50 protein-coding genes are annotated in these 57,671 nt (G+C 60.2%); 21 read left to right on the top strand and 29 right to left on the bottom strand.

Annotated elements, in window-relative coordinates:
- Window positions 1-224 precede the first annotated feature (224 nt).
- The gene (locus I4W09_RS04375) at window positions 225-1,223 is read left to right on the top strand and encodes a bile acid:sodium symporter family protein (RefSeq protein ID WP_196032242.1); all 999 of its coding nucleotides are present in this window, start codon (window positions 225-227) and stop codon (window positions 1,221-1,223) included.
- A 27-nt stretch (window positions 1,224-1,250) separates the two neighbouring features.
- On the opposite strand, the gene I4W09_RS04370 is transcribed toward I4W09_RS04375, so the two are convergent.
- The 8 genes from I4W09_RS04370 to I4W09_RS10405 form a co-directional block, all read right to left on the bottom strand.
- Window positions 1,251-2,051 carry a DUF4931 domain-containing protein gene (locus I4W09_RS04370; protein WP_196032239.1) on the bottom strand — a complete coding sequence of 267 codons (801 nt, stop codon included), beginning with the start codon at window positions 2,049-2,051 and terminating at the stop codon, window positions 1,251-1,253.
- A gap of 3 nt (window positions 2,052-2,054) precedes the next feature.
- Window positions 2,055-2,732, bottom strand: coding sequence for a copper homeostasis protein CutC (locus I4W09_RS04365; RefSeq protein ID WP_196032236.1), 678 nt, complete (start codon window positions 2,730-2,732; stop codon window positions 2,055-2,057).
- Window positions 2,733-2,907: 175 nt separating this feature from the next.
- Window positions 2,908-3,621 carry an ABC transporter ATP-binding protein gene (locus I4W09_RS04360; RefSeq protein ID WP_230318677.1) on the bottom strand — a complete coding sequence of 238 codons (714 nt, stop codon included), beginning with the start codon at window positions 3,619-3,621 and terminating at the stop codon, window positions 2,908-2,910.
- Window positions 3,622-4,482 (bottom strand): ABC transporter ATP-binding protein, encoded by an 861-nt coding sequence (locus I4W09_RS04355; protein ID WP_055310550.1) that lies wholly within the window; start codon window positions 4,480-4,482, stop codon window positions 3,622-3,624.
- A complete protein-coding gene (locus I4W09_RS04350; protein WP_117862433.1) occupies window positions 4,472-5,551 on the bottom strand; it encodes a branched-chain amino acid ABC transporter permease in 1,080 nt (359 codons plus the stop codon). The genes I4W09_RS04355 and I4W09_RS04350 overlap by 11 nt, the downstream gene beginning before the upstream one ends.
- Window positions 5,552-5,560: 9 nt before the next feature.
- Window positions 5,561-6,442, bottom strand: coding sequence for a branched-chain amino acid ABC transporter permease (locus tag I4W09_RS04345; RefSeq protein WP_196032233.1), 882 nt, complete (start codon window positions 6,440-6,442; stop codon window positions 5,561-5,563).
- Window positions 6,443-6,581: 139 nt separating this feature from the next.
- Window positions 6,582-7,769 (bottom strand): ABC transporter substrate-binding protein, encoded by a 1,188-nt coding sequence (locus I4W09_RS04340; protein WP_035137075.1) that lies wholly within the window; start codon window positions 7,767-7,769, stop codon window positions 6,582-6,584.
- A gap of 215 nt (window positions 7,770-7,984) precedes the next feature.
- On the bottom strand, window positions 7,985-8,236 hold the full coding sequence (locus I4W09_RS10405; RefSeq protein ID WP_230318676.1) for a hypothetical protein: 252 nt from the start codon (window positions 8,234-8,236) through the stop codon (window positions 7,985-7,987).
- 250 nt (window positions 8,237-8,486) lie between these two features.
- Here I4W09_RS10405 and I4W09_RS04330 point away from each other — a divergent pair, with 250 nt between their 5' ends.
- Window positions 8,487-9,830: a homoserine dehydrogenase gene (locus I4W09_RS04330; protein WP_196032230.1), complete on the top strand. Its 1,344-nt coding sequence runs from the start codon at window positions 8,487-8,489 to the stop codon at window positions 9,828-9,830.
- A gap of 214 nt (window positions 9,831-10,044) precedes the next feature.
- Complete coding sequence (locus I4W09_RS04325) at window positions 10,045-10,794, top strand: SDR family NAD(P)-dependent oxidoreductase (RefSeq protein WP_138340724.1); 750 nt, start codon at window positions 10,045-10,047, stop codon at window positions 10,792-10,794.
- 345 nt (window positions 10,795-11,139) lie between these two features.
- Here I4W09_RS04325 and I4W09_RS04320 read toward each other — a convergent pair whose 3' ends face one another.
- Window positions 11,140-12,702 (bottom strand): cation:proton antiporter domain-containing protein, encoded by a 1,563-nt coding sequence (locus I4W09_RS04320; RefSeq protein ID WP_006234446.1) that lies wholly within the window; start codon window positions 12,700-12,702, stop codon window positions 11,140-11,142.
- A gap of 184 nt (window positions 12,703-12,886) precedes the next feature.
- On the opposite strand from I4W09_RS04320, the gene I4W09_RS04315 reads away from it, so the two are divergent.
- Together I4W09_RS04315 and I4W09_RS04310 are read left to right on the top strand one after the other, a co-directional pair.
- Window positions 12,887-16,633, top strand: coding sequence for a phosphoribosylformylglycinamidine synthase (locus I4W09_RS04315; RefSeq protein WP_196032227.1), 3,747 nt, complete (start codon window positions 12,887-12,889; stop codon window positions 16,631-16,633).
- A 101-nt stretch (window positions 16,634-16,734) separates the two neighbouring features.
- On the top strand, window positions 16,735-17,670 hold the full coding sequence (locus tag I4W09_RS04310) for a DMT family transporter (RefSeq protein ID WP_196032224.1): 936 nt from the start codon (window positions 16,735-16,737) through the stop codon (window positions 17,668-17,670).
- Between the two features lie 190 nt (window positions 17,671-17,860).
- Here the strand turns inward: I4W09_RS04310 and I4W09_RS10675 are convergent, their stop codons facing one another.
- The 4 genes from I4W09_RS10675 to I4W09_RS04290 form a co-directional block, all read right to left on the bottom strand.
- Window positions 17,861-19,003 (bottom strand): GGDEF domain-containing protein, encoded by a 1,143-nt coding sequence (locus I4W09_RS10675; RefSeq protein WP_196032221.1) that lies wholly within the window; start codon window positions 19,001-19,003, stop codon window positions 17,861-17,863.
- A gap of 189 nt (window positions 19,004-19,192) precedes the next feature.
- A complete protein-coding gene (locus I4W09_RS04300) occupies window positions 19,193-20,215 on the bottom strand; it encodes a 2-keto-3-deoxygluconate permease (RefSeq protein WP_195521014.1) in 1,023 nt (340 codons plus the stop codon).
- Window positions 20,216-20,365: 150 nt separating this feature from the next.
- Window positions 20,366-20,689, bottom strand: coding sequence for an AzlD domain-containing protein (locus I4W09_RS04295; protein WP_035137063.1), 324 nt, complete (start codon window positions 20,687-20,689; stop codon window positions 20,366-20,368).
- On the bottom strand, window positions 20,679-21,335 hold the full coding sequence (locus tag I4W09_RS04290) for an AzlC family ABC transporter permease (RefSeq protein ID WP_196032218.1): 657 nt from the start codon (window positions 21,333-21,335) through the stop codon (window positions 20,679-20,681). Before I4W09_RS04290 ends, I4W09_RS04295 begins: the two co-directional genes overlap by 11 nt.
- A 162-nt stretch (window positions 21,336-21,497) precedes the next feature.
- Between I4W09_RS04290 and I4W09_RS04285 the strand changes: the two genes are divergently transcribed.
- Window positions 21,498-22,310, top strand: a complete 813-nt coding sequence (locus I4W09_RS04285) for an HD domain-containing protein (RefSeq protein ID WP_196032215.1) — start codon at window positions 21,498-21,500, stop codon at window positions 22,308-22,310.
- On the opposite strand, the gene I4W09_RS04280 is transcribed toward I4W09_RS04285, so the two are convergent.
- From I4W09_RS04280 to I4W09_RS10670, 3 genes are read right to left on the bottom strand one after another with little or no spacing between them, the layout of a single operon-like run.
- Entirely contained in the window at window positions 22,307-23,512 is a 1,206-nt protein-coding gene (locus tag I4W09_RS04280) for an electron transfer flavoprotein subunit alpha (protein WP_196032212.1), read from the bottom strand. The two genes, I4W09_RS04285 and I4W09_RS04280, sit on opposite strands and share 4 nt — an antisense overlap.
- Window positions 23,513-24,328, bottom strand: a complete 816-nt coding sequence (locus I4W09_RS04275; RefSeq protein WP_196032209.1) for an electron transfer flavoprotein subunit beta/FixA family protein — start codon at window positions 24,326-24,328, stop codon at window positions 23,513-23,515. It abuts the gene before it with no gap.
- Between the two features lie 2 nt (window positions 24,329-24,330).
- Complete coding sequence (locus tag I4W09_RS10670) at window positions 24,331-25,932, bottom strand: FAD-binding oxidoreductase (protein WP_196032205.1); 1,602 nt, start codon at window positions 25,930-25,932, stop codon at window positions 24,331-24,333.
- A gap of 345 nt (window positions 25,933-26,277) precedes the next feature.
- Here I4W09_RS10670 and I4W09_RS04265 point away from each other — a divergent pair, with 345 nt between their 5' ends.
- The 9 genes from I4W09_RS04265 to I4W09_RS04225 all read left to right on the top strand — a co-directional run bounded on the left by I4W09_RS04265 (window position 26,278) and on the right by I4W09_RS04225 (window position 36,025).
- Entirely contained in the window at window positions 26,278-26,574 is a 297-nt protein-coding gene (locus I4W09_RS04265) for a hypothetical protein (protein ID WP_035137058.1), read from the top strand.
- Window positions 26,571-27,080: a hypothetical protein gene (locus tag I4W09_RS04260; protein WP_196032202.1), complete on the top strand. Its 510-nt coding sequence runs from the start codon at window positions 26,571-26,573 to the stop codon at window positions 27,078-27,080. Before I4W09_RS04265 ends, I4W09_RS04260 begins: the two co-directional genes overlap by 4 nt.
- Before the next feature lie 89 nt (window positions 27,081-27,169).
- The gene (locus I4W09_RS04255) at window positions 27,170-27,769 is read left to right on the top strand and encodes a hypothetical protein (protein WP_035137056.1); all 600 of its coding nucleotides are present in this window, start codon (window positions 27,170-27,172) and stop codon (window positions 27,767-27,769) included.
- A 49-nt stretch (window positions 27,770-27,818) separates the two neighbouring features.
- The gene (locus I4W09_RS10395) at window positions 27,819-28,034 is read left to right on the top strand and encodes a hypothetical protein (protein WP_006234463.1); all 216 of its coding nucleotides are present in this window, start codon (window positions 27,819-27,821) and stop codon (window positions 28,032-28,034) included.
- Between the two features lie 18 nt (window positions 28,035-28,052).
- Window positions 28,053-29,483, top strand: coding sequence for a hypothetical protein (locus I4W09_RS04245; protein WP_196032196.1), 1,431 nt, complete (start codon window positions 28,053-28,055; stop codon window positions 29,481-29,483).
- Between the two features lie 118 nt (window positions 29,484-29,601).
- The gene (locus tag I4W09_RS04240; RefSeq protein ID WP_035137052.1) at window positions 29,602-30,318 is read left to right on the top strand and encodes a DUF554 domain-containing protein; all 717 of its coding nucleotides are present in this window, start codon (window positions 29,602-29,604) and stop codon (window positions 30,316-30,318) included.
- A gap of 88 nt (window positions 30,319-30,406) precedes the next feature.
- The gene (locus I4W09_RS04235) at window positions 30,407-32,167 is read left to right on the top strand and encodes a TerB N-terminal domain-containing protein (RefSeq protein ID WP_271756757.1); all 1,761 of its coding nucleotides are present in this window, start codon (window positions 30,407-30,409) and stop codon (window positions 32,165-32,167) included.
- Entirely contained in the window at window positions 32,160-33,464 is a 1,305-nt protein-coding gene (locus tag I4W09_RS04230) for an ATP-binding protein (RefSeq protein ID WP_196032193.1), read from the top strand. Before I4W09_RS04235 ends, I4W09_RS04230 begins: the two co-directional genes overlap by 8 nt.
- A 116-nt stretch (window positions 33,465-33,580) precedes the next feature.
- Window positions 33,581-36,025, top strand: coding sequence for a DEAD/DEAH box helicase (locus I4W09_RS04225; protein WP_196032190.1), 2,445 nt, complete (start codon window positions 33,581-33,583; stop codon window positions 36,023-36,025).
- A 26-nt stretch (window positions 36,026-36,051) separates the two neighbouring features.
- Here the strand turns inward: I4W09_RS04225 and I4W09_RS04220 are convergent, their stop codons facing one another.
- From I4W09_RS04220 to I4W09_RS04205, 4 genes are all read right to left on the bottom strand, one after another.
- A complete protein-coding gene (locus tag I4W09_RS04220) occupies window positions 36,052-36,930 on the bottom strand; it encodes a spermidine synthase (protein WP_196032187.1) in 879 nt (292 codons plus the stop codon).
- Window positions 36,931-38,838 (bottom strand): elongator complex protein 3, encoded by a 1,908-nt coding sequence (locus I4W09_RS04215; protein WP_196032184.1) that lies wholly within the window; start codon window positions 38,836-38,838, stop codon window positions 36,931-36,933.
- Window positions 38,839-38,935: 97 nt separating this feature from the next.
- Window positions 38,936-39,835: a DUF4097 family beta strand repeat-containing protein gene (locus I4W09_RS04210; protein WP_230318674.1), complete on the bottom strand. Its 900-nt coding sequence runs from the start codon at window positions 39,833-39,835 to the stop codon at window positions 38,936-38,938.
- Window positions 39,832-40,548, bottom strand: a complete 717-nt coding sequence (locus tag I4W09_RS04205) for a helix-turn-helix domain-containing protein (protein ID WP_196032178.1) — start codon at window positions 40,546-40,548, stop codon at window positions 39,832-39,834. The genes I4W09_RS04210 and I4W09_RS04205 overlap by 4 nt, the downstream gene beginning before the upstream one ends.
- A 267-nt stretch (window positions 40,549-40,815) precedes the next feature.
- On the opposite strand from I4W09_RS04205, the gene I4W09_RS04200 reads away from it, so the two are divergent.
- The 3 genes from I4W09_RS04200 (at window position 40,816) to I4W09_RS04190 (ending at window position 45,636) form a co-directional block, all read left to right on the top strand.
- A complete protein-coding gene (locus I4W09_RS04200) occupies window positions 40,816-41,688 on the top strand; it encodes a class I SAM-dependent methyltransferase (RefSeq protein WP_022094355.1) in 873 nt (290 codons plus the stop codon).
- A 117-nt stretch (window positions 41,689-41,805) separates the two neighbouring features.
- Window positions 41,806-42,645, top strand: a complete 840-nt coding sequence (gene trmB / locus I4W09_RS04195; protein WP_055310525.1) for a tRNA (guanine(46)-N(7))-methyltransferase TrmB — start codon at window positions 41,806-41,808, stop codon at window positions 42,643-42,645.
- A 309-nt stretch (window positions 42,646-42,954) separates the two neighbouring features.
- Window positions 42,955-45,636 carry a DEAD/DEAH box helicase gene (locus tag I4W09_RS04190; RefSeq protein WP_196032174.1) on the top strand — a complete coding sequence of 894 codons (2,682 nt, stop codon included), beginning with the start codon at window positions 42,955-42,957 and terminating at the stop codon, window positions 45,634-45,636.
- 74 nt (window positions 45,637-45,710) lie between these two features.
- On the opposite strand, the gene I4W09_RS04185 is transcribed toward I4W09_RS04190, so the two are convergent.
- The 6 genes from I4W09_RS04185 to I4W09_RS04160 form a co-directional block, all read right to left on the bottom strand.
- On the bottom strand, window positions 45,711-47,468 hold the full coding sequence (locus I4W09_RS04185; RefSeq protein ID WP_196032172.1) for a DUF2130 domain-containing protein: 1,758 nt from the start codon (window positions 47,466-47,468) through the stop codon (window positions 45,711-45,713).
- A 138-nt stretch (window positions 47,469-47,606) separates the two neighbouring features.
- Window positions 47,607-48,152, bottom strand: a complete 546-nt coding sequence (locus I4W09_RS04180) for a metallophosphoesterase (RefSeq protein ID WP_230318673.1) — start codon at window positions 48,150-48,152, stop codon at window positions 47,607-47,609.
- A gap of 66 nt (window positions 48,153-48,218) precedes the next feature.
- Window positions 48,219-48,398, bottom strand: a complete 180-nt coding sequence (locus tag I4W09_RS04175; protein WP_161115329.1) for a hypothetical protein — start codon at window positions 48,396-48,398, stop codon at window positions 48,219-48,221.
- A gap of 18 nt (window positions 48,399-48,416) precedes the next feature.
- Window positions 48,417-48,743, bottom strand: a complete 327-nt coding sequence (locus I4W09_RS04170) for an HIRAN domain-containing protein (protein WP_161115328.1) — start codon at window positions 48,741-48,743, stop codon at window positions 48,417-48,419.
- Between the two features lie 425 nt (window positions 48,744-49,168).
- Window positions 49,169-50,548, bottom strand: a complete 1,380-nt coding sequence (locus I4W09_RS04165; RefSeq protein ID WP_196032168.1) for an aldehyde dehydrogenase — start codon at window positions 50,546-50,548, stop codon at window positions 49,169-49,171.
- A gap of 8 nt (window positions 50,549-50,556) precedes the next feature.
- Window positions 50,557-51,777, bottom strand: coding sequence for an iron-containing alcohol dehydrogenase (locus tag I4W09_RS04160; RefSeq protein WP_196032166.1), 1,221 nt, complete (start codon window positions 51,775-51,777; stop codon window positions 50,557-50,559).
- 256 nt (window positions 51,778-52,033) lie between these two features.
- Between I4W09_RS04160 and I4W09_RS04155 the strand changes: the two genes are divergently transcribed.
- Window positions 52,034-52,594 (top strand): ferritin family protein, encoded by a 561-nt coding sequence (locus I4W09_RS04155; RefSeq protein ID WP_022094328.1) that lies wholly within the window; start codon window positions 52,034-52,036, stop codon window positions 52,592-52,594.
- Between the two features lie 241 nt (window positions 52,595-52,835).
- Here I4W09_RS04155 and I4W09_RS04150 read toward each other — a convergent pair whose 3' ends face one another.
- Window positions 52,836-53,717: a putative endonuclease domain-containing protein gene (locus I4W09_RS04150; protein ID WP_196032164.1), complete on the bottom strand. Its 882-nt coding sequence runs from the start codon at window positions 53,715-53,717 to the stop codon at window positions 52,836-52,838.
- A gap of 541 nt (window positions 53,718-54,258) precedes the next feature.
- The gene (gene pdxR, locus I4W09_RS04145; protein ID WP_196032161.1) at window positions 54,259-55,695 is read right to left on the bottom strand and encodes a MocR-like pyridoxine biosynthesis transcription factor PdxR; all 1,437 of its coding nucleotides are present in this window, start codon (window positions 55,693-55,695) and stop codon (window positions 54,259-54,261) included.
- A gap of 145 nt (window positions 55,696-55,840) precedes the next feature.
- On the opposite strand from pdxR, the gene pdxS reads away from it, so the two are divergent.
- Window positions 55,841-56,731, top strand: coding sequence for a pyridoxal 5'-phosphate synthase lyase subunit PdxS (gene pdxS, locus I4W09_RS04140; protein ID WP_035137036.1), 891 nt, complete (start codon window positions 55,841-55,843; stop codon window positions 56,729-56,731).
- 20 nt (window positions 56,732-56,751) lie between these two features.
- The gene (gene pdxT, locus I4W09_RS04135; RefSeq protein WP_196032158.1) at window positions 56,752-57,339 is read left to right on the top strand and encodes a pyridoxal 5'-phosphate synthase glutaminase subunit PdxT; all 588 of its coding nucleotides are present in this window, start codon (window positions 56,752-56,754) and stop codon (window positions 57,337-57,339) included.
- Between the two features lie 119 nt (window positions 57,340-57,458).
- Here the strand turns inward: pdxT and I4W09_RS10390 are convergent.
- Window positions 57,459-57,671: hypothetical protein (locus I4W09_RS10390; protein ID WP_230318672.1), on the bottom strand; the 213-nt coding region annotated here is incomplete at its 5' end.

The following is a 57,671-nucleotide window of genomic DNA, read 5'->3' as shown; positions in this document are numbered from 1 at the left end:
TAGCGATGAGTCCTCTGTGTATACCCGCTTCGGCAGGCAGATCTGTTGAACAGATTTATTATACCGTGCAGCGCGGACGCAAATCGCCGCAGCACACCGCGGTTTCGGTAAACGATGTCGGTAATAGCCTCGAAATAATCGGGCGTTTCAGCCGCACGGACGCATGCGAGCGTCTAGCATATCCATTCAAACGGATTCACGGGCATAGGGAGTCACAAGAGCATATGAAGCAATGGGTTGGACTGGGCAAGTTTCTCGCGGGGTACATGCAGATCATCGTTCCGATTTGCGTGGCGCTCGGCGTGCTCTTTCCTCAGCAGATCGGCGTTCTCAAGCCCATCGTTCCCACCTTGTTTGCCTTTATGACGTTTCAGGGTGCACTCAGTAACACCTTTCACCAGGTGGCCGAGGTGTTCCGCCGTCCCCTTCATCTGATTTTGGCGTTATTTGTCTCGGCCGTGCTCATCCCCATCGCGGCATATGTCATGGGCTCACTGTTCTTTGGCTCCAACCCCAACCTTGTCTGCGGCATCGTGATCGAGTACAGCGTACCCGTGGCAGTCACTGCCTTTATGTGGATCAGCATGTTCGGCGGCAACGGCCCGCTCGCACTCACCATCATCCTGACGTCCTCGGTTATATCGCCCGTGACGATTCCGCTCACGCTCAAGCTCCTGCTGGGTGCCACCGTCGCAATCGATGTTCCGAGCATGATGCAGAACATGGCCTTTATGATTGCCATCCCCGCCATCCTTGGCATCGTAATCAACGAACTTACGCGCGGCTGGGGCCACGAGAAGCTCTCCCCCGCGCTCTCGCCCGCCTGCAAATTTATGATGATGGGCGTCATCGCGTCCAACTCCACCGCCATGAGCGAGTACGTGCTGCACATGAACGCGGTGCGCCTGGAAGTCGCCCTCTTTATTTTGGTCTTCGCCATCAGCGGTTTTGTCGTGGGCATTCTGGTCGCCCGCGCGTTGCACCTGCCGTATAGCGAGACGACCACCATGTGCTTTACCTGCGGCATGCGCAATATCTCTTCGGGCGCCGTCATCGCCACGCAATACTTTCCGGGCGAAGTTGTGTTTCCCGTCATGTGTGGAACGTTGTTTCAGCAGGTGCTCGCCTCGCTTATCGGACACTTCTTTGAGCGTCTGACCGGCGAGGAGCGCGCCGCCCAGCGCAAGCGGGTCGAGGCCGGCCGCGATGCAATGGCGCGCTAAACCGTCCGCAGTGTGCGGGCGCTCACTTTACGATGTGAGCGCCTCCAGATGTGCGCGGAATCGCTCCGCATCGACATCGAGCGTGGTCTCAGCATTGACCTGAGCCAGCCGATACCCGACAAAGTAGGGTGAAACCACCCAGCGCGGAAGCGCCTTGGCAATGGTCCGGCCGTCCATGTGGTAGAAGAACAAGTTGTACGACTCTGCGCGACCACCATGGTGCTCGTTCAGGATATAGCGCAGAGCTACCTGAATCGCATCGGCGAAGAGGTCCGTCTCGGCTTGGTCTCGCGCGCCATCGCTGGCGGCGATTCCCTGCGGGGCTGAAACATTGACCTCAAAGAACCCCATAATCGGTTCGGTTGAGATGTTGACCGCAACCCTTCCCCTCTGCCAAACATCGATGCCTTCAAAGTTGGCTGAGGTCAGCGCCGCATAGCCGTCCTCCTGTTCCAGGCCCACAATCTGCATGTGTGGATGGACGAGGCTGCCGCCCGAAAGTGGGCCTTTGTTCTTGTACATGAGCACACTGCGGTACTGTTGGGAATCGATCATCTGCTGCCAACAGCCCAGGGCAAACCGCATCACATGATGCAGCTCATCCGGTTCATAGGTCACCAGGTCGGCGTCGTGATTGGCAGACTCGATCAATACGGTCTGACGTGTGGCCCGCAAGGTCTTGAACTTATTCTCGAGCCAGATACAGTCACCATCGCGCTGGATGATGTTGGCAAGTCCCTCCGTGTCGCAAAAGGGGCACGCGGTGCCAGGGCGACGATTATCGTCGGGCTTACCGCTCGCCTGCTGAACGTCAAATACCAGCGCCACGGGTTATACCTCCAGCGGCACGATCTTGGTGCCATGGAGCTCGGAGACGCCTAGCGCCGCCGCGACCGCGTCGCGATTTGCCGTAGTGATGCCGCCGCCGGGAAGGATGGTCAAACGATCGCCCGCATACTCGATTAAACGAGCCAGGTAATCGAAATTATCCTCGATCGACGTACCGGCAGCGCCGCCATGCGTGAGGATGCGCGTAACGCCGCAGTCGGCAAGTGTATCAATCGCATCGAGCTGAGCCTCGGGCGAGAGCTGGTCAAATGACATGTGGAAGGTGATGTCGATGGGATCACGCTTACATTCCTCGGTCGCGCAGCCCGCAGCCATCACGAGGGCGCCAAGCGTAAGTTCGTCGAGCGCCCATCCGCCAGCGCAGGGTTTGCAGCAGCCAAAGACCAAGCCGTCAACGCCCGCACTCACGGCAAGGCCCAAGTCCATCTCCATCATGCGCAGCTCATCCTGGTTGTAGTGAAAGTCGCCGCCACGCGGACGGATCATGCACATCACCCGTGCATCGTGTTCGTGGGCATAGTTGGTCGTAGCGCTGATAACGCCGGCCGAGGGCGTGGTACCACCGACGGCAAGGTTATCGCACAGCTCGATGCGCCTTGCACCGGCCTCGATAGCCGCCGGCACCCGCTCAAAGTTCTCGGCACAAAACTCGTACAGCATAGATAGACCCCCAAAGACAGCAGATGTTTTCCGACGGGCATTGTCACACATCCCCATGAAGTTGCGGTGGAATAGGGACTGTTTTGGCGTCTAGCGCCCCCATTTAGTCCCTATTTCACCGCAACTTAAAAGGGGGCGCTGACCGGGTTGGTCAGCGCCCCCTTTGTTGAATGGATTAACCGCCCAGATAGGCCTTGCGGACGTTATCGTCGTGCAGCAGCTCTTGACCGGTGCCGGTCATGGTGATCTTGCCGGTCTCGAGTACATAGCCGCGTGTAGCGATGGAAAGTGCCATCTGCGCGTTCTGCTCGACCAGAAGCACCGTGGTGCCGGCCTTGTGCAGGTCCTCGACGATCTGGAAGATCTGCTTAATCAGAATCGGCGCCAGACCCATGGAGGGCTCATCGAGCATGAGCAGCTTAGGGTTGCTCATAAGGGCGCGGCCCATAACGAGCATCTGCTGCTCGCCGCCCGAAAGGGTGCCGGCGACCTGGCGACGGCGCTCCTTTAGGCGCGGGAACTGCTCGTAGACGCGCTCGAGGCCCGGAGCCACCGTGGACTTGGGCTGCGTATAGGCACCCATTTCCAGGTTCTCCTCGACCGTCATCTGCAAAAAGGCGCGACGGCCCTCGGGAACCTGAGCCAGGCCCTTGCCCACCAGCTTGTCGGCAGGCGTATGGGTAATGTCCTCGCCCATAAACTTGATGGAGCCGGTCTTGGAACGCAGCAGGCCCGAGACGGTCTTAAGCGTCGTGGACTTGCCGGCGCCGTTGGCACCAATCAAGGCCACGATCTCGCCCTCGTTGACGTTAAAGGAGATGTCCTTGATGGCGTGGATGGCGCCGTACCAGACGTTGATGTTGTAGACGGAAAGCATCGGCTCTGCCATTTAGTTCTCCCCCTTATCCTGCTTGCCCAGATATGCCTCGATAACGGCGTCGTTGTTCTGGATCTCCTCGGCCGTACCCTTGGCAATGACCTTGCCAAAGTTGAGCACGCAGATGCCCTCGCAGATGTTCATAACGAGCGACATATCATGCTCGATAAGCATGATGGCGATGCCGAAGGTGTCACGAATCTTGACGATGTTCTCCATAAGCTCCGCGGTCTCGGACGGGTTCATGCCGGCGGCAGGCTCATCGAGCAGCAGCAGCTTGGGGTTGGTGGCAAGCGCGCGGACGATCTCCAGACGACGCTGTGCGCCGTAAGGCAGCGATCCGGCCTGCTCGTTTGCCAGATGCTCCATATCAAAGATGGACAGCAGCTCCATGGCGCGCTCGTGCGCGGCCTTCTCGTGCTTCCAATACGTCGGCAGGCGCAGCACGCCCTCAAAGCCGGAGTAACGCTCCTGGTTGTGCAGGCCGACCTTGACGTTATCCTCCACCGTCATGGTGTTGAACAGGCGAATGTTCTGGAATGTACGGGCAATACCCATGCGGTTGACCTGATAGACCGACTTGCCCGAGGTGTCCTCGCCGTCGAGCAGGATGGTGCCGTGCGTGGGCTGATACACCTTGGTGAGCAGGTTGAAAACCGTGGTTTTACCGGCACCGTTGGGGCCGATCAGACCGGCGATCTCGGTCTTGCCGATGGTCAGGCTAAAGTCGTCGACTGCCTTAAGGCCACCGAACTCAATGCCCAGGTGGATGCACTCGAGTGCAGGGCGCTCGCCCAGGTCACGATCGGGAACGATGGCGCCAGAAGGATACGGGACCATCTTGCCCTTCTTGAACTCAAATTTACTGGGCATCGGCTGCCACCTCCTTCTTGGAAGCAAAGCGGTCCTTGACGCGACCGAAGAACGCCTTGAGCTGCGGGTTGTTGGTAAAAATCATGACCAGGATCAGCACGATGGCATAGATGAGCATGCGGTAGTCCGAGAACTGACGAAGCAGCTCGGGAAGCACCGTGAGCAACGCCGCCGCGATGACGGAACCGCGCATGTTGCCCAGGCCGCCCAGGACCACGAACACCAGGATGAGGATCGACGTGTTGAAGTCGAACTTGGTGGCGGAGAGCTGCGAGAAGTTGCCGCCGAAGAGAGCTCCGGCAGCACCGGCGAGGGCAGCGGAAACCACGAAGGCAATCATGCGGTACTCCGTGACGGAGATGCCTACGGACTCGGCTGCAATCTTGTTATCGCGCACGGCCATAATGGCACGGCCGGTACGGCTGCGGACCAGGTTGAGCACGATCACGAGTGCGACCATGACCAGGATGGCACCGGCGAGGAAGGTCGAGTACGTCGACACGCCCGAGGCGCCCTGGGCGCCCTTGATGATGGCGGTGCCGTCCTCGAGCAGGTGCAGGTCGTCGATCGTAGAGTTGCCCGTGATGTTAAAAATCACGTGCAGGCCGCGGGAGTCGACGCCCACAATGAGGCAGGTGACGATCTCTTTGATGATCTCGCCAAAAGCCAGGGTCACGATGGCCAGATAGTCGCCGCTCAGGCGCAGGACCGGGATACCAATCAAGAAGCCCAAGATGGCAGCGGCGATAGCGCCGACCACAATGCTGATGATCAGACGCATCGGATCGGACGGAACGGCGCTCTCCAGCGCGACGGCGGTGACGATGCCCGTGTAGGCACCGACGCTCATAAAGCCCGCGTGGCCCAGCGACAAGTCGCCCGCGATGCCGACGACGAGGTTGAGGGAAATGGCCATGACGATATAGGCCGTGATGGGAACCAGCTGACCGGCGATCATGCGCGGAATCATGTGGTTAGACTGCATAAAGAACACGATGGCGAAGGCCACGATGCACATGGCGTACGTGACAAAGTCGTGACGCGTCTGCTTGTCTTTAAGAAACTTCATAACGCTCACCTACACCTTCTCGGGGACGTACTTGCCCAAGAGGCCGGCAGGCTTGACGAGCAGGACGATGATCAAAACACCAAAGACGATGGAGTTGGCAAGGCTCGTGGAAATGTAAGCCTGCACCATCGCCTCGATGATGCCGATGAGAATGCCACCGACAAAGGCACCGGGGATGGAGCCGATGCCGCCGAAGACGGCGGCGTCGAAGGCCTTGATGCCAGGCATGGCACCCGTCGTGGGCTGCAGCACCGGCGAGTAGGAGCACAGGAGCACGCCGGCGATGGCGGCAAGCGCCGAGCCGATGGCAAACGTCATCGAGATGGTGCGGTTGACGTTGATGCCCATGAGCTGAGCGGCGGCCTTGTCCTCGGACACGGCGCGCATGGCCTTGCCCATCTTGGTCTTACCTGTAAAGAACATCAGGCCGGCCATGATAACCAGGCAGGCGACGATGGTGACGAGCGAGACGGCGCTTACGTTGAACTTGGCCAAGAACTCCGGCACCTGGAAGGTGACGAGCGAAGTGAAGTTCTTGGGCGTGGCGCCCCACAGAAGCTGCGCGGCGTTCTGCAGGAAGTAAGACACGCCGATAGCCGTGATCAGAACGGCCAGCGGGCCTGCTTGGCGCAGCGGCTTATAGGCCAGACCCTCGATGAGAACGCCGAGAACCGTGCAGACCACACAAGAAAGAATTACAGATACCCAGCCCGGGAGGCCGAGATACGACGTGGCGCAGAACGAGACATAGGCACCGACCATGATGACGTCGCCGTGAGCGAAGTTCAGCATCTTGGCGATACCGTAGACCATGGTGTAGCCCAACGCGATGATGGCGTAGACGCTGCCCATGGACAGGCCGTTGACCAGGTATTGGATAAAGACCGTCATGTTCCACATCCCCCTTTCGAATAGGTTTCCAGTTGATGTATGAAACAGGGACGTTACATCGTCCCTAGATACCAAGCAAGCAGGGAAGGCCAAAACCTCCCCTGCTTGGGATCAAAACCGCTCTATGTAAGGCGGCCAATTAGGCCTGTACGTACTTGCCGTCGGTGATGACGTACGCCGTGGGCTCCTTCTGAACCTGGCCCTTATCGTTCCAGGTGAGCTTGCCGGTCAGACCGTCAACGGTAATCTTGAGCATAGCCTTGGACAGCTTCTCGGCGACCTCGGTCGGGTCGGCGTCGACACCAAGACCGGCCTCCTTGACGGCCTCGGCCACCGCGTGCACGCCGTCGTAGGCGTCGGCGGCAAACTGGTCGGGGGTATCGCCGTACTTATCCTTGTAAGCGTTAACGAAGTCGGCGTTCTTCTCGTCGTCGGCGGAGAACGGGGTCATGAGCAGCAGACCCTCAGCAAGAGAGGTATCGAAGCCCTCAACGCCCAGGATACCGTCCATGCCGTCGCAGCCCATCATCTTGACATCGTAGCCCATGTCCTTGGCGTTCTTGAGCAGGACGGACGCCGGCGTATAGTAGATCGGCGCAAAAATCATGGTGGCGCCAGCCTGCTTGGCCTTGGTCAGCTGGTTGGTAAAGCTCGTGGCGGAGTCGTCCTTAAAGGTCTCCTCGTCAACAATCTCGAGCTTGGACTCAGCGGCCTGGGCCTTAAAGGAATCTGCGATGCCCGAAGAATAGGCGTCGCCGGAGTTATAGAACAGCACGAACTTCTCGTCCGCATACTTCTGCGCCAGGAACTTGGCAGCGTTGACACCCTGGTTGGGGTCGGTGAAGCAAACCTGGAAGACGCAATCCTTGCCGTCGGTGACGTCCTCGGAGGACGCGGACGGGGTTATCATGAACGTCTTGGGGTCGTTACCGCACTCGGCGGCAACGGCAACCGACGCACCCGTGGTGGTCGGGCCGACGAGGGCCTGCATGCCCCAGTCGAGCAGGGTATTGAAGGCGTTGACGGCCTTCTCGCCGTCGGCCTGGTCATCCTCGGCCTTGCTGGCAAGCGGCAGCTCCTTGGTCGAGAAATCCTTGCAGCCAAGCTCGACACCCTGGGTAACGGACTTGCCGTAGGACGCGTTGGCGCCGGTCAGCGGGCCGATGGTGCCGATCTTAAACGAAGCGTCGCCCGAAGCGGAACCGCTATCGCCGCCGTTGGAGGAGCAGCCGGCTAGAATGGACATCGCCCCCAGACCTGCTGCGCTCGCGATAACGCTCCTGCGATTCATAACAGGGTTCAATGACTTACCGGTGAGGCTCGACATGCGGCTCTCCTCTCAAATCTCGTCGGGTTTCGGTTACCCGACAGGCCATCCTTCGCCGTGTTCGGCGTTCGCAAAATACTAGACGCTTTAGTTAAGGAAAGTGGCGATTATTTCAACTTTTCTTTGGATTTGTTGATTTATCCATAATTCTGCGTATTTCTATTACTTTATACAGTATTGCCACTTTATTATGTAAAAGTAATGTTTCCGTTCTGTTACAAGCATACCTGCCTTAAATAAAACAGCCTCACCGGTCGTGCTTTATGCGCACTTAGGAAGCGATGTACTTGCCGTCCTGGATCACATAGGCTGTCCATGCCGTCGACACCCATTAGTGTCATGTCGTAGCTCATGTCCTTGGCGTTCTTGAGCAAAACGGACGCTGGGGTGTAATAGATCGGGGCAAAAATAAGCGTGGCTCCGACAAGGAAACTCCTGCGGTTAAGTACGTTGTTGATGCTAAACATGGTGTCCCCCTTTTCGCTGGCCGCGGTGCGGCCGTCTTGCGGTACAGGGCAAACCTTATGGTGCAAACGTTGACAGTTTGTTGCGGAAGTTCGTTTGTAGCGAGCATGTTTCCAATGTTTCCGCAGCGTTTCGTGGGTGCCGTTTTGTGCGACTCCTGTTGCCTGGCGAGCACGCGCCCTCGGTTCACGCTAGAATGCACTCAACCTTTAAGCGGTTAATCCATCCATAAGATGCACGAAGGAGCTATCTATGAGCGAACCCCTGCGCACCGTGAACGTCGGCCTCATCGGTCTGGGAACCGTCGGCGGCGGCGTGGCCCGCCTGATCAAGAGCCACCACGATGAGTACCTGGCAGCCTACGGCATCGACCTTAAGCTGACCCGCGCCTGCGCGCTTGCTTGGGAGCAAGCCGAGGCAGCCGGTATTGAGCGCGGGGCCTTTACGAGTGACTGGCATGACGTCGTCACCGACCCCGCCGTCGATATCGTCGTCGAGCTGATCGGCGGCGAGCATCCCGCAACCGAGATCTTCACCACTGCCTTTGAGCACGGCAAGCACGTCGTCTCTGCCAACAAGGCCCTGCTGGGCCGTCATGTCGAGACGCTCGCCGAGAAGGCGCGCGCGTGCGGCGTGCAGATTAAGTGCGAGGCCAGCTGTGGCGGTGGCATCCCCATCGTGAGCACGCTCGAGCACGACCTGGTGGGCAACAAGATCCTGACCATCGCCGGCATTCTCAACGGTACCACCAACTATATCCTGTCGCGCATGGACGCCGAGGGCGCCGATTACGCCGATGTGCTTGCCGACGCGCAGGCCAAGGGCTATGCCGAGGCCGACCCGTCCGCCGACGTCGACGGCTTCGACGCCGCCAGCAAGACGGCAATCCTCGCTTCCATCGGCTTTGGCACCCGCGTGACCACCGACGATGTCTACCAGCAGGGTATCCGTACCATCGGCGCCGAGGACATCGCCCAGGCCCGCGAGCTCGGCTACACCATCAAGCTGCTGGGCATCGCACGCAACACCGACGCCGGCGTCGACGTCCGCGTGCATCCCACGCTCATCCCGGCAGACCATATGCTCGCCAAGGTCAACGGCGCCATGAACGCCGTCTACGTGGTGGGTGACGCCGTGGGCGAAACCATGTTCTACGGTGCCGGCGCAGGCTCCTTCCCCACCGCGAGCGCCGTCGTGGGCGATATCCTGTCGCTCTCCGAGCAGATCAGCCGCGGCGTGGCTCCGCTGCCCGAGATTGAGCCCTATGGTCACAACCTCGCCTTTAAGCCCATGGACGAGCTCCAGACTAAGTACTATGTGCGCCTGAAGGTCGCCGACCGCGTGGGTGCCCTGTCCGAGACGGTCGACATCTTTGCCAAGCACAACATCTCGATCTCGCTCATCAACCAGGTCGAGGACGGCAAGTCGGGCGCCAGCGATACTTGCTCGGTCATCTTCCTGACGCACCGCGCGCTCGAGAAGGACGTCCAGGCTGCCACCGCCGAGCTTGCCAGCGTCGACTGCGTAGCCGAGGTCGCCAACGTCCTGCGCATCGAGGACGTTGAGGCTTGGACCGAAGGCGTCATGGCGAACTAGCTCAACGCTCGCCTAGCAATACACGCTTTGAGGGCTCCCGTCCGATGCGGGACGGGAGCCCTTTTGTCTCCTGCCCTAAGCACAACGGCAGAGCACATTTGCGCGAGCCGCTCATCGGTAACGCGGGCTACCGTTCACCGATATGCAAACACGGCCGATTCCAGTTACGGCTACGCTGTGCTGCGAATGTCCGCCCGCGATGAGAGGAAATACCATGTTGCTCGAGGGCAAGAAAGCAATCATCACCGGAGGCACGCGCGGTATCGGCTATGCCATCGCCTGCCGTTTTATCGAGGAAGGCGCCGCCGTCACCGTCTTTGGCTCGCGTCAGGAGACCGCCGATGCGGCCGTTGAGAAGCTGACAGCCGCCTATCCCGACGCCAAGGTCTGGGGCCGCTCCTGCGACCTCACCTCACTCGAAGCCGTGACCGAGGCCTTTACCCAGGCTGCAGCCGACATGGGCGGCTTGGACACGGTCGTCAACAATGCCGGTATCTCCCAGCGTTCACCCCTCTTGGACTACACGGCCGAGGAGTTCGCAAAGGTCATGGACCTTAACGTCGTCGCCGTCTTTAATGGCCACCAAGCTGCCGCCAAGATCATGACCGAGGCCGGCCACGGCGGCACCATCACCACCACGAGCTCGATGGTTGCCAAGTACGGCCAGCCCTCTGGCGTCGGCTATCCAACGTCCAAGTTTGCCGTCAACGGCATGGTCCAGTCGCTCTCGCGCGAGCTCGCCCCCATGGGCATTCGCGTCAATGCCGTAGCACCCGGTGTAACCAAAACCGACATGGTCGCCAACCTGCCTGAAGAGGTTATTAAGCCCATCGTCGCCACCATTCCGCTGGGTCGCATGGGCGAGCCCGAGGATGTCGCCAACGCCTTTGTTTTCCTGGCGAGCGACATGTCCTCCTACGTCACGGGCGCCGTGCTCCCCGTCGACGGAGCCGCCCGCTCTTAAGGGACCACAAGCCTCAGCTCCCAGCCTCAACATAGTCCAACAAAGAAGGCGCACCGTCTGCATCAACTGCAGGCAGCGCGCCTTCTTCTGTTTGAAAGGGAAGCTGTGTCCCGGAATTCCGACTCAGACCGGGACGCAGCTTCCCTCAGGGCCATGTTTCGGAAAGAGCGCCCCGTTTTGAACGCCGATTCTGGGATACCGTTTCCGCAACGGATCTCTCGCGGAAACTGCATCCCACTCTGAGCGCCCATTCCGGGACACAGTTTCCCAACGGCCCCCGTTTCGGAAATCACATCCCGTTCCGAGCCTTCAAAGCGGGACGCGGCTTCCCCGAGAGAGTATCGACTACTTGCCGTCGTCGTCCTCGGCTTCTTCTCTTGCATAGAGCTCCAACATGCGGCGGCGGTATTCGCGCACGGCGAGCTTGGCGCGCTCCAGGCGGCGACGCTCGCGCGGGGTCAGCTCGGACGGGTCGACCTCATCACCATAGGTCTTATCGGCAAGAAGATGCGCCGCGTCCACGATGCGGGCATCGATGTGGCCGCTCGCCGCCTCGGCGGAAAGACGCTCGGCAATCGTATCGAGCGTAGGCAAGCCCTCGAATACGCGACCATGGCCATGCGAAGTCAGCAGCTCGTGCTCACGTGCGAGCAGGCTCGCCAAATCGTGATGGGCGCGCAGGATGTCGAGCGCATCGGATGGATGCTCGGCAACTTCTGCCACGGCGGCGACCGGCGCGGCGTCGACCACGCGGTAGAAGAGCTGCGCGAGCAACGGCATCAAGAACACCGTGATGGCACCGGCAGCGACCATGACCGACGCAATATCTTGCGACAGCGCGCCCGCGTTGACGGCAACGCTTGTCACGGCAACGATGATCGGCAGGGCCGTGGTGCAGTACAGGGCCACGGTAATGCGACCATACGCCGACACATCGCGCGTCGCAGGACAAATGCTCATAGAAATAAGAATGGGCACGGCACGAATAATCAACAACGCCACGATAAAGCCCACGAGCAGACCCGGGCGCGACGCCACGGCCGTCAGATCGATCTTTGCGCCCGATACGGTAAAGAATACCGGAATCAAAAAGCCGTAGGCCAGGCCATCGAGCTTGGTCTCGAGCGTATGGTTGCCCTCGGGGATGATATAGCGCAAGACAAAGCCGGCGGCAAAAGAACCCAACACGATGTCGAGATCAAAGACGGCCGAGAACGCCACGAGTGTGACCAGGATGAGCACCGTCAGGCGCACGAAGGTCTGCGACGTGGTATCGGCGCGTTCCTCGACAAACGCAAAGAAGCGGCTGCCGACACGCTTGGAGCGGCTTGGGACCACAGCCAGCAACACGCAAACCACCGCAAACAAGCCAAGGATTACGAGCGTTTGGATGCCAGTGCGGGCAGACAGCAGCACCGACATGGCGAGCACAGGGCCGAGCTCACCCCAGGTGCCATACGCGAGAATCGAGTCGCCCACACGCGTGCCAGTGAGCGAGCGCTCACGCATGATGGGCACGAGCGTGCCGAGCGCCGTCGAAGTGAGGGCAAGCGTCACGGCGATACCGTCGAAATGACTGACTGAGAACCACGGGGTAAAGCGCACGGCAAGCCAGGCGATACCAAACGTGACGACCCACGTCGCCAAGCCGTAGCGCCCCTCGACGCCCGTGATGCTCTTGGGGTCGATCTCAAAGCCGGCAAGCAGGAACAAGAAGGCCAGGCCCAGCTCGGACACAAGCGAGACCTCAGCATCTACATGGATGACGCCGAGCATATGGGGTCCCAGCACCGCGCCGAGCACGAGCAAAAAGACCGTCTCGGGAACGGGTTTTCCGGGAATCGCCGAGGCGATAAAAGGACTCGCAAAGGCCACGAGTGCGATGATAGCGAGCGAAACGAATGCCATGTGATGCCTTTCTCTTGTTTGCGCTTCACTGTAGCACCCTCGCCGTCCTCAACGCGCCGCGAGCTGTCGTATCATAGTGAGGTTTACAAACATGTGGCTCAAGGCGACCGCAGGGCAGACCCCGCAAACCGACCGCTGCCGCATACCGTACCGTACGCCCAACCGATCAGGAAGGCAGGAACCAATGGTCTCTCGTATCTACGTGGAGAAGAAACCCGGGTTCGACGTCGAGGCTCAGCAGCTCAAGGGCGAGCTGACCGAAATTCTCGGCATCAAGGGCATCGAGGCCCTGAGGATCATCAACCGCTACGACGTCGAGGGCATCGACGAGGAGCTTTTCCGCTCCTGCGTGCCGACCGTCTTTAGCGAGCCCCAGGTCGATGTGACCTACGACGAGCTCCCCGCAAGCGATGGCGCCGTCTTTGCCGTCGAATTCCTGCCTGGCCAGTTTGACCAGCGCGCCGACTCCGCCAGCGAGTGCGTGCAGCTCATCAGCCAGGGCGAGCGCCCCGCCGTGCGCTCCGCCAAGGTCTATATCATCTCGGGCGCTCTGGACGAAGCCGCCATCGAGGCCATCAAGCACTACGTGGTGAACCCCGTCGAGGCGCGCATCGCCTCGCTCGACCTGCCCGAGACGCTGTACATGGAGACCCCCGAGTCCCAGCCCGTCGAGGTGCTCGACGGCTTCCGCGAGCTCGACGAGGCCGGCCTTGCCGCCTTTATCGCCGATCGCGGCCTTGCCATGGACGAGGCGGACATCGCCTTCTGCCAGCAGTACTTCCGCGATGAGGACCGCGACCCCACCATCACCGAGATCCGCGTGATCGACACCTACTGGTCCGACCACTGCCGCCACACCACCTTCGGCACCGTCCTGGACGACGTGACGATCGACGACGCCGTGGTGCAGCAGGCCTTCGACCGCTACATGGAGATGCGCCACGAACTCGGCCGCGACGCCAAGCCCGTCTGCCTCATGGACATGGGCACCATCGGCGCCAAGTACCTTAAGAAGACCGGCGTCATGACCGATGTCGACGAGTCCGAGGAGATCAACGCCTGCACCGTCAAGGTGAAGGTCGATGTCGACGGCGAGGACCAGGACTGGCTGTTCCTGTTTAAGAACGAGACCCACAACCACCCGACCGAGATCGAGCCCTTCGGCGGTGCCGCCACCTGCGTAGGCGGCGCCATCCGCGACCCGCTCTCGGGCCGCAGCTACGTGTACCAGGCCATGCGTGTCACCGGCGCCGGTGACCCCACCGTCCCGGTTTCCGAGACGCTCGAGGGCAAGCTGCCGCAGCGCAAGCTCGTGACCACTGCCGCCGCCGGCTACTCCAGCTACGGCAACCAGATCGGCCTTGCCACCGGTCAGGTCAACGAACTCTATCACCCCGGTTACGTGGCCAAGCGCATGGAGGTTGGCGCCGTCGTGGGCGCTACCCCGGCAAACCACGTTCGTCGCGAGTGCCCCGCCCCCACCGACAAGATCATCCTGCTGGGCGGCCGCACCGGCCGCGATGGCATCGGTGGCGCCACCGGCTCCTCCAAGACCCAGAACACCGAGTCCATCGAGACCTCGGGTGCCGAGGTCCAGAAGGGCAACGCCCCGGTCGAGCGCAAGCTGCAGCGCCTGTTCCGCCGCGGCGACGCCTGCCGTCTGATCAAGCGCTGCAACGACTTTGGCGCCGGCGGCGTCTCAGTCGCCGTGGGCGAGCTTGCCGACGGCCTGTATGTCGACCTGGACACCGTGACCAAGAAGTACGACGGCCTGGACGGCACCGAGCTCGCTATCTCTGAGTCCCAGGAGCGCATGGCCTGCGCCGTCGCCGACGGTGACGTCGAGGAGTTCATGGGCTACGCCGCCGAGGAGAACCTGGAGGCGACCGTTATCGCCGAGGTTACCGCTGAGCCGCGCATGCGCATGGCCTGGAACGGCGTCGCTATCGTCGACCTGTCCCGCGAGTTCCTCAACTCCAACGGCGCACCCAAGCACCAGGTCGCCCACGTGTGCGCCCGTAGCGTGTGGCAGCCCAGCTGGGCCGGCACCACGCTCGCCGAGCGCATGACCTCGCTCGTCACCGACCTCAACGTCGCTTCCAACAAGGGCCTTTCCGAGCGCTTCGACTCCACCATCGGCGCCGCGACCGTACTCATGCCCTTTGGCGGCAAGACGCAGCTCACCCCCAGCTCGGCCATGGTCGCCAAGTTCCCCGTGGACGGCGAGACCACCACGGCGAGTGCCATGGCATGGGGCTTCAACCCCTATCTGATGGAGGCCGACCAGTTTGCGGGCGCCTACCTGTCCGTGGTCGAGTCCATCGCCAAGCTCGTGGCTGCCGGCTTTGAGCACAAGCGCGCCTATCTCTCCTTCCAGGAGTACTTCGAGCGTCTGCGCACCGAGGCCGAGCGTTGGGGCAAGCCCATGGCTGCCGTCCTGGGTGCCCTCATGGCCCAAGTCGACCTGGGTGCCGGCGCCATCGGCGGCAAGGACTCCATGAGCGGTTCGTTTGAGGACGAGACCGGCGAGCTCAACGTTCCGCCGACCCTGATCAGCTTCGCCGTCGCCGTGGGCAAGGCCGCCCGCGCCGTCTCGCCCGAGTTCAAGGGCCTCACGCACCGCGTCGTCCGCATCGCCCCCGCCACCTATGGCGAGGACTACCGTCCCGACGCCCAGCAGTTGCTCGCCGCGTTTGACGCCGTCGAGGCGCTCACTGCTACCGGCAACGCCCTGGCCATATCCACGCCCGGCTACGGCTGCGGCGCCGAGAGCCTCTTTAAGATGTGCGTCGGTAACCAGATCGGTATCGAGCTTGCCGAGGATGTAGACGTGGAGAGCCTCTTCACCCCGCTCTACGGCAGTTTTATCGTCGAGCTCGCCGAGGACGCCGAGCTGCCCGAGGTCGCCGACGGCGTTGTCGTCGAGCCCCTGGGCACCACCGTCGAGGGCTATGTCATCGACACCGGCTCCGAGGTCATCGAGCTCGCCGAGCTCCAGGAGGCCTGGGAGAGCGGCATCGAGGGCGTCTTCGCCTACCGCAGCGCCGGCGAGACCCCCGAGGTCGAGACCATCGACTTCCGCGCCAAGGATATCCACGTGTACGGCGGCGCCAAGATCGCCCGCCCGCGCGTGGTTATCCCCGTGTTCCCCGGCAACAACTGCGAGTACGACAGCGCCCGCGCCTTCCGTGCCGCCGGTGCCGAGGCCGACACCTTCGTGATCAACAACCTCACGCCCGAGGCCGTCGCCGAGAGCACCCACGAGCTTGCCCGCCGCATCCGTGCAAGCCAGATCGTTATGATCCCCGGCGGCTTCTCGGGCGGCGACGAGCCCGACGGCTCTGCCAAGTTCATCACGGCGTTCTTCCGCGCTCCCGAGGTCACCGAGGCAGTCCGCGACCTGCTCAAGGCCCGCGATGGCCTGATGCTGGGCATCTGCAACGGCTTCCAGGCCCTGATCAAGCTCGGCCTGGTGCCCTACGGCGACATCGTCGACGCCACGCCCGATGCGCCCACGTTGACGTTCAACACCATCGGTCGCCACCAGAGCCGTCTGGTGCGCACCCGCATCTCGTCCAACTTGTCCCCGTGGCTGTCGCAGTGCAGCCTGGACGACCCCTATACCGTCGCCATCAGCCACGGCGAGGGCCGCTTTGTCGCCAATGACGAAGTGCTCGCCCAGCTGATCGCCAACGGCCAGGTCGCCACGCAGTACGTGGGCGAGAACGGCAAACCCAGCATGGACCTTTCCGTCAACCCCAACGGCTCCGCACTCGCCATCGAGGGCATCACGAGCCCCGACGGCCGTGTCCTGGGCAAGATGGGCCATGCCGAGCGTCGCGGCGACAACCTGTACTGCAACGTGCCCGAGCATGTCCCCGGCGACAAATTCATGCCGATCTTTGAGAGCGGCGTAGCCTACTTCGCTTAATACGTTTCCATCGGGTACAATCCCCTCGGGTAACAACACCCGCCACCGGCACCCCCGGTGGCGGGTTCTTTTTTGCTTTGCGCGTATAGGAGAAGGACATCATGGAAAGCCGCAAGCCGTATCTCGCCACCCTGCCCGGACTCATCCTGGGCTGTCTCGTTTGCTGCGCGCTCTGGGGCTCCGCCTTCCCCTGCATCAAGATCGGCTACGGCCTCTTTGGTATTCCCGCGCACGACAGCGCCTCGCAGCTGCTCTTCGCGGGCCTGCGCTTCACCCTTGCCGGCATGCTGGTCATTGTTGGCATGAGCGTGGCCCAGCGCCGACCGCTCGTTCCGCAAGCGCGCGATATCAAGCCCATCTGCATCTTGTCGCTCTTCCAGACTATCGGGCAGTACTTCTTTTTCTACCTGGGCCTCTCGCGCGCCAGCGCCATGTCGAGCTCCATCATCGAGGCCAGCGCCAACTTCCTCGCAATCCTCTTTGCCGCCCTGGCATTTCACACCGAGAAGCTCAATGCGGCCAAAGTGCTCGGCTGCGTACTGGGCTTTGCCGGCGTCGCGCTCGTCAACCTTTCGGGCGCGGACGGCACCTTTGGCTTTACGCTCGACGGCGAGGGTTTTATCCTAGCCTCCACCGTCGCGGGTGCCCTTTCGACCTGCCTGATCGGTATCTTCTCGCGTGAGCACGACGGCGTCTTGCTTGCCGGGTGGCAGTTCTTGGTCGGCGGCCTGGTCCTCACCGCCATCGGCTTTTTGATGGGTGGCGCGCTCTCCCCCACGGCGATTGCCCCCGCCATCGCGCTCATCATCTACATGGCGCTTATCTCCGCGGTCGCCTACTCGCTGTGGTCGCGCCTGCTTGCCGTCAACCCCGTCAGCCGCGTCTCGGTCTTTGGGTTTATGAACCCCGTCTTTGGTGTGCTGCTGAGCGCGCTGCTGCTCGGCGAGGGCGCTGGCACGAGCCCCATTACCGTCATCGTTGCCCTGCTGTTGGTCTGCGGCGGCATCATCATCGTCAACAAACCCAAAAAAGCCTAGCGAGCTCACCTTTTTAAAGAGGGCGTTCGCACACTTTAGCTCAATGGAGCACACTGATTCTCGTTGATTTCGTACCGAGCCGCGGCGGCAGACGCTCGTCTTGCCGCACCGCGCCTGGGCGTTATGGCCGGTGGCCCCCGCAAACGCAAAAAGGGCGCACGACCATCGCAACGGTCGTGCGCCCTTTTTTCTAGCGTATCTGGGCGCCGGCTTTCTTTTTCTCGGCCTTGACGCGGTAGAGTTCCGCGTCGGCAGCGCGAAGCAAGTCTTGCCAGGTATCGACGCCATCACCAACCCGTGCGTAGCCGATGGACATCCGCAACAGATACGGAACCTCGGCGCGCGCGAGCTCGTCGTTAATCGCCGAACACAGATCTATGATGTCCTGTTCCGCTGCTGCCTTTTGGAGCACCACGAACTCATCGCCACCATAACGTGCAATAAAGCCACCAGACGCCGAGCAGACTTCTTTGAGCGCAGCGGATATGACCTGAAGAGCGTGGTCGCCCTCCACATGCCCATAGCGATCGTTAATCTGCTTAAAGCCGTCGGCGTCCATCATGAGCAGATACACATCTTCGGCCTGATCCACATTTGAGAAGAGCGACAGCATATAGGTCTCAAAACGGTTGCGATTGTTGAGGCCAGTCAACGGGTCGGTCGAGATGAGTTGCTCCTGGCAGATAATGTAGAGCAGCAACATGCTAATCATTATGCCGACACAAAGGCCAGGCACCGAGTATACGATCTGAAAGGTACCGCCCACCAGGGCCGGAATGGCGAAAAATGCCAAGGTTCGATAGATAGCCTTCGTCTGCAGGCTCTCGACCCTGCGAGATTGCACAAACGCATGCAGGGACGTATGTATAACGTAACAGTAGCTGACAATGGGCTGGATCATATAGGCAAAGCCGCGACGATACACGCCCTGCGAATCGATATAGAACAAGGCGTGCGTCCAGTAACTGGTAAAAGCCAGCACGACCACCAGAGCCGTAGGCAACGTTACAAGCACCACCCTATAGCGCGAGGTCACAAGGCGAGAGCCCTGCATCGTCTCGGAATAGATAAACCAAATGAGACACGCGATGGCAAAGAGCGAAAACGAAACCGCGTTGGAAATCCAGTTGGCAGCAATACCCAACGTGCCGTCCGCACCATCCGAAAGCGTCCAGATCATATCGAATAATATGTACGCGGCAGAGGTGTAGCCAAGCATGCTAAACAATAGCTGCAGGGTGCTCGAGAACAAGGAGCGACGACTTCGCGCGGCAAGCCCGATAAGAACAATCATGCATAGCAGGAATATCTCAATCTTGAGTGCCTTAACCACTAGACGCCATCCCTTCAATATCCGAATGGTCAGAATCGCCCAATTCGAATCAGGGCAATAAACACCCCTTTACTCCGCAGGGGTAAAGGGAATCACAGCAAAGCGCCCGAACATCACTGCAAAACAGTTTCTGTTCGGGCGCTCGGACGGCGCGAATTGCACGCCGGAATCAATTATCGGTAACGGCCGTTACTCGCCATCGATGTCGGTCGCGACGGCCTCCTCGATGGCCTCGACACCGGCAGGCGACAGGTCCTCCTTGCCCTGGCAGAACTTCTTGTCGACCCAGCCGGTCAGAATCGGAGCCATGATTGCCGTGATGATAACGGCAGTGGCGATCTGGGCGTACGCGGTGGGCGCAAGCTCGGCGTAGCGCGGCGCGACCTCGGCGAGAGCAACCGGCGTGGTCATAGCCGTGCCGGCGATGGTGGAACAAGCCACGGCAGCCTTGCCGTTACCACCGCACAGGCGCTCGAACGCAAAGGTGATGGGACCGACGACAAACAGCGTGACAAGGCCCAGCAAGATGCCGGAAATACCACCGGCGATGAAGCTCGAAAGGCTCATGGACGCACCGAGCTGAAAACCAATTACAGCGATCGCGGGATTGGCGCCGGGAACCAGCAGGTTCTTGATAAACGGGAACAGGTTGCCCAGAACCATGCCGATAACGAGCGGCAAAATGGAGCCGATGATAGTACCGACAGGGATGTTGGCAAGACCCGAAACACCAAGGATGATCATCGTGACGGCGGGGCCGGCCGTAAAGAACAGGATACCGACGGCGCCCTGCTCGGACTCATCGCCGAACTCACCCATGATGCCCGTATAGAGCGCCATGTTGCAAAACGTGATGCCGCCGATGATAGACACGGAGCTCAGACCCAGGAAGTTGTCGTTAAAGAAATATGCCACGCCTAGGCCGAGAGCCGCTGCGACGACCAGCTTGGGAATCAGCACGACGATACCGGTCTTGATGGCGCCCGGCGTGGACTTAAAGCTGATGCCGGCGCCCACGAACAGCAGGATCGCGGCGACGATGGTATTGGAGCCACCGCGGCAGGCAGCCGTAAAGAAGCCGCCGATCTCAAAAACCTGCGGGCAGAAGGTGTTGAGCAAAAGACCGACGATCATCGGATAGATCATGATGTCGCCCGGGATGCGCGGAACCTTGAATTTCTTTTGCTCGTTGGCAGTCGCTTCCTGTGCCATGAAACCCCCATTTCCGCTGACGCGGAACAAAAGCCCACGTCATGCTTTGCTACAGTAAAGTTTGACCATGGTACCAGAAGAAATAGACCAGCTCGGTGAAAAATTCGACAAGTTGGGATGGAACGAGATTCGGCGCCCGCGACGCCACCCCTATATAAGGCTCAAGACGATATAGAGTACGATGCCCGAGACGCAGCACCACAGCATCGATTTTGTCTTGACCGCCACGACCACGACGCCGGCGGCCGCAATCCAGGGAACCAAGGCAGGCCAGAGTCCCGCGTCGAACGCGCCGGGGCTCACCAAGTCGTTGGCGACCAGCGCGGCAAAGGCAGCGGGCGGGATATAGCCCAGGGCCTCGGTAATACGGGGCGACAGGGTCCGCCCGCGCAAGGCGAACGCCGGCGCGATGCGAAAGAACGCGATAGCAGCCCACGACGACAGCCACAGAACCAAGAACTCGTTAACGGGCATCGCGGGCACCTCTTCCGTCAAATACAGCATCGCACGCCAACGCAATGGCAATGCCGGCCACGACGCTTGCCGGCACGGCAATATTCGTGAGGCCCAAGAACTTGCATATGGCGACAGACACCGCAGCCATAACAGCAGCCACGACATTGCCGCGCGACAGCCGCTGCGAAAAGAGCAGGCAGATAAAGAGTGAGGTGCAGACAAAGGCTGCAATGGCGGTGGGAACATCGACAACGGCGCCGACGATGGCGCCCGTCGTACACGAAACGCCCCATGTTGCGATAAGGATCACGTTGAGCACGAAGGACTCACGCGGGCCCCAATCCTCCCCTTCAACCAACTTGGCAAGCGAGATGCCGTATGCCTCCTCGGTAAGTGTCGCGGCAACAGCCAGCGTCTGACACTTCGAGGCACCCGTCAGATGCGGCGCGATCGATGCCGAGTAAAGCGCAAAACGCGAGGAGACGGCGGCGACGCTCGCGACGATCGATGCTGCAGGCACACCCGCCAGCCACAGGTTGCAGATCATAAACTGCCCGCTGCCCGTCACAAACGTGCTGCTCAGAGCAAAGACCATCCAGGGCTCCATTCCCGTCTGCCCCATGATCATTCCGCACGGCGCGCCTATTGCAACATAGGTAAGCATCACCGGCCAGACGGTTCTAACGATTTTGAGCACCATACGCTTCTCACCCTGACAAGGTCTCCGAGCCGCATGTAGCGATACGGCAGAATCATCATCCGGCAGCAACCGAGTTCACCTACAATTGCCACCGGATCGAAAGACACAACTTTTTAGGAAGTCATTATGACAGCTATCGATCGAGACCGGGCGCGCGCGGCCTTCAAAAGCTACACCGATGCCTACGACGCCACCAACCCACGCATCGCGCTCAAAATCGAGCATACGTACCACGTGGCCGAGGCATGCGATGCCGTAGCACGCGAGCAGGGCTGGTCGTCAGAAGATATTGACCTGGCATGGCTTTGCGGCCTGCTACACGATATGGGCCGCTTTGAGCAGCTGCGACGCTGGGACACCTTTAAGGACGCCGAGAGCATGAGCCATGCGGCGCTGGGCATCGAGGTCCTCTTTGGCGAGAATCCCGCCGATGCACCCGCCACGACAAACATCCGTGACTTTATCGAAACCGGTGCGCATGACGAGCTCATCCGAGCGAGCATCGCCTATCACAGCGACTTTCGCCTGCCGGCACTACTCGACGAGCGTACACGGTGCTTCTGCGATATCGTGCGCGATGGTGACAAGATCGACATTATGCGCACCATCGCCGACAGCACCGTCGACACCATCCTCAAGGTGGACGAGAAGACGTTTCTCGGCAGCCGTTTCTCGTCGCCGACACTTGCCGCCTTTGACGAGCACCGCTGCGTCGCACGCGATGAACGCAACGAGCCCGCAGACTACCTGGTGGGACTCATCTGCTTTATGTTTGAGCTCGTCTATCCAGCAAGCCGCGCGCTGGCGCGCGAACAGGGCGATATCCACCGCCTGCTCGACGCGCCCTTTGGCATTACGCGGCCCTTTACCGACCCCGCCACGCAGGCGACTTGGAGCCGCCTTAAGGACGAGATGCGCGACTGGCTGGCGCGCGCCTAGCGCTCAAGCTGGGCCAGCAGTTCCTCGACGACCTCGACGGCATCGCCGACAACCTTGTACTGGGCAGCACCAAAGATGGGGGCATCCGGGTCCTCGTTGATGGCGATAATGCACTCTGCCCCACCGATGCCGGCAAGATGCTGGATGGCGCCCGAAACACCGATACTCACGAGAAGCTTGGGCGAAACCGATACGCCGGTCTGGCCAATCTGATGGCGATACTCCAACCAGCCGGCCTCCACGACAGGTCGCGTGCAACCAAGCTCGGCTCCCAGAGCCTCGGCGAGCCTTCGCATCAGGGGCAGATTCTTCTTGGAGCCAATGCCGCGGCCCACCACGACCAAGCGTTCGGCATCGGCGATCGAGGCCTGCTGCCTCCACTCCTCGGCGGGAATCGAGATCTCGACACGAGCCTTAGCATCATCCGCAAGCGATATCTGGGTGATCGTGCCGGAGCGGTCGTAGTCAAAGTCGGGCGCCTTAAAGATGCCGGGACGAACCGTTGCCATCTGGGGACGATGATTGGGGCAGACGATGGTGGCCATCAGGTTGCCGCCAAACGCCGGACGCGTCTGTTGCAGCAGTCCCGTCTCCGTATCCATCGAAAGTACGGTGCAGTCAGCCGTAAGGCCCGTCTGCAAGCGCACGGCAACGCCGGGTGCCAGTTCGCGGCCAAAAGCGGTCGCACCGTATAGGATGGCCTCGGGTTTGCGTTCGGCTACCAAATCGCAGATCAAGCGGGCGTAGACCTCCGCATCGTTTTGGCGCAGGCGCTCGTCGCGACAGGCCAGGACTTCGTCGGCGCCCGCGCAAACCAGATGCTCCAGGTCGCCGAGAGAACCCTCGGGACCCATACCGATCAGTGCCACCAGACGGCAGTCGCGAGCATCGGCAAGCTCGCGGCCCTTGCCCATAAGCTCATAGGCAACGGGAGTCACCGTATCGTGCTCGTCGGTCTGCGCGAATACCCAAATGTCTCGATATGCATCAAGGTCCACCGCACCAGCGGCCTCGTCACGCTCGATCGAGATAGCGTTGACAGGGCAGGCGTCGACGCACCCACCGCATAGGATGCAGCCGTCGGTTACGCGGGCGCATCGGCTGGGTCGCTCGCCTTCCACTACGATGCCGCCCGAGGCACAGGCGCGAACGCAGCGACCGCAGCCGATACAGGCTTCGCTATCGATAATCAGTCCGCTCATCTATGCCATCCCCTCGATAATCTTGGCAAGCTTTGCCGCCTGCTCGGACGCCGTCCCCTCAACGGCCTCGCACGTTTGGTCACGGTCGGGCACAAACGAGCGCACGACCTGTGTCGGCGACCCGGCAAGACCGCAACGCGCGGGGTCGGCGTTCACGTCGGCGGCACTGACCACGCGCACGTCCGCCTCCTCCGCCGCGCGAATACCGGCAATACTCGGCATACGCAACTGGCCAATCTCCTTGGCAGTCGTCATCGCGCACGGCATCTCAAGATAGACCGTCTCCTCGCCGGCATCGCAACCGTGAACGAGCGAAAGCGCACCGCACGTCGTAAAACCTGCGCTCTGCACGCAGCTCACATCGGTCACGCAGGGAATCTCAAAGGCGCCGGCAAGCTCGGGGCCAATCTGGGCCGTATCGCCATCCACCGCCATCTTGCCGCAGATGAGCAGGTCGAAGTCCTCGTCGAGCGCTTCGATGCCGCACTTGAGGGCATAGGTGGTTGCCAGGGTATCGGCGCCCGCAAAGGCTCGGTCGGTCAGCAGCAGCGCGTCGTCGGCGCCTCGAGCGATGCAGTCGCGCAGCAGCGATTCGGTCGCGGGGATGCCCATCGACACCACCGTCACGCGCACGTCCATGCCAAAGCCGATAAAGTCGTCCTTCAGCGCCAGCGCGCATTCCAAAGCGCTCGCATCAAAGGGATTAATGACCGCCTGCTTGCCATCGCGCACGATGGTATTGGTCTTGGGGTCCATCTTGACCTCGGTGCTGCCCGGCACGGCCTTGACGCACACCACCATATGGAAATCGCTCATCTTCACGCGCCCCCTTTCTGGACGAGCTCATCCAAGAGCTTCTCCGAAAACAGGTTACCGCGACCCAGCTGCCCGGCAGGATCGAGCTGGAGCTTGAGCCGCGCCGACTCGACCATGGCCTCGTGACCGTACATCGTCTCCAAGAAGCCCGCCTTGATCTTGCCGACGCCGTGTTCTGCGGAGACGGCACCGCCCATGGCCGTGACCTCGGAAGCCCACTGGGCAAAGAGTTCTCCGCCGCGGCGATAATCCTGTGCATCGCGCGGCAGAATGTTCACATGCAGATGGTTGTTACCGATATGCCCCCAGGCGGCAGATTCAAGCCCACTTTCCGCCAGCGTGCGGCGATAGAGGGCGATAACATCGGCCAAGTGCGCGTTGGGCACCGACATGTCCGAACCCAGTTTGGTGATGGTGGGATCCATGCGGCGGCGCTCGTCGATGAGCATGTTGACGCTCTCGGGCACCGCATGGCGGAAGAATCGCTGACACTCGCGATCGACCTCGGCGCGCGCGACCCATGTCGCATCGTCACTGCCGCCCGCAAGCTCCAGTACCCACCCCAAGTGATACAGCTCCTCAATCGCCTGGGCTTCGTCGTCGCAGTCGAGCTCCACGTAGACACAGACCTTGGCGTCTTTGTCGAGCGCAGGCAGCGAGGCAAACGCCGTCGACTGCTCGCGCTGGCGACGTAGAATATCCAGGGCGCCAGCATCGAAGTACTCGATGGCAGCCGCATGGGACAGGACGGGACGCACAGAATCGGTGAAGGACACGGCCTTGTCTTCGCTGTCGAAGAAGCAGCTCACGCCCCAAACGACCGCGGGTGCCACCTGCAGGGCAATCTCGAGCTCGGTGATAACGCCGATTGTGCCACACGCACCGATAAACAGATCGATGGCATCCATATCGTCAGCAACGAAATAGCCCGAAGCATTTTTTGTCTTGGGCATGGTATAGCCGGGAAGATCGAGCTCGAGTGTACGGCCCGCTGCCGTCACGAGCGACAGGTGGCGGCCCTGGGCAAAAGCCTCGCCGCGCCGAAGCTCAAGCAAATCGCCATCAGCCAGCACGACGTGGAGTCCCGTGATATGTGGGCGCATGGGGCCGTAGGCGTAGCTGCGGGCACCGGAGGCGTTACATGCCGCCATGCCGCCCAGACAGGCAGACGCCTCGGTGGGATCGGTGGGAAAAAACTGCTCGGGAGCCTCTTGGAACTCCTCGTAGGCCTCAAGCGATGCCTGGTCCCAACCAGCGGTCGGCAGCACCTTCTTGCTCAGCTGCTTGCGCAGCTCCGAGAGCACAACGCCCGGCTCCACGCGCAGCAGAAATTGGCCTTGTTCATCGCGGCGAAGGCCCAAATAGCGATTCATACGGGAAGTATTGAGGATATGCCCGCCGTGGGGCACGGCGCCGGCGGCAAGGCCGGTTCGGGCGCCCTGAACCGTTACCGGAACACGCTCGGCATGGAGCTTTTCCAAAATGGCACGGACCTCGTTTTCCGTTGTCGGAAACGAGATGCTCGAGGCCTCGCCCGATGCGCGAGATTCATCGCGGCCATACTCTTCGAACTCGTCGGTGAAGGGTTTGATGGTTGCAGACACGCGAACTCCCCCTTTAGCTAACTACAGTGTTTGCAGGGAGATGTTACCGCATCGTTTCGTCGACGTGTTCGAGACCGTCTCCATAATTGGCGTTTTTTACGTTCGTGCAATTCGGCGAGCGGCTTGATTTCCTCGGCAGACGATGCTTTTGACACATATGGCCCCGCCGTCGCCGACCGCGCGATTGTCGCTCGAAAAAAGTTGGAGTATTTTTTGCCGCCTTTTACCTGCGGAGACGCCAATCCGTCAAGCATTTGGTCAGAAATTGGTCAAGTAGCGGCTGATAAGGTCGGCGTCGACAGCCAAAACCGATAGAAGTTTTGGCCCAGAAGCAGGGAGGTTCCCATGGCATATTACTGGCCCCAGTACGGCATCGCCATCGAAGTCGACGACGATCCCCATCTCCTGCCTTTCGACGAAGAGGCATTCCCCGATACGACGGTCTACCACGTTACCACCGATGTGATCTGCGACCCCGAGTCGTTCTCGGCGCTCGCCCACCACATCGCGCATATCCACGACATCGAGCTCCCTCCCGACTTCGACGAGCTCGTCTACTCGCGCCGTCTGATGCTTCACATGCTCTTTGGAGCGGACCCGTCCACCTTTGCGCGCGTCTATACCGCCAAGGATGCCGCATGAGCGCGAAGAAGCCACCCCACTTTGCAGGCCTGGGTCGTCGCAAGAAGCTCATCGTTGCCTGCTTGGCCATCGTCTGTGCCCTTGTCGCCGTAGGACTATACGTTTGGCAGTCGCAGCCCGTACCCGAGGCGGGCGCTTCGGTTACGACGGCCGAGGGCAAAACGCGCCAGGAAATCCAAGATGAGCTCGACGCCATCGTCCGCGACAACATGATGACGATTTCGGTCGCGCCGGTCGCTCAGCTGCAGGAGGACGGCAAACTGCGCGTCAACGTGCAAAACGTCCAAGACAATAAATTTCCCCAGCGATTCCGCGTCATCCAAAACGACGAGACCATGTACGAATCCGGTGTGGTCGAGACCGGCAAGACAATCGAGACGTGCCCCGCCGGCGACATCAAAGAAGGCGAGGCGTACATCGAGATCCAGGCACTCAATGCAAAGACCCTCGACAGCCACGGCAATCCGACACGTGTCAAGGTACGGGTTGAGCAAACCGAGAACTAGCCTTCCGGCCGACACGGCACCGCATGTAATTCACCAGCATTCGTCCAATCATCGCGGGGACGGCCCGCGGCGAATAGAAAGGAACGACCATGGACATCACCAGGAACATGAACGGAGTCAGAGCGCTCGTCGTGGGCACAGGGCTCGCGCTCGCGCTCGCAATGGGCGCCGCCCCGACGCCAGCTATGGCAGCCGGGCGCGTTGGAACCACGAAGGTAATGGTCAGGACCGAGATCGACAACGTTGAGTTCAAAGTTCCGACGGTTATTCCCTTCGTCGCCAAGGCCGACGGCACGCTTCAGGGCCCCTCAGAAGACGCGACCACCATCGACAATCATTCGGCCTACGGCATCCATGTCACCAACATGAAGATCGACGCCATGAACACCTGGACCATTGCTGCCGACGCCAAGGCCGGAACCGCGCAGAACTCCATCGACTTTAAGGTCGGCCCCGACGGCGCGCTCCAGAACGCCAGCGCCGCCGCGCAAGGGACGGGCCTCGATCTTTCCAAGAATGCAGCCTTCGACATGGGCTACCAGGGCATTGCCGGCGGCACGGACAAAATCAAGCTCAAGACAAGCGGAAACGTCGCCCGCGTCACGCGCGACATCTTCCGCGTAACCGGCGAAGGCGATCAGGTTGCGACGATCACCTGGACGGTCGAGCCCGGTGCGCACACGGCATAAGGCCGTCGCCCTGGCCGCCGCCGTCAGCATCCTAGCGTTTGGGCCAGCCATGGCCTTTGCCCAGCAAGAACAGGCGCAGGCCGCCACGCAAGTGACGGTCGACCTCTCGGAGCTCGACCGCGGCGACCGCGAGGAACCGTTGGCGCAGACAGGCGACAGACGATGGCTCTTGGCAGCAGGCGCCACAGCAGCAGGCGCGGGAACCGCCGGCCTCGGTCTGCACATCAAACGCAGCCAGAAACAAAACACGGACAGGCCGCACTAAATTAGCTAAGGAGACCCCATGGCATCGAAGAACCTTTTGCCCGTCGTCGCACTCTGCGGCGCGCTCGCAACCGGAACGCCTGTCGCCGCTTGGGCGACTCCCGTCATGGCAGACTCCTTACCAGTAGCCCTAAGTTCCGCACCAAATCCGTCGAGCGCCATTGCGTGCGAGCGTTTTTCGATCGCACAGGCCGTGATCTCAACCTCGGGATGCCTTCGTCGTAATACGGACGGCTCGATAGTCGTGGATATCAAGCGTTCGAACAAGGCAAACGGCTCCCAGGCGGGGTGCGCCGTCTGCACGTGGCGCTCGGTTGTGCTCGATGCAGATGGCGATCCATGCAATTTAGAGCTGCGCATCGACATCGCTTCGGTCGATGACTCGGCGAACGGAGCGAAGGTCGCCTTCGACGGTGCGTTTTTCGAGAAAGGAGGCGGTATATGTCTGGGCTGCGCCGCCGCGAATGCAGACGATGCGCAGCCCACCCTCTCATTCACGGCATCGTTGCGGCTGACCAAAGCCGGTACCGATGTTATCGCGGCGGGAGAAGCGTCCCTGCTGTTCTACGCCGTCAGCACCAAAGACACAGACGCTCATTTCGAGAAGCCAGCCGGATCACTCAGCCTTACACGAGGGATAGAGGCAGGCCCTATTGAAATCGATGCCCACGCGCAAAGCAGGCAACGCATTCTTGCCGACCCGGCGCTTCTCGAAATGGAGTGGAACGGATCCGGAGCCATCGGAATTCTCCCCTCCGCGTTTGACGCCAAGACGCTCCCCCCAAACGACGAACCCATCAACGCAACCATACAAGAAGAGAGCGCGGACAAAGAAGCAGGTGCGGGCGACACGCCGTCGCCGACAAACAGCGTCCCAGCTTCTTTCGAAGCGCCGAATGAGCCCGCTGCCGATCCAAACAATCCCGAGCTCGCGGACAGTCTGGGGCTTGCTGATCCTCAAGAGATCGATGAAGGTAACTGCTGCGTGCTTGCCGCGCTCGACCACACGGAGGTCATCGACGCTGCGAACATCGAAGTTGCCGCCGCCAATCAGCCCGTCCGCAAGTCGGCTATCATCGCATTTCCTGAATCCATCGAAGTCGTCTTTTTGCCATCGGGCGAGGTCGTGGCCCCAACACTGCTCACCTTGTTGGGCGCCAAGAATACTCGAAACGAAATTAAAAAGGTCACAGTTGTCGACCCTGCAACCACCGCCAAGCTGCGTCTATACGCCGTTGCCGCAAACGGAAGCAAGACCCTGGAATTCGATGGCGACACACTTCTAGCCTGGCGACGTCTGGACATTATGCAAGACGTCTCGTACCAGATCGAGCTCGAAGGGTTTGATCGTGCCCGCGATGCCAATATCATCGCCGCGGCTATTGAATCCCCACAGCGGCTTATGACACTGCGCTTTGAATACTATCCCTATGTCCCGACAACCACCTGAGGCTTAAATGCCGCGCATCATTCCTAATACCACTTATATAACGTATTAGATGAGTCGCGATGTACCTCGCATTTCGTTCTGCTACGATTGCCACGTTGGCATCAATACAGGAGGGCTCATGCCGGGCTTGGGAACAATCATCAACGTTGTGCTTTTAGTTGCGGGCGGTCTTTTGGGATTAGCGGGCGGCCGCTTCATTACACCGCGCATCCAAGACACGCTCATGAAAGCATCGGGGCTGTGCGTCCTGTTTATCGGCCTTGGCGGCACCATGCAAAAGATGCTCCTTATCGATGGGAAGGCGCTAGCGACCACCGGCACCACCATGCTCATCGTCTCGTTCGCCCTCGGCTCGCTCATCGGCGAGGCCATCAACTTGGAGGCCGCCATCGAGAACCTTGGCGAATGGCTCAAGCGCAAAACCGGCAGCGAGGGCGATAACGAGTTCACCAACGCTTTTGTCTCGACTTCACTCACCGTGTGTATCGGCGCCATGGCCATTGTGGGATCGATCCAGGACGGTCTGCTCGGTGACTGGTCAACGCTTGCCCTGAAAGGCGCATTGGACTGCATCATCGTCTGCACCATGACGGCGTCGCTTGGCCGCGGCTGCATTTTCTCCGCCCTGCCCGTCGCCGTGTTCCAGGGGACGATCACGCTGTTTGCCGGCGCACTCTCCCCCATCATGACTACGGCAGCCCTCGACAGCCTTTCGCTCGTAGGCTCCATGCTCATCTTCTGCGTCGGCGTCAACCTCATCCGTCCTCAGACCTTCCGCACGGCCAATATGCTCCCCTCCGTCGTCATCGCCGTCATCTACGCCCTCCTGTTCTAAATCTATCTACGCAGCAGTATCTCGAACACCTGTTTGATGCTGTGCTATGATATGAGGTCACCGAAGCTGCGTTAGGAGAGGAGAAGCGGTGGCCGACCAGGACATCAAGATGCTCATCGAGCGCATTATGGCCGAGGCCCGGACCCATCAGTCCGCCCGCTTCTCAAACGAAATCTACGCAGACGAGCCGATTCTCAAAACCGGCCGACAGATGCAGAACTTCCTCCCCGACCAGTACCGCAAGATGCGTGAGATATCGCGTTGGCAAGAAGACCCCAAGGGCGGCGCGGGCCGTTGGCTTTCGGAAGCCGAGCTTTTCTACCGCCAAGGCCTGCTGATGGCCGACTTTGAGGACGACTGCCCCTACAACGGCACCTTTAAGTCGTACTTTCCCACCTACAACGCCATGAGCGACCGGCAGTTGCGCGGCTACTTTACCTGGCGTGCCCAAGTGCGCCGCGGAACCGTCGAGGAAACGTCTACGTCCTTTGCCTTTCTGTATCTCTATGAGCTGATTTGCGGCATTGGCGTAGATGACCCGCTCGATGGTTTTAACAAGATCAAGGCTTTTTGGGATGTCTATCGCGCCTTTGAACCCGGCATCGACCGGTTCGCACGCGTGTGGCTGCAGGACTATGCCGTGTTCCATGAGCTCGACCCCAAGCTGCTTCGTGACTCTAAAACCGTCATGTTCGATAATGCCCTTATCGAGCTGCGACGCGCGGCACGAGACCTTGTACCAGCACCGGCACCGTCCGGCCAGACCCCCAAGCGTCGCAAAACCTCCGAACCCACGCTCCCCCTTCCGCCCGATGAGGTGCGCGAGGAGCGACTCATGGCCGCCATCAACGCCCTCTCCACGTACAACCTAAGTAACTCGCGGCTCGACCGCAGCCACCACCGCGATCTGCGCCACGTGGCGTGCGCCGTGTATGTCCGTATGGCGCGCTACTATGACACGCACCGAAAGACCGGCATCGTGGCGAGCTTATTTGGGGAGGAGACGGCCATGCCCTACACCATGTTTGCCTCGGCCGTATTCTTTGCGCCCGAGCGCCACGAGGACTGCGAATACCGCCTGGATCCCATCCATATCTACCGTTGCCAAAACGGCTTTTGGGAATGCATGCGTATCCACGGTAGTAGGCAAAAGAGCAGCAAGCTCGGTGAAATGATGCGCGCCTGCGACCAACGCCTGCGCCTGGCGCTGGACCCCGCCCATCCCCTTAAGGAAGAAAAGGTCCCCAAATATCTGGCCAAGATTATCGATGACGAGATTGTGGCATGGCTTTCGTGGGACGCCGCACACCAGCCCGTCAAGATCGATATCGATCTGAGTCAGCTGGGGCACATTCGGAGCGCCGCTGCGCAAACGCGCGAAGCGCTTTTGATCGACGAGGAACGCGAGGACGGCGCGTCCGCAGAAGCCGAGGCAGCGGACTCAGGGCAACCGGAAGCCGGGCCCGTAGCCGACGCGATTGTCGAGGCGGTCGTGGCACCCATTCGGCAGGACTTGACCGACGAGCCGACCATATCCACCGAACAGTTTGGTGTCGTGGCACCGCTTCTCGCGCCAACGTCAGCGTTCGCAGCCGCAGTGCCCGCTGACGCCACGAACGAACTCGCGCCCGCCGCAGACGCCTATCTCCGCGCGCTGCTCGAGCACAACGCAGTACAGGCGGACTCGGCGGTAGTGCAATCGGGGCAGAGCGAGAACATGCTCGTCGATACCATCAACGAGACGCTCTTTGACCTGGTGGGCGACACCGTAATTGAATTTAGCGCGGCAGGGCCGCAGATTATTGAGGACTACGAAGCAGACGTGAGAGGATACCTAGACCATGAGTGATACCGCATCCGCAGCGCCCCGTGTACCCAAACGCGTCGCCGCCGTTATCCTAAACTCGCTCAAGGGCGGCGTGGTCCCGCGCATCGGCCTTCCCTATATCACCGTGGGACGCGAGGTCGAGATTTGCGCCCTGCTCACCGATCTGAGTCTCATCTCCGACGGTGGCGCGAGCTTCCGTTTTTTAGTCGGTCGTTACGGCACCGGCAAGAGCTTTTTGCTCCAGACCATCCGCACGCACGCCATGGGCGAGGGATTCGTCGTCGCCGATGCCGACCTATCCCCTGAGCGCCGCCTGCAGGGCGGCCAGGGACAGGGCCTTGCCACCTACCGTGAGCTCATCCGCAACATATCGACTAAAACGCGCCCCGAGGGCGGTGCGCTCAACCTTATCCTGGATCGCTGGGTCGCCTCGTGTGCCGATGCCGATGAGTCTGCCGTCAATGCCCAACTGGCCCCGCTCGAGGAAATGGTCCACGGCTTCGACTTCGCCCGTATGCTCCGCCGCTACCGCGCGGCCGTATCCGAGGGCGACGAAGAAGCTATGAGCCGCGTGACCAAATGGATCCGCGGCGAGTACCGCACCAAGAGCGAGGCGCGCGCCGAGCTGGACTCCTCGACCATCATCAGCGATGACGATTGGTACGACTACGTCAAGCTCATCGCACGTTTTTTGGTCTGCAGCGGCTACAAGGGCATGCTGGTGCTCATTGACGAGCTCGTGAATCTGTACAAGATTCCCAACGCGATCACGCGCCAATATAACTACGAGAAGATCCTGACCATGTACAACGACACGCTCCAGGGCAAGGCGCAGTACCTGGGCATGATCATGGGCGGCACGCCAACCTCCATCGAAGACCGCCGCCGCGGCGTGTTCTCCTACGAGGCCCTTCGGAGCCGTCTCGCTCAGGGCCGTTTTGCGCGCGATGATCTCAAAGACATGCTCGCGCCCATCATCCGCCTGCAGCCACTCACCTATGAGGAGTTGCTGGTGCTAATCGAAAAACTCATGCAAATTCACGCCGGCTACTTTGGCTGGACGCCCACGCTTACCGAGAACGACTTGGTGGACTTCCTCAAGATTGAGTTTGGCCGCGTGGGAGCCGATACGCACTTGACGCCGCGTGAGGTCATCCGTGACTTTATCGAGCTGCTCGATATCCTGTGTCAGAATCCCGATGCAAACGTGGCTGAGTTGCTGCAAAGCGTCGGCGGCGTCACGCTGGCGCCGGCAACAGCAACAGGCGACACCGGAACCGCAGACGGCGACCGCAACTTCGCCGAATTCACCATCTAACCTGCCAAAAAGGGACAGGTTTATTTTGGTAGGTTTTATCTGGGCGAACGTTGAAGCAGTAATGCAGCAAGCCACTGCTCGCCACGTTGAGAGATTCGCTTTTGAAAGGAGGCCTCATGAACGCCTTTGACCGCTACGCCCCGTTTATCCAAGACTTCATCTACTCCCACGATTGGGAGAGCCTGCGCTCCATTCAGGTTGCAGCGGCAGATGCCATCTTTAATACGCAGGACAATGTGCTCCTGACGGCATCCACGGCTTCCGGCAAAACCGAGGCAGCCTTCTTTCCCATCCTGACCGAGTTTTGGGAGAACCCGCCCGCAAGCGTGGGCGCCCTCTACATCGGCCCCCTCAAGGCGCTCATCAACGACCAATTCGTCCGCCTCAACGACCTATGCGAAGAAGCCGATATCCCCGTCTGGCACTGGCATGGCGATGTCTCGCAGTCACACAAGGCCAAACTCATCAAAAAGCCGAGCGGCATCCTTCAGATTACGCCCGAATCGCTCGAGGCGCTCCTGATCCATAAGCACATGGCGATCCCGCGCATGTTTTGCGACCTGCGCTACGTCGTCATCGACGAGGTTCATTCGCTCATGCGCGGCGACCGCGGCGGGCAGACGCTCTGTCTTATCGAGCGCCTCTCGCGCATGGCAGGCGTGCAGCCCCGCCGCATTGGCCTTTCGGCCACCATCGGCGACCCCGAGCGCACGGGTGCCTTTCTCTCACAGGGAACGGGGCGCAACTGTGTTATCCCCCGCTTTGAAGAACCGCGCCGCGTATGGCGCATCTCCATGGAGCACTTCTACAACTCGGGTCCCCAGGCACAGCAGCGGGGATTCGTAGGCACAGGTCCGCAGGAAGCCGAAGTGCTCGCATGCGAGCGCATCGAGGCGGTGGCGCCCACGGCACTGCCCGCCGGCGCCCAAGACATGCGTCACAGCGGACAGCTCACACAAGAGGAGCGCCGTCAACGTCGTGAGCGGGCACGAGGCAAAGCCGCTCCCAAAGACCGTCGCACTTCCTCGGCCCCCGAGGGCGAAGTCGACATCCCACGAGCGACCGAGCAGGCGCTTCTCAACCCCACCGACACGGCGCCCGACAACGCCGACCCCGGTATGGGCTATATCTTTGAGCATACGCGCGGCCGCAAGTGCCTGGTCTTTGCCAACTCGCGCGAGGAGGCAGAGGCCGTGTGCTCCATGCTGCGTAGCTACTGCGAGAACCGGCACGAGCCCGACCGTTTCCTCATTCATCACGGCAATCTTTCGGCATCGTTGCGCGAGACGGCCGAGGAACTCATGCGCGATGAGGAGCAGGCACAGACAACCGTCACCACCTCTACGCTGGAGCTCGGTATCGATATCGGCCGCTTGGAGCGTGCCTTCCAGATCGACGCGCCGTTTACCGTCAGCTCCTTTTTGCAGCGAATGGGCCGCACGGGACGCCGCGATCTTCCGCCCGAGATGTGGTTTGTCATGCGCGAGGAAGAGCCCGAGCCGCGCACGATGATGCCCGAGACCATTCCGTGGAAGCTCCTGCAGGGCATCGCGCTCGTACAACTCTATCGCGAGGAAAAGTGGGTCGAGCCGCCCGAGCTCGATCGACTCCCTTACAGTCTGCTCTACCACCAGACTATGTCGACACTTGCCAGCACCGGCGAGCTCACGCCGGCAGAGCTTGCCCAGCGCGTGCTCACACTCAGCTATTTCCATCGCATCTCGGCCGATGACTATCGCGTATTGCTGCGTCACCTCATTAAGATCGACCATATCCAGGTCACCGAGGGCGGCGGACTCATCGTGGGTCTCGCGGGCGAGCGCATCATTAACAACTTTAAGTTCTACGCCGTATTCCAGGAAAACGAGGAGTTCACCGTTCGTAGCGAGTCGGCCGAATTGGGCACGATCGTCAACCCGCCACCGCCCGGTGAGCGCATCGCCATCGCCGGACACTGCTGGATTGTCGAGGAAGTGGACTGGAAGCGCCACACCGTCTTTGCCACGCAGGTCAAGGGTCGTGTGCCGGCCTACTTTGGCGACTGCCCCGGCGACATCAATACACACGTACTCGAGCGCATGCGCAAGGCGCTCAACGAGCACGCGGCATATCCGTATCTCATGGGCAACGCACGGGCACGCCTTGCACAGGCTCGTCATACCGCCGAGATTTCGGGCGCGGGAACCAAACCGCTCATTAACCTGGGTGGCGACACCTGGGTGCTCTTCCCCTGGTTGGGCAGCTATGCCTTTCTGGCGCTCGAACGTATGCTCAAGATTAAATGCGCCGCGGAGCTTGGCCTTCGCGGGCTCGATCCGTCGCGCCCGTACTTTATGCAGTTTAAGATGAAGGCCGACGAGGAGACGTTCTTTGAGGTGCTCGCCGCCGAGGCCGAGAAGGACTTCGGCCCCATCGACCTCGTCTATCCTGGCGAGGTGCCTTACTTTGATCGGTACGACGAGTTTGTTCCCGAAGAGCTCGTGCGCAAGGGTTTCGCCGAAGGCGTGCTCGACATCGATGGCATGAAGCAGCGTGTCCGCAGCTGGCGCGACCACGCCTAAGACCAGTCTTTTTGGGACGGGGAGACTTACTTGTCGTGAAGGACGGTGCCGAGGAAGTCGGCGTCGAAGGGCACGGCTTCGGCAAAGGCGTAGTCGCCGTCGCTGGCGATGAGCAGGTAGTTCTCCTCGCCGCCGAACTTCGCATCGCCACATGGGACCACCCAGGCGTGGGCGAATACCTCGAGTGCCGTGGCAGCGCAATCGCGCAGGAACGTCACATCGCTCCCCTCGCTTGCGCTCACGATATTGGCAACGTAGACGCCACCGACATTTAGGCTGCCCCGCACCAAACGCAACGCTTCAACCGTCGCCAGCTCGCGTACGGGCTCGGCACCGCCAAAGCAATCGCTCACGACCACGTCGTAGCGGCGATGGCCCACACTCGTCACACCCAGATACGAGCGAGCCTCAGCAGTAATCACCCGCAAGCGGTCGCCCACCGTGCGCTCCAGCTCGTCCAGATAGAACCAACGGCGCGCCAGGCGCGTAATCTCTCCGTCATACTCGATGACGTCCATGCGCAAGTCCTCGTGCGACATCAGAGCGAACTTAGAATAGGCAAACCCGCCGCCGCCCAGCATAAGCATGCGGTCGATGCCGTGGCCATAAGCGTCGCGCATCGCATCCTCGGCCTCAAACACACCGTCAAATGCACGATAGTACGCAAAGACCGGCTCCGCCCAACGATCGCCAACGTAACTCGCGCTTTGGTAGACGCCACCTTGCACCAATACACGGACTTCGTCGCCGCCCTCGTCGTGCACGCGCTTCACACGCGCCAACCCATTGCGGGTTCGCGCAACCTGCAGACAGGCAGCACGAACAGCGACAGCGGCCGCACCAAGCGCCGCGGCTCCCAGAGCAACGCCGGCAACGACGCCGGCAGAAACACTCGGCTTGTTCATCTAGAGCTCCTTTTGCAGATAAAGGCCATGGTCATAAAATCCAAGATGGCGATAGTACTCGCGTGTGCCAATCGCGCTAATCACGTTGATACGCGCATAACCCGCATCCCGGGCAATCTCGCACGCACGCCCTACGAGCAAACGCCCCAACCCGTGATGCTGCGCCGCCTGGCCCTGGTCGCCCACGCGTGCCGCCATGCCATACACGTGTACCTCGCGAATCATCGCCTCGTCCGGCGTCGTCGGCAACTCGTCCGCATGCGCGGCAACAAACGAATGGTCGGGCAGTGACAACCGCAAAAAGCCCGCGATCTTGCCCCGCGGCGTCACCCACTGCAAAAAGCGCTCGTAAGTCACCGGCGTCTCGTACGCCACTTCCTCATCAAGAGAAAGCTCATCCAAGTCGGCACCCGCGGTACTGATCTCGCGATAGCGAATCTCGCGCACCACTGCGCCTTCTCCACGAGCCGCCAAGCGATTCTCGACGAGCTGACGCAGGTTGGGCTTCTTGTTGCCCACCATAATGTCGTCGGAACTAAAGTCGCGGATCATGCGACTGATACGACAGAACGCCGGCGTCACCACGATGTCGTCGGCTAACACATCGAGCAGCTCTTCCTCGGTATAGGGACGCCACTCGCCGCGCTCATAGCAGCCCACCAGACGCGAGCCCTCGATGAGCGCACACGGGTAGACCTTGACCTCGTCGGGCATAAAGGCCCCCTCGGTCATAAAGCGCTCGTAGTCGCGCTTGTCCCCTTCGGGCGTGGCGCCCAGCAAGTTGAGCATAAAATGCGCGTGAATCTTAAAGCCAAACAGGCGCGCAAGCGAAAACGCCCGCTCGATCTGCGCCACCGAAATGCGACGCTCGTTGATATCGAGCAAATGCTGGTCGAGGCTCTGAATACCCATCTGGATCTTGGTGCAACCCAGGCGGCGGATGAGCGTGAGGGCCTGTGGCGTCACGGCATCGGGACGCGTCTCGATAACGAGCCCCACCACGCGATGCTTCGCCGTCTCGTTGATGCGCTGTTGGCGCTCAAGCTCCTCCATCGTGGCCGTCTGCCACTCGGCGACCTCGCCCCACGGCGTGCCGGGGCCGTACAGACGACGCACCGCGCGGTTATAGCCGCCCACGGCAGCATCCACACGCTCCTGCTCGTCGGCAACGCCGCTCGCAAGCTCAACCTCATCGGTCGCAATACCGACAGCGCGATAGCGTTCGCGTCGCTCCGCCACCACCGGCGGCAGCGCATTGGCAGGAGCATCGTCGAGCAGGCGCCCCGCCTCGGCACGGCTGATACCCGGACGCGCCAACATGGGGTTGGCCGCCACGCCGGCCACGGCATCGTCATTGAGCGCGCGGAAGAGCTCCGACATAAACCACATCTGATACCCTTGCGGATAGTCGCTCCAGGTACCGCCAAGCACAATGAGCTCGATCTTATCGGTCGCATGACCCATCTGCGAAAGCGCGGTCAAACGGGCGCTCACCTGCAGATATGGATCGAAGCAGTTTTGCTCTGCACGGGCACACGCCGGCTCGGCGTGCAGGTAGCTTTTGGGCATGCGCAGGTCGTTGGGGCAAAACAGGCAATCGCCCGAGCACGGCCACGGCTTGGTGATGACGGTAATGGTTGCCACGCCCGAAGCCGTGCGACGAGGCTTCATACGCAGCACCTGCAGCAGTTGACGTTCCAGCTCGGCATCGACATTCCACCCAGCCCAACGAGCCGGCTCCTCACGTTTAACCCGCTGGTAGAACGGCAGCAGACGGCGCTTGGCCAAATCGCGTTTGTCGGCACCCTCACGGCGCGCCTCGGCATGTATCAGTTTGACGAGCGCTTTGTCGTCCACGGTCTCGCCGCGACGCAGGGCCTCGAGTATGTTCAAGATAATCTGTTCCATGTCCCCATTGTAAAGGCAAAGGCGCCGGAGCCGATCTCGGCTTCGGCGCCTTCATCAAAGAGCATGCCTATATGTACCGATCTCCGAAAACCGCCCGTCACTCTGAATCAAATGACATGTCGCCCGAACCGACCTCAAAACGATACGTAGCAGACTTATCGCCGTTATCGAATTCAAGATTCAAAATGGTCTCGCCGTCGTAGCCAAGCGGAAGGAAATCGCTCTCGAAGTCGCCGCTGCCCAAGGTAAGGCTCGCCTTAAAGCCCGTCGAGTTCGGAACCATCATCTCCACATCGCCCGAGCCCACACTCACGTCCATCGACTTCGCGGGGGCCTGGTAGAGCTCGAATGTCACATCGCCCGAACCGACCTCAGCGCTGAGCGCATCAGTCACGCTGCCCGTAAACTCCACATCTCCCGCACCCAGGAAAAGGTCGAAACCATCACAGGTGACACCGGCAATCTGCAGATCACCCGAGCCCACGTGCGCGTTGACTCCCTTCAGATGTTCGGCAACACGGCGCGGCAGCTCAACCGTAACCGAGCGATCGATTGCCTTACCGTCATCACTTCCAAACTGGAAAACCTTGAGCGTCGAGTCCTCGACGGATGCGATGTTTTGCGTCGCGACCTTGGAGGCATCCATACCCTTGGCAACGCGCCCCCGCTCGATAACACGAGCCTTGTTGCCATCAACAACCTTGACGTCCACCGAAGCCGCATTGATATCGAAATCGAGGTAGCGGAACTCATCGGCATCAAAAGTCATGCTCGAAAGTTGCTGAGGCCGAGCGGAATAGCTGCCGTCGTCCAAGAGATCGTCATCGTCAAACATATCGTCAAAATCAGACAAATGGCCAGATAGAATACCGGTCGTACGTACCATATCGGAATGAGCCAATAGCCGCGAAGTGCCAAAGACAAGTCCGATGATAAGCGCAAACGCTCCTATGCCAATGCCCAAGCGTACCTTGGATTCATGCGAAAGCTTCATCATTCACCACCCTCTTTGGCAATCGGCTCAGCGGTAGTCGCGGTAGCCACGTCAGTATCAACCGGAGCGGAAACATTCTGAGCCCTAGCGACCGCCGGTGCCGGGCCAACCTGAATATCCCCACGCGCCCAATCACCATCGAGCGCACGTGCCACCCAGTGATAGATGGGAATCGTAAAGAAGATCAGTGCGGCAAAGGGGCCGGCACCAAACAGGAACATCAGCAAAAAGAACAGTAGCCAGCACACGGCCCAATACGGGAACGACTGGAACGGGCCCTTCACCGGAGTCGAGCCAACCGCGGTGCCACTCGTCGCCTGCGCCGTAGCGGCATTAGCGGCCTGTGCACTCCAGCTTGCCGCTTGCGCCGCCTTGGCGGCGGCGTCACTCGCCTGTGTTGCCGCCTCGGTAGCTCGTGCCGCCGCCTCATGGGTGCGTGCGCGCTCTGCTGCCTCGGCCTCGCGCTGACGAGCGCGGTCCTCGTTCTCAAACTCGATATCGTCCTCGATCTCGTCGCTCGGATTGAGCAGCTCGTCCAGGCTCACACCATAGAGTTTGGCGAGCGAGATCAGGTTCTCGGTATCGGGCGAGCTCTCCGCGCGCTCCCATTTACTGACCGCCTGGCGCGACAGTCCCAGCTTTCGTGCCAGCCCTTCTTGACTAAAGCCTTTGCTGCGGCGAAGGTCGGCGAGCCGCTGCGCAGTTTCTACATTCATGGTTCCTCCTATGTGATGCCAGCCGTACCGCCGGACCGCTTTTGTTCTTAAGGCGCCTTGCACAGTTAAAAATCTATCCGCCACCGCCAAAAGCATGCCACCTATTCTAGTGAGATTTTTGACAACCGGCGGTTGCGGGCGCATATGAGCTGCGGAAATGTGTCCAAACAAAGCAATGACCCGTAGCTTGGTTGTCCCCGTTGCGGCGTTAACGGTAGTATGGTCGTACTGTTTATTCCGCACCGCCAACGGAGGGAGTTCCGCGCCGTGAACCGCGATTTCGCCTCATCGCTCATCCAGCTCAACAACACGTTCTATCGCGAGCACTCCGCTTCCTTTTCCGATACGCGCCAGGCCCCGTGGCCCGGCTGGGTACGCACCATGGATATCGCGCTCGAACAGCTCGACGTCGCCACGATCGAGCATCCCGTCCGCGTCTTCGATCTTGCCTGTGGCAATATGCGATTCGAGAACTTTGCCGCCGGCGGCGCACTTGCCGCCAAGGGCGTCGATGGCGCAAACCCCTCGGCAGATGCCAGCTGCCCGTTTGAGTTCTATGGTGTCGACTCGTGCCAAGACCTGGCCATCGATGCACATGGCCACGCGCTGCGCATTCCCAACCTGCACTTCCAGGAACTCGACGTGCTCGACGCCCTTATGAAGCTCAACCCCGCCGAGACGCCCGACGTGCTTTTCGACGCCCCGCTCGCCGACATCTCGGTCTGCTTTGGCTTTATGCACCATGTGCCGTCGTGCGAGTACCGTGTACGCGTGCTCGACGCCCTGGTGCGCCAGACGCGCCCGGGCGGCATCATCGCCATCAGCTTTTGGGAGTTTATGAACGACGAGCGCATGGCGCGCAAGGCTGTTCGCGCCGAAGCCCGCGCCGAGCTCACCCCGCCGTTTGAGGGTTACGATTCCGCACAGTTTGAAGCCGGCGACCACCTCATCGGCTGGCAAAACGACCGCCACGCCTACCGCTATTGCCATCACTTTGACGATCAGCAGATCACCGACCTGGTGCGCGGCGTCCGTACGTTCTACAAAAGCGGCGAGGTCCCCGTGCGCGAGCTTGAGCGTTTCCATGCCGACGGTCGCAGCGGCGAGCTCAACCGTTATGTGATCCTCAAGCGCCTGTAGGCATCGACGACTCGCCGCCGAGCCGTGCCGCTTCTTTCGGGCAAACTATGCCCACCCTTTTCAACCCATTGACGGAACGCGCAGCTATGCGTTCCATATTTATGACCAAGGAGCCTCATGGGAGCCGTCCACGTTCGCACGCCTAAGAACTTTGTGCTCGAGGAGCGCTTGGAGCGCTACGCCGATGCGATTGAGACGAACCCCGAGGCCTATGCCGGAGATTGGCGTGAAGTCTGTGCGCCAGTTGGCAGCAAGCCATTCGAACACCTTCACCTGGATCTTGGCTGCGGCAAGGGAACGTATCTTGTAGAGCGCGCGGCCCACGAGCCAAACACGCTCTTTATCGGCATGGACCAAGAGCCCATCTGCATCGCCTATGCCGCACAGAAAATCTGCGAGCATGAACTGACCAACGCACTCGTTCTGCCTCGAGGCGCCGCATCGCTGCCGCAGCTATTTGCCACAGGCGAGCTCGATGCCATCACCATCAACTTTCCCACGCCGCAGCCCAAGGCCAAGTACGCCAAAAAGCGCCTCGTCCATGTCGACCATCTGATGCTCTATCGCCCGCTCTTTGCAGCCGGCGCCACCGTAACGCTGCGAACCGACAGCAAACCGTTGCGCGATTACGCCCTGGGACAGTTTGCCGCAGCCGGCTACGATACGCTTTGGGTAAGTGACGACGTCCGCCGCGACCATCCCGAGCATCCCGAGACCGAATATGAATGCCGCACGCGCGAGATGGGCGCCGCCGTCTATGGCATTTGCGCTACGCCCGGCGCGGAACCCATCGAAGAGCAGCTCGCGGCGGGCCGCGCGCAGGAGCAAAGCCTTGCCTGCTACCTGCCCGAAAACCTCGATGAGCTCACCTACGTGCCTCTCGGCATGGAAGAGGCCGTCGAGAACTTCAGAAACCGTGCCCGCAAGGGCAAGAAGCGCCTGCCGCAAGAGTCCTAGGGGCTTCTGATGGTCGCGGCGTCAGCAAATAAGCGCGAATAGGCGCCAGCAAACAACCCTCAAACCTAAGTGAGTAGACTTTTTTGCAATAGCCAAGCACAACCCGCATAACGAAAACTAAAACCGCAGATAGAACCCTTGTGCAAAATCCATGTGCTCGCGACATCGCAAAAAGTCTACTCACTTAGCTGGCAACTGCACCAAACGGCCGGGCAGAACGCCCATTTCCTGCATTTTCTTGCCTGCAAACGCATCGATGCGCCGCTACGCCATAATAGTTGGCGGACAATCGCGAGAGAAAGCAACCACATGGCACAGACCACGACAGATACCGCCGCCAGCACCGTCTCCGGCGCCGGCGCCGCCAGCTCATTCTCGGGCGGCACGGGAACCGAAGCCGAGTTTGGCTCGCTCGGCGCGCTCTCCCCCACCTGGTGGGAGCCCGAGGGCGGCAGCGAGCCCGAACCGTGGCTCACGCCCGATCAAGCCTTCGAACGCTTCTTTGAATGGACGAGCGATCGCGGCATTGAACTGTGGGATCACCAAGAAGAGGCCCTCATGGACCTGGCTGCCGGCGATCACGTCATTTTAGGCACACCGACCGGATCGGGTAAATCGCTCGTCGCGCTGGGCATGCTCTTTATGGGCATGGCGCAGGGCAAGCGCTGCTACTACACGGCTCCCATCAAGGCTCTGGTCAGCGAGAAGTTTTTCGACCTTGTGCAGGTGCTCGGCCGCGATAACGTAGGCATGATTACCGGCGACACGCATATCAACACCAAGGCACCCGTCATCTGCTGCACGGCAGAGATCCTTGCCAACGACGCACTGCGCGAGAGCGAAGATGCCGACGTGGGCTGCGTGGCCATGGACGAGTTCCACTACTTTGCCGACCCCGACCGCGGTTGGGCTTGGCAGGTGCCGCTGCTCACCCTGCCCCACACGCAATTCATGCTCATGAGCGCCACGCTCGGCGATGTCACTGCCATCGCCGCCTCACTCGAGGAACACACCGGTGCTACCTGCGACTTGGTCGTCGATGCCCCGCGCCCCGTGCCGCTGAGCTACGACTACGTGACGACCTCCCTCGAGGGCACGGTCGAGCTCGCCATGCGCCGCGGCGAGGCCCCGCTCTATATCGTGCACTTTAGCCAGGATGCCGCCCTTGCAACGGCACAGTCGCTCGCCAATTTTGGCATCGCCAGCAAGGAGCAGCGCGAGGCCATCAAAGAAGCGGCAAAGGGGACGAGCTTCTCCACGGCCTTTGGTAAGATTCTCAAACGCCTGCTTGGATGCGGCGTCGGCGTGCACCATGCCGGCATGTTGCCGCGCTATCGCCTGCTGGTGGAGCGCCTGGCGCAGCAGGGCCTGCTGCCCGTCATCTGCGGCACCGATACGCTCGGCGTCGGCATCAACGTACCCATCCACACCGTGGTACTCACCGCGCTCACCAAGTTCGACGGCTACAAGATGCGTCGCCTGCGCGCCCGCGAGTTCCATCAGATTGCCGGTCGCGCCGGCCGCTCGGGCTTCGATACCGAGGGCATGGTCATCGCCGAGGCCCCGGAGCACGAGATCGAGAACGCCAAACTCATGGCCAAGGCGGGCGACGACCCCAAGAAGCTCCGCAAGATTAAAAAGAAGAAGGCCCCCGAGGGCTTTGTCACCTGGAACAAGCAGACCTTTGAGCGCCTGATCGAGACGCAGCCCGAGACGCTCAAGCCGCGCCTTCGCATCACGCACTCCATGGTGATTAGCGTGGTCGAGCAGGGCGGCGATGCCCGAGTCCGCGTACACGACCTCATCGAGACGAGCTTGCAGACCCCCGAGGAAAAGGCCAAGCTCGAGGTTCGCGCCGACGAAATCTTCGCCACGCTCATCGATTCCGGCGTCGTCGTTCGCACCGAGGTGCCGCCCGCGCCCGACGCCCCGACTGACGCCGCGCCAGACATCGACTATGCACTGACGGTCGATCTGCCCGAGGACTTTGCGCTCGACCAGCCGCTCTCGCCGTTTTTGCTTGCCGCGCTGGAGCTGCTCGACCCCGAGAGTGAGACCTATACCATGGATCTGATCTCAATGGTCGAGGCTACGCTCGAGGATCCCAAGCAGGTGCTGCGCGCGCAGGAGCGCGCCGCGCGCGACCGCGCTATGGCCGAGATGAAAGCCGACGGCGTCGAATATGAGGAACGCTTGGAGCGCATCCAGGATGTCACCTACGAAAAGCCGCTCGAGGATTTGCTCGATGCCGCCTTCGACAAGTACTGCCAGGAAGTACCTTGGGCCAACGACTACCAGCTCTCGCCCAAGAGCGTCCTGCGCGACATGTTGGAGAGCGCGAGCGACTTTAAGGGCTATATCCAAAAGCTCGGCATCGCCCGCTCCGAGGGCATTCTGCTGCGCTACCTAGCCGAGGCCTACCGCTCCCTCGATCGCACCGTGCCCATTGAGAAGCGCGATGAGCGCTTGCGCGACATCATTTCGTGGCTCGGCTTTGTGGTGCGCTCGGTCGACTCGAGCCTGGTGGACGAGTGGGAGAACGCCGGCAACCCGGCGGCCCTCGACGCCGCGCCGCCGCAGGGCATCGACGAGGTCGTTGCGGACCGTCGCGGCTGCACGCTGCTGGTGCGCAACGCACTCTTCCGCCGCGTGACCCTTGCCGCCCGCGAGCACGTTCGCGACCTGGGCGAACTCGACGAGGACTGGGGCATGAGCGAGGTCCGCTGGCAAAAGGCGCTCGATGCCTACCATGAGCAGCACGAGGAAATCCTCACCGACGGAGATGCCCGCAGCGCCGCGATGTTTACCATCGACGGGAGCGACGAGAAGACCGATCACGTGTGGCACGTGCACCAGATTTTTGCCGACGAGGATGGCGACCACGACTTTGGCATCATGGGCGATGTCGACCTGGATGCCACGCAAGACGGCGGCGAGGTCATCTTCAAAAACTACCGCGTCGGCTTTATCGAGGACCTGCTCGAGGACTAGCCGTACATACTGGAACGAAGCGGGGCCGTTGGCAATATCGCCAGCGGCCCCGCTTTTGCACTATACGCTATCCCCTACTCGGCATCCTCGACCTCATACGAATCCGCCTCGGCGGGCTCATCGTTTGCCCCTGTCGCAGCCCCGCGCGCCTCGTCAAACGCCGCCTTCATGGTCTTGTTGCCCCAGGTGAGCTTGCGAATGGTAAGATCGTCGGCCTTCTTGTTGGCTAGACGTAAATTGTTCTCGGAGGACAGCAATGCCTCCTTGGTTTTCTGCAGATGGCTAATCGTCTTGTCAATCTCCTCGATCGCCGTCTGGAACTTACGGCTCGCAAGCTCATAGTTGCGGCCGAAATCGTTCTTGAACTTCTCCATCTTGGCCTCGAAGTTCGTGACGTCGATGTTCTGTTGCTTGTACTCCGCCAGCTCCTGCTTATAGCGCAGCGAACCCATGGCGGCGTTGCGCAGCAGCGTGATCATGGGAATGAAGAACTGCGGGCGGATCACGTACATCTTCTCATAGCGGTAACTCACGTCGACTATCCCTGCGTTATAGAGCTCGCTTTCGGGCTCGAGCAGTGTGCAGAGCACCGCGTACTCACAGCCTTTCTGGCGACGATCGTGATCGAGTTTCTTAAAGAAGTCCTCGTTTTTGTGCTTGGTCGCGGTCTCGTCGTTCTCGTTTTTCATCTCGAACATAATCGAAATGACCTCGTTACCGCTTGCGTCGCACTCGCGGAAGATAAAGTCGCCCTTGGTGCCCTCGGACGCATCGTTATCCTTCTCGAAGTACGCGTTAGGAAACGCCGTCATGCGCAGACGGTTAAACTCGGTCTCGCAGTGCTGCTCGAGCGACTCGCCCACCATCTTGGTGGACAGGCGGACCTTCATGTCCTTAAGGCGCTCAATCTCTTCGTCCTTGTAGCGAATCAGGTCATCGCTCGCGCGCTTGGCCTGCGCAAGCTCGAGCTCGTGTGCCGCCTTGACCTGTTCCTCGCGAGAATCGCGCACCGCCAGCTCGCTCGTCAGTTTGGCACGCGCCTCATCGCGCTCTCGCTCCGCCGCGGCGACCGCCTCTGACAGGTTCATTTTTGCCATCAGTTCCTGCTCGCGCAGCTGGGCACGCAGGCCCTCGGCCTCTTGCTCGGACTGAGCCTTTGCGGCGGAAAACTTCTCTTGCACCTTCGCGCGATAGTCAGCAAACGCGCGCTCGGCCTCGCTGCGAGCGGCATCGAGCTCACGCTGCGACTCTGCCGCGGCAGCGGCAAGCGCCATCTCCTGGGCCTTGTCCGCCGCGGCAAGCCTGGCCTGCAGCTCGGCAATCTGAGCGTCGCGTGCAGCTAAATCGTTTTGAGCAGCGTTGCGCGCCGCCGACTCGGCAAGCTTTGCTTCGTCATCTTTGCGCCCAAGCTGCGCACGCAGGCTATCAATCTCACGCTGGAGTTCGGCATTCTCTTTTTGAGCATTGGCTCGTGCCTCAACCGCCGCGCGCTGGCTTGCACTCTCGCGCTCTGCGGCAGCGCCCTCGAGCTTAGCGCGCAGCTCGGCAAGCTCAGCATCGCGCTTGGCAACCTCTTGCGCCAGTTTCTGATCCGCAGTGTTCTTCTGCTCGACAAGCTGAGCGTCGCGTTGAGACTCCGCCTCCTGCAGGGCAGACGCCGAACGCGAACGCTCAAGCTCCAGCGCCTGCTCGCCCTCGCGTCGAGCCGCCGCTATGCGCTCATCAAGATCGCGCGAGAACTCGGCATCGCGCACTTGCTTGACGATATCCGCATAGCCGGACGCATCGACCTTAAAAACTTCGCCGCAATGCGGGCACTTGATCTCGTTCATAGCAGCTCCTCGATGGACGCAAATTTCAACCGCCTACACTCTACCGCGCCACGCGGACAAAAAAGGCGCCGCCGCCATAATGGCAACGGCGCCAGAACCACCACAAAGGTGCCTGTCCCCTTTGTGGTGGTTCGAGAATTACAGTCCAAAGAAGCCCAGGATTTGATCGCGGCTTACGGGTCTGTAGTCGTTGGCATCAAGGCCAACGTCATAGCGCAGGATCGGGCGCTCGCGATCGCGGTTGCGTGCGTTGGTGCGGTCACCCCTGCTGTGGATATGCCCATGCAGCATAATGGCGCCACGTGCCTTGCCGTTCCAGCTGAGCATGGGGTAGTGGCTCATAACCAGACGATGGCCCTTGGCATAGCCGGGAGCAATCTCCAGGTAATCGCGCACGTCTTCCCAAATTTGCGGGGCGTCGGAATCTTCCCAGTCGCCGTCATGGTTACCGCGGATGAGCGTCGCATTCTTGCATTCGATACGCTCGCGCAGGCGCACCGCCTCCGCCATGGGCAAGCGATACGTAAAGTCTCCCAGGATATAGAGGCGGTCGTCCGCAGCCACGCACTCATTGATGGCATCGATGACCTTGTGGTTCATCTCCTCGACCGAATCAAACGGTCGATCCATGTCGTGCAAGATATTCGTATCGCCCAGGTGCAGGTCGGCGGTAAACCACATCATCGTCTATGCCCTCATTTCGCAATGCATCCAACTCGTGCTAAGTATACAGACACAGCGATGCGGCGGTTAGCCAAAGAGCCCGCCGAACAGTCCGCGGCGGCGCTTGTCTTGCTTTTTCGAAGCGTCACCCTGGGCGTTCTTGCCCTGCCGCTTCTTACGATCCCGCTCCAACTCATCGTCATCGAGTAGCGTATCCCACTCAAACGGATCGTCTGTCAGATCGAACAGGTCATCGTCATCAAACATGGCAGTCTCCCATACCGATTAGCGAGCATCCACCACATAGAGCCCAACGCGCACCTGATGCCACGGGCTGCGCTCGGGGGCAACCTGTTGCACGCGGGCCTCAAATACGTCCTCGTGGCCGTAATACATCATCAAGGACAGTGGGCCAACCTCGTTTCCCGGAACGTAGCCAAGTTTGGTCTTGCCATAGTAGATCGCAACTGCCTCGGGGTCATGGGGATTATCGCGCTCGGCACACAGCGTCAGTTTATCGCCCGCTTTAAGATCGCCCAAGACCAAGGCGCCATCGGTATACTGAAATCCTGCAATGTGAAATGACAGAAGAACACGCGAAGGCTCGTACATAGCAGCTCCTCTAACGGCCGGATAAACCGGTGTGTAACCTTATTGAGAAGTCTACGGTCCCGTGCGGACACAAATACATCCTGTCTGCGTCCTTCAATCGTTTGCCTCAACGCTTGCGCGACAGAACGCTTGCAGATAAGATAGGAACACGGATGGCACCCGTTGCCGCGGGTCTTGCCAACTCCGATACACGTTTTCATCGTGAGAAGTGGCCGTCTTCGCTTACGCGGGGGCGGCCATTTCATTCGGCCGATAAACAGACCGAGTTCGATAGCCGCAATCAACAACGCCAATAACGAAATAACATCGCTTACGTTCATACCAAATCCCTTCTAAAGGGAGTTGGCCCATCCGTGCTCCATAACAGTAGTCTAACGCAAAATGCAGGTAATAGGAACACTTGTTCGTATTACCTGCGCCCTTTTCTAATGCACAAACATGCGCACGAACTTGTGCTTCCAGCTTGCGTAAGGAGCATAGCGGAATGGCACGTCCAGCCACGTTGCCTTGTTCACGATGCTCTTCTTGTGGCTAAACGTATCGAAGCTCTCGCGTCCATGGTACTGCCCCATACCGCTCGCACCCATGCCACCAAAGCCCATATGGCTCGTAGCCAAGTGCATAATCGTGTCGTTGACGCAGCCGCCGCCAAAGGGCACGTAACGCACAAAGCGCTGCTGAACTGCGCGATCCTGGCTAAAGATATACAGAGCCAGCGGCGTCGGACGATCCGTAATAAACGTCTCGGCCTCGTCTAGGCTCTCAAACGTCAGCACCGGCAAGATGGGGCCGAAAATCTCCTCCTGCATCACGGCGTCATCGGGGGTCACGCCGTCCAAAATCGTCGGCTCAATCTTGAGCGATGACTCGCGCGCCGTGCCTCCAAGCACAACCTTATCGGGATCGATCAGCCCACGCACGCGCGCAAAATGCTTGGCGTTGACGATATGCCCATAATCCTCGTTATCGAGCGGATGCTCGCCAAACATACGGCGGGCCTCTTCCCTGATGAGGTCCAGCAGCTCGTCGTGCACGCGCGCATCGACCAGCAGGTAGTCGGGCGCCACGCAGGTCTGCCCCACGTTGAGCCATTTACCAAAGGCGATACGCCGCGCCGCAACCTTCAAGTTTGCCGTCGCATCCACGATGCAGGGGCTCTTTCCGCCCAGCTCAAGCGTCACGGGCGTAAGGTTTTTACTTGCGCGCTCCATGACGAGTTTGCCGACCGGAACGCTACCGGTAAAGAAGATCTTGTCCCAGCACTCATCGAGCAGCGCTTCGTTTTCGGCGCGCCCGCCCTCGACAACCGTCACCAGGCACGGATCAAATGCCTCTTCACAGATTTGCTTGAGCACCGCGCTCGATGCCGGAGCATAGGCACTCGGCTTGATGACCACGGTATTGCCCGCGGCAAGGGCGCCGGCGAGCGGCTCGAGTGTTAGCAAAAACGGGTAGTTCCACGGAGCCATGATGAGTGTGACGCCATAGGGCACGGCTTGCGTTTTGCACACGCTCACGGCGTTAGCGAGATCGCACGGACGCAGGCGCGGACGACTCCATCGAGCCACGTGAGCGATCTGATGTCGAATCTCGGAAAGCGACGTACCAATCTCGCACATATAGGCCTCGTCATGCGACTTCCCCAAATCGGTCTTGAGCGCATGGGCGATATCGGCCTCGTGGGCCCGCACCGCATCGCGTAAACTCACGAGCGCGCGACGTCGAGCATCGACATCAAACGTGGCGTGCGTCTTAAAGTAGGCGCGCTGATCGCCGACGATGCGCGCAATTTCCTCGGTGTTCATGGACCCTCCTAATTCTCGTCCTCAAACATACCACCTGCAACGACTTCGTACATATGCTCGAGCTCCAAGCGGTCCATTAGAAGCGGAACGGGGTATAGCGGATTGGCCTCGGCATCGGCATGCGCCGCCATCTCGGGAATGTCAGAGTGGCGAATGCCCAAAACATATTTGGGGATTCCCAGGGCCTCGTTCATGCGGTCGACCCAATCGATAAAGGCCTCGGCCGCAAGACTATCCTGCGCGGTAGCCGGCGCAATGCCCGCCATGTGAGCAAGATCGGCAAGCTTGGGGGCGGCGGCGTCACCATAAGCGCGAAGCATGTGCGGCAGGATGATCGCGTTGGCCAAACCGTGCGGAATTCCGTATCGGCCGCCCAAACTGTGCGCGATGGCATGCACATATCCGACATAGGAGCGGGTAAACGCAACGCCCGCCTTATACGCCGCCAAAAGCATATTGCGACGAGCGCACATGTCGTCACCATGCTCATAGGCCTCGAGCAAATTGTCGTGGATAAGCTGCACCGCCTGTCGCGCCATCTTGCGCGTATAGGGCGTGGTGCTTCGCCCGATAAAGGCCTCAACGGCATGCGTCAGGGCGTCCATGCCCGTCTGCCCCGTAATGGAAGCGGGCAAGCCGCACGCAAACTCGGGGTCGTGGACTGCAAAACGCGGGATGAGCACAAAGTCGTTAATGGGGTATTTGTAGTGCGTCCCGTCATCGGTAATTACCGCCGCAAGCGTGGCTTCGCTTCCCGTACCGGCGGTAGTGGGAACGGCGATGAGCAGCGGCAGGCGACGATGAATCCGCAGCAGGCCGCGCATCTTGTTGATTGGCTTGTTTGGCTGCGCAATGCGTGCGCCCACGCCCTTGGCACAGTCCATGGCCGAGCCACCGCCAAAGCCGATAATGGCCTGGCAGGCGCTCTCTCGATACAGGGACGCCGCTTCTTCCACGTTTGAAACCGTGGGGTTTGCACGCGTTTCGGCATAGACCGTAACGCCAATCCCCCTGGATGCGAGCGCCGTCTCGAGCGGTGCCGTGAGCCCCAGACGGGCAATGCCGGGATCCGTCACGATAAGGACCTTCTGGATCGAGCGCTTTTGAAGCACCGCGGGCACATCCTCGGCATGCTCTAAAATGCGCGGCTCGGTATAGGGCAGGATCGGCAATGCAATGCGAAAAACCGTCTGATATGTTCGGCACCAGGCACGACGGGCTAGATGCATAAAGGAAACTCCTTCATTTGTTGATAGGTCAACATTTGCTCGCCCGATTGTACTCAGCGGCGGTCAAAGACGGCCTGCCAATCGTTAATCAATCAACATCTTCATATCTCGAAATTGTTTTATTAAAAATCATTCCTAATAGGCTTCACATTTGGTTGCATTTATGGATAATAGAACTCGTCAAGACGCACGTCCGGAGAGGGCCCTTACGGGACCGGACGAGCGCACAATCGCCATCGATCGAAAGGATCGAATCATGAAGTTTGTTTGCCCCGTTTGCGGTTATGTGGAAGAGTTCGACGGCGACCAACTGCCCGAGGACTTCAAGTGCCCCCAGTGCGGCGTTCCCGGTTCTCGTTTCCTGAAGCAGGAGGAGGGTCAGCTCGAGTGGGCTGCCGAGCACGTCGTGGGCGTCGCCAAGATGGAGGGCGTCTCCGAGGACATCGTTGCCGACCTGCGCGCCAACTTTGAGGGCGAGTGCTCCGAGGTCGGTATGTACCTGGCCATGGCTCGCGTCGCTCATCGCGAGGGCTATCCCGAGATCGGCCTGTACTGGGAGAAGGCTGCCCACGAGGAGGCCGAGCATGCCGCCAAGTTCGCCGAGCTCCTGGGCGAGGTCGTGACCGACTCCACCAAGAAGAACCTCGAGATGCGCGTTGAGGCCGAGAACGGCGCCACCGCCGGCAAGACCGATCTTGCCAAGCGTGCCAAGGCCGCCGGCCTCGATGCCATCCACGACACCGTGCACGAGATGGCTCGCGACGAAGCTCGCCACGGCAAGGCTTTCGCCGGCCTGCTCAAGCGCTACTTCGGCTAAGCCAAACGCCTGAGAGATAATCTTTAGGTCGATAAGGCCCGGACCGCATGGTTCGGGCTTTTTTTGTGTCTCGAGAACTCGCAAACGCCCTGAAATAGGACCGCCTTCGACATCGGTTTCTCGTCAAAAACCAAGTGAGTAGACTTTTTGGAACTTGCCGAGCACGCCGTCCAAAATGCTTTATAAAGCCGCAGGTAAATGACTTGTTGCAAAACGGCCTGGTCGCCATCAAGCCAAAAGTCTACTCACTTAGTTCCCCAACCGTCCACGATCGAGTTGTTTTGTGTCTAACGGGCGTCTTTCCGTCAATTACTCCCAATTTTGTCCAGTCAACGAATAGTTCAGACCGGAGTAATGCCTCAGCCCTTTGCTCATCCGAGCTTTTATCACGATATTCAGCATCGAGCATCCTGCATACGGCCTTAACGATCGCGCGGAATCTATCCTCATCGGATATCTGTCTGTGTGTCAGGAGAAGTACATCATAGCCCATGGCCTGAAGGGCCGTCATGCGGTCAGCGTCACGCAAGCCATCCCCTGCGCGTCCGTGCGAGGCCTTTCCCTGACATTCAATGGCCACCTGTCGCCTGCCGTCCGGCGAAGACAGAAGTAGATCGATATACACACGGGACTTTCCCACAATCGCTCGAGCACTTGTGCTTAACGTCACTTCGACATTGAGCTCTATGCCGCAAAAACCTTCGCCTCCCAGGGCTCGCGGCAGTCCAAGCAACAAATACGCCTCGACCTCAAAAGGCGACGCGGCACCCAATGGAACGAGTTGCGATACCGCCATAAATCTATTGCCGTAACGCATCCCGCAAACATCTGAACAAAAACGGTCAAGGTCTCCGCCCAAAACCAAAGCGTCTCGACGCCATAAATTTGAGGCGGTGCCGTCCTCGGACGGGCAGCGCACCCAACCGACCGTTGTCGAAATCGCGCCCGAATCAATTGCACGCGAAAGCTCCGCCTCAAGTGCCGCCGGCAGGGCACACACCGCAAACAAGCCACACATCTCCGCCAATACCAAAAGAAGCTGAAGATCCGTCAGATGCCGCGACATGATGAATGTCGTCAGTAGAGGAGACGTAACCAAAAACCCATGCTCCGTTTCCAGCACGGATTCCCTGGGGAGCTCACCAAGAAACAGCCGCTGCCTAATGCTGGCAGGACAAGTCCGTTTGTTTCTCGTCCGAACCAATGTATACAACGGAAAACCGAGCGCGACCGCAGCCGTCGGGTTGCGGGCGAGATCATATCGCTGCCGGTCTTCTTCCGGTCGTGGAAGCGGCGGACACAAAGCGCGGACTTGAGGAGGCAAACGCCAGTACCTAAAAGCTGATATGTCACAAAGTAGATCCTTCATAGGCACAGGAAAACACGAATTTCAACCCAGTCAGTCACGCATTGGCGCGAACGCACCAAAAATGGCGCCGAACGGACTGCCAAGTTTTCAACAGCCCTCCCCAACTGGCCAAAAGTTTGCCAAGAGCTGGACGAAACCCTGTTGAAAACCTCATTTTTTCTCATGTAGAAGCTTTGCGCGGCAAGTGAGTAGACTTTTTTGAACATCCCGAGCAGGCCGGTCATCCTGCTTTTCAAAACCGCAGGTAGATAGCTTGTTACAAAACTGCCTGGTCGCCAAAGTGCTAAAAGTCTACTCACTTAGGTTGCAGAGTGCCCCCCATTAGCTGCAATTCCAAGGTTGTTAGTACTTTTGGACTCAGATCGTCATACTGAACAAGAATTTGAGTTGAGTTTTCAGGGACAGATGCGCCATCGGCACACCAATAACAGTCACTGATATCGATAAACGGGATACTCGAGCGCGTGAGGGCCCGTGCAAAAGTGCTTCCGCCCGTTCTACGCTCCGCAACCACGATACAGTAAAGGCCCGCGTCTGCATGCTCGATCGAGACTTCCCCTGCCGGAAATGCCTTCCGTACAAGCGCCACTAGGCCATCACGCGCCTCGCGGGCACGAACGCGCACGCGGTTCACATGACGCTCGTAATCACCCGATTCCAGCAAGCGAGCCAATGCAACTTGATCTATGGAGCTAACCGACGAGGCGTAAAAACCAAGGTCGCGCCTAAACCGCTCCATCAGCTCGTCGGGCAACACCATGTACGCTAGGCGCAACGCCGAAGACAGGCTCTTCGAAAACGTGTTGGTGTATATAACCGACTGGGCGGCATCGATCGACGCGAGCGCGGGAATCGGCTTCCCGGCAAGGCGAAACTCACAATCAAAGTCATCTTCGATGAGATACCGACCTGGTCGCTCGGCGGCCCAGCTCAGAAGCGCATAGCGACGCGCAATGCTCGTCACAAGGCCGGTCGGATACTGATGGGACGGCATCAGGTGAAGGACATCGGTCCCGCTTTTCTGCAGAGTGCTCAAGTCCACGCCCTCATCATCCAACGGGATATGTCGAACTTTGCAGCCCATAGCCTGATAGATACGCGTCAGACGCAAATAGCCCGGATCCTCAACCGCATACACCTTGTCCGCGCCAAGCAACTGAACCAACATGGTATCGAGCAGCTGGGCGCCCGCACCGATAACGATGTTGTTGGGGTCGACATTCATACCCCTTGTCCCGTGCAGATGGTGAGCAATTGCGCGTCGCAGCCGAGCAGTGCCCTGCGCCGGTGCGGGCGAAAAGATTTCGCGCTCGTCTTCGGATGCCAGCGTCGCCCGTAGCGCGCTTTGCCAAAGCCGCGCCGCCTCCAAAGCAGAAGGAGAAAGCGCATCGAATCGCTCGACCTGTCCGTTGACATCATGCACGCTGGGGCCCACAGAGACGGCATCTCGGTCGATGCCCTCCGCAGCCGAAGCCAAAACCGGTGCATCCGGAAGCTCGCAAGCGTAGTAGCCACGACGTGGTATTGAGCAAATATAGCCCTCAGCGAGTAACTGGCTATATGCATTCTCGATGGTAATAACACTGATTCCCAGATGACTGGCAAAGGCGCGCTTAGACGGCAAATGCTCCCCCGCCACAATGCGTCCAGCTACGATATCATCTCGAATTTGCTGGTAAACATACTCATAGAGCGATGCTTCGCCGCGTTTTTCCAAATTGTAGTCAAGCATGAGCCTATCACCTGACCTTATTAAGTCATTCAATCTGGTATTAGTCTGACCTTGTAATTATCTCGAAAACTGAGTATTTTGTCATACCCAGCTCCCCGATAGGATGTTCCGTCAAGCAATGCACATGCCAACCAAGGGAGCAACCATGGCAGAACAGAACAGCAAGGCCGACCGCGTCAAACTCAATCGCGAGCTCGCGCAGATGCTCAAGGGCGGCGTCATCATGGACGTTACCACGCCCGAGCAGGCACGCATCGCCGAGGAGGCAGGCGCCTGCGCCGTCATGGCCCTCGAGCGCATCCCGGCCGACATCCGTGCCGCAGGCGGCGTCTCGCGCATGAGCGACCCCAAGATGATCAAGGGCATCCAGGAGGCCGTCTCCATCCCCGTCATGGCCAAGTGCCGCATCGGTCACATCGTCGAGGCGCAGGTCCTGCAGGCCATCGAGATCGACTACATCGATGAGTCCGAGGTTCTCTCCCCTGCCGATGACGTCTATCACATCGACAAGACCCAGTTTGACGTGCCGTTTGTCTGCGGCGCCCGTGATCTGGGCGAGGCGCTGCGCCGTGTTGCCGAAGGCGCCACGATGATTCGCACCAAGGGTGAGCCGGGTACGGGCGACGTCGTTCAGGCCGTGCGTCACATGCGCAAGATCCAAAAGCAGATCCGTGACGTTGTTGCCCTGCGCAACGACGAGCTCTTTGAGGCAGCCAAGCAACTGCAGGTTCCGGTCGAGCTGGTGCGCGAGGTCCATGCCACGGGTAAGCTTCCCGTCGTGAACTTTGCCGCCGGCGGCGTAGCGACCCCCGCCGACGCCGCGCTGATGATGCAGCTGGGCGCCGAAGGCGTGTTTGTCGGCTCGGGCATCTTTAAGAGCGGCGACCCCGCCAAGCGCGCAGCCGCCATCGTCAAGGCCGTGGCAAACTTCACCGATGCCAAGCTCATTGCCGAGCTTTCAGAGGACCTGGGCGAGGCCATGGTGGGCATCAACGCCGACGAGATCGAGATTATCATGGAAGAGCGCGGGCGCTAGTCCAGCAGAAAGGATCGCACATGAGCGATTATGCAGACCAAACGGTCGCCGTGCTGGCGGTCCAAGGCGCTTTTGCCGAGCACGAGGCAAGACTATCCGGGCTTGGCGCACACTGTATTGAGCTGAGGCAGGCGGCTGATTTGAAGCAGGACTTTGACCGTCTGGTACTTCCCGGCGGCGAGTCCACCGTTCAAGGAAAGCTGCTTGCCGAGCTCGGCATGCTCGAGGAGCTTCGTGCCCGTATCGCTGAAGGCATGCCCGTCCTGGGCACCTGCGCCGGCTTGATTCTGCTGGCGCGCGACCTTGCCGCCCACGACGATAAGGGGACGCCGCGCCTGGCAACCATGGATGTGCTCGTCGAGCGCAATGCCTACGGCAGGCAGCTCGGCAGCTTTCGAACCAAGGGGCAGGTAACCGGCATCGACGGTGAAGTGCCGCTGACGTTTATCCGCGCCCCCCGCATCGTTGAGGTGCACGGCGATGCCGAGGCCCTGGCCGAAGTCGATGGCCGCATCGTCGCCGCCCGCCAAGACAACCAGCTCGGCGTAACCTTCCACCCCGAACTCGACGAAGACACCCGCCTCCACGAACTGTTCCTACAAATGTAGGCATCGAAATCAACAAACAAAATGAGAGTGGATAATCTCCCTCTTTAAGCTTGGATGCAGGCTCAAACCGGGAGATTATCCACTCTCATGCTATGTAGTCGTTGGGTGTTCTTAAACGACTAGTCAAACAAGAACGTCCCCAACGACCACCAAAATAAACCTGTCCCTTTTTGGCAGGCTTTGATCAGGACAACGCCGATGTTTTGGTACCGACAGACACTATGACCCAATCCGAGGGCACTAAAAAGATAGGAGCCCCGCTCGTGACCGCGGGTCGGGGCTGCGACAATGATGTTGAAGTGCCATAGGCGCAGCCGCGCCGCAACGAGGTT

The organism is Collinsella aerofaciens (genome assembly GCF_015670795.1).
Taxonomy (GTDB): Bacteria; Actinomycetota; Coriobacteriia; order Coriobacteriales; family Coriobacteriaceae; genus Collinsella; species Collinsella aerofaciens_Q.
Note: the sequence above shows the minus strand (reverse complement) of the source record. Positions and strands in the feature narration are given on the sequence as shown.

What these genes read in the sequence shown, in the direction of transcription:
- pdxS (WP_035137036.1), top strand. Translation starts at nt 55,841, where the DNA reads ATGGCAGAACAGAACAGCAAGGCCGACCGCGTCAAACTCAATCGCGAG.
- I4W09_RS04300 (WP_195521014.1), bottom strand. Translation starts at nt 20,215, where the DNA reads ATGGCACAGGAAGCGACTGCCAACGAGCAAAAGAAATTCAAGGTTCCG.
- I4W09_RS04345 (WP_196032233.1), bottom strand. Translation starts at nt 6,442, where the DNA reads ATGACGGTCTTTATCCAATACCTGGTCAACGGCCTGTCCATGGGCAGC.
- I4W09_RS10395 (WP_006234463.1), top strand. Translation starts at nt 27,819, where the DNA reads ATGGCCTTTGCCCAGCAAGAACAGGCGCAGGCCGCCACGCAAGTGACG.
- I4W09_RS04240 (WP_035137052.1), top strand. Translation starts at nt 29,602, where the DNA reads ATGCCGGGCTTGGGAACAATCATCAACGTTGTGCTTTTAGTTGCGGGC.
- I4W09_RS04340 (WP_035137075.1), bottom strand. Translation starts at nt 7,769, where the DNA reads ATGTCGAGCCTCACCGGTAAGTCATTGAACCCTGTTATGAATCGCAGG.
- I4W09_RS04350 (WP_117862433.1), bottom strand. Translation starts at nt 5,551, where the DNA reads ATGAAGTTTCTTAAAGACAAGCAGACGCGTCACGACTTTGTCACGTAC.
- I4W09_RS04210 (WP_230318674.1), bottom strand. Translation starts at nt 39,835, where the DNA reads ATGATGAAGCTTTCGCATGAATCCAAGGTACGCTTGGGCATTGGCATA.
- pdxR (WP_196032161.1), bottom strand. Translation starts at nt 55,695, where the DNA reads ATGCTTGACTACAATTTGGAAAAACGCGGCGAAGCATCGCTCTATGAG.
- I4W09_RS04325 (WP_138340724.1), top strand. Translation starts at nt 10,045, where the DNA reads ATGTTGCTCGAGGGCAAGAAAGCAATCATCACCGGAGGCACGCGCGGT.
- I4W09_RS04170 (WP_161115328.1), bottom strand. Translation starts at nt 48,743, where the DNA reads ATGTACGAGCCTTCGCGTGTTCTTCTGTCATTTCACATTGCAGGATTT.
- pdxT (WP_196032158.1), top strand. Translation starts at nt 56,752, where the DNA reads ATGAGCGATTATGCAGACCAAACGGTCGCCGTGCTGGCGGTCCAAGGC.
- I4W09_RS04295 (WP_035137063.1), bottom strand. Translation starts at nt 20,689, where the DNA reads ATGCCCGTTAACGAGTTCTTGGTTCTGTGGCTGTCGTCGTGGGCTGCT.
- I4W09_RS04220 (WP_196032187.1), bottom strand. Translation starts at nt 36,930, where the DNA reads ATGAACAAGCCGAGTGTTTCTGCCGGCGTCGTTGCCGGCGTTGCTCTG.
- I4W09_RS04310 (WP_196032224.1), top strand. Translation starts at nt 16,735, where the DNA reads ATGGAAAGCCGCAAGCCGTATCTCGCCACCCTGCCCGGACTCATCCTG.
- I4W09_RS04355 (WP_055310550.1), bottom strand. Translation starts at nt 4,482, where the DNA reads ATGCCCAGTAAATTTGAGTTCAAGAAGGGCAAGATGGTCCCGTATCCT.
- I4W09_RS04285 (WP_196032215.1), top strand. Translation starts at nt 21,498, where the DNA reads ATGACAGCTATCGATCGAGACCGGGCGCGCGCGGCCTTCAAAAGCTAC.
- I4W09_RS04245 (WP_196032196.1), top strand. Translation starts at nt 28,053, where the DNA reads ATGGCATCGAAGAACCTTTTGCCCGTCGTCGCACTCTGCGGCGCGCTC.
- I4W09_RS04375 (WP_196032242.1), top strand. Translation starts at nt 225, where the DNA reads ATGAAGCAATGGGTTGGACTGGGCAAGTTTCTCGCGGGGTACATGCAG.
- I4W09_RS04230 (WP_196032193.1), top strand. Translation starts at nt 32,160, where the DNA reads ATGAGTGATACCGCATCCGCAGCGCCCCGTGTACCCAAACGCGTCGCC.
- I4W09_RS04205 (WP_196032178.1), bottom strand. Translation starts at nt 40,548, where the DNA reads ATGAATGTAGAAACTGCGCAGCGGCTCGCCGACCTTCGCCGCAGCAAA.
- I4W09_RS10405 (WP_230318676.1), bottom strand. Translation starts at nt 8,236, where the DNA reads ATGTTTAGCATCAACAACGTACTTAACCGCAGGAGTTTCCTTGTCGGA.
- I4W09_RS04315 (WP_196032227.1), top strand. Translation starts at nt 12,887, where the DNA reads ATGGTCTCTCGTATCTACGTGGAGAAGAAACCCGGGTTCGACGTCGAG.
- I4W09_RS04255 (WP_035137056.1), top strand. Translation starts at nt 27,170, where the DNA reads ATGGACATCACCAGGAACATGAACGGAGTCAGAGCGCTCGTCGTGGGC.
- I4W09_RS04175 (WP_161115329.1), bottom strand. Translation starts at nt 48,398, where the DNA reads ATGTTTGATGACGATGACCTGTTCGATCTGACAGACGATCCGTTTGAG.
- I4W09_RS04165 (WP_196032168.1), bottom strand. Translation starts at nt 50,548, where the DNA reads ATGAACACCGAGGAAATTGCGCGCATCGTCGGCGATCAGCGCGCCTAC.
- trmB (WP_055310525.1), top strand. Translation starts at nt 41,806, where the DNA reads ATGGGAGCCGTCCACGTTCGCACGCCTAAGAACTTTGTGCTCGAGGAG.
- I4W09_RS04190 (WP_196032174.1), top strand. Translation starts at nt 42,955, where the DNA reads ATGGCACAGACCACGACAGATACCGCCGCCAGCACCGTCTCCGGCGCC.
- I4W09_RS04360 (WP_230318677.1), bottom strand. Translation starts at nt 3,621, where the DNA reads ATGGCAGAGCCGATGCTTTCCGTCTACAACATCAACGTCTGGTACGGC.
- I4W09_RS04280 (WP_196032212.1), bottom strand. Translation starts at nt 23,512, where the DNA reads ATGAGCGGACTGATTATCGATAGCGAAGCCTGTATCGGCTGCGGTCGC.
- I4W09_RS04185 (WP_196032172.1), bottom strand. Translation starts at nt 47,468, where the DNA reads ATGAACGAGATCAAGTGCCCGCATTGCGGCGAAGTTTTTAAGGTCGAT.
- I4W09_RS04365 (WP_196032236.1), bottom strand. Translation starts at nt 2,732, where the DNA reads ATGCTGTACGAGTTTTGTGCCGAGAACTTTGAGCGGGTGCCGGCGGCT.
- I4W09_RS04275 (WP_196032209.1), bottom strand. Translation starts at nt 24,328, where the DNA reads ATGAGCGATTTCCATATGGTGGTGTGCGTCAAGGCCGTGCCGGGCAGC.
- I4W09_RS04215 (WP_196032184.1), bottom strand. Translation starts at nt 38,838, where the DNA reads ATGGAACAGATTATCTTGAACATACTCGAGGCCCTGCGTCGCGGCGAG.
- I4W09_RS04320 (WP_006234446.1), bottom strand. Translation starts at nt 12,702, where the DNA reads ATGGCATTCGTTTCGCTCGCTATCATCGCACTCGTGGCCTTTGCGAGT.
- I4W09_RS04180 (WP_230318673.1), bottom strand. Translation starts at nt 48,152, where the DNA reads ATGATGTGGTTTACCGCCGACCTGCACCTGGGCGATACGAATATCTTG.
- I4W09_RS04265 (WP_035137058.1), top strand. Translation starts at nt 26,278, where the DNA reads ATGGCATATTACTGGCCCCAGTACGGCATCGCCATCGAAGTCGACGAC.
- I4W09_RS04330 (WP_196032230.1), top strand. Translation starts at nt 8,487, where the DNA reads ATGAGCGAACCCCTGCGCACCGTGAACGTCGGCCTCATCGGTCTGGGA.
- I4W09_RS04290 (WP_196032218.1), bottom strand. Translation starts at nt 21,335, where the DNA reads ATGCTTACCTATGTTGCAATAGGCGCGCCGTGCGGAATGATCATGGGG.
- I4W09_RS04160 (WP_196032166.1), bottom strand. Translation starts at nt 51,777, where the DNA reads ATGCATCTAGCCCGTCGTGCCTGGTGCCGAACATATCAGACGGTTTTT.
- I4W09_RS04260 (WP_196032202.1), top strand. Translation starts at nt 26,571, where the DNA reads ATGAGCGCGAAGAAGCCACCCCACTTTGCAGGCCTGGGTCGTCGCAAG.
- I4W09_RS04225 (WP_196032190.1), top strand. Translation starts at nt 33,581, where the DNA reads ATGAACGCCTTTGACCGCTACGCCCCGTTTATCCAAGACTTCATCTAC.
- I4W09_RS04155 (WP_022094328.1), top strand. Translation starts at nt 52,034, where the DNA reads ATGAAGTTTGTTTGCCCCGTTTGCGGTTATGTGGAAGAGTTCGACGGC.